Source organism: Streptomyces wuyuanensis, assembly GCF_900103455.1.
Taxonomy (GTDB): domain Bacteria; phylum Actinomycetota; class Actinomycetes; order Streptomycetales; family Streptomycetaceae; genus Streptomyces; species Streptomyces wuyuanensis.
The window spans coordinates 1-55,881 of sequence record NZ_FNHI01000006.1; the positions used below are offsets into that span (position 1 = coordinate 1).

The 55,881-nt window shown below is 71.6% G+C and carries 52 protein-coding genes (1 of these 52 only partly in view); 27 read left to right on the top strand and 25 right to left on the bottom strand.

From position 1 onward, the window contains the following. The first annotated feature begins 125 nt into the window (after positions 1 to 125). Entirely contained in the window at positions 126 to 785 is a 660-nt protein-coding gene (locus BLT82_RS10630) for a response regulator (RefSeq protein ID WP_093653663.1), read from the top strand. A gap of 109 nt (positions 786 to 894) precedes the next feature. Here the strand turns inward: BLT82_RS10630 and BLT82_RS10635 are convergent, their stop codons facing one another. Beyond that, positions 895 to 1,509, bottom strand: coding sequence for an FMN-dependent NADH-azoreductase (locus tag BLT82_RS10635; protein WP_093653664.1), 615 nt, complete (start codon positions 1,507 to 1,509; stop codon positions 895 to 897). Positions 1,510 to 1,644: 135 nt separating this feature from the next. Between BLT82_RS10635 and BLT82_RS10640 the strand changes: the two genes are divergently transcribed. From BLT82_RS10640 to BLT82_RS10655, 4 genes are all read left to right on the top strand, one after another. Next, complete coding sequence (locus tag BLT82_RS10640) at positions 1,645 to 1,998, top strand: winged helix-turn-helix transcriptional regulator (RefSeq protein WP_093653665.1); 354 nt, start codon at positions 1,645 to 1,647, stop codon at positions 1,996 to 1,998. A 208-nt stretch (positions 1,999 to 2,206) separates the two neighbouring features. Then, complete coding sequence (locus BLT82_RS10645; RefSeq protein ID WP_093653666.1) at positions 2,207 to 3,646, top strand: DUF2252 domain-containing protein; 1,440 nt, start codon at positions 2,207 to 2,209, stop codon at positions 3,644 to 3,646. Positions 3,647 to 3,704: 58 nt separating this feature from the next. Further along, the gene (locus BLT82_RS10650) at positions 3,705 to 4,628 is read left to right on the top strand and encodes a J domain-containing protein (protein ID WP_093653667.1); all 924 of its coding nucleotides are present in this window, start codon (positions 3,705 to 3,707) and stop codon (positions 4,626 to 4,628) included. A gap of 87 nt (positions 4,629 to 4,715) precedes the next feature. Beyond that, on the top strand, positions 4,716 to 5,060 hold the full coding sequence (locus tag BLT82_RS10655) for a rhodanese-like domain-containing protein (RefSeq protein WP_093653668.1): 345 nt from the start codon (positions 4,716 to 4,718) through the stop codon (positions 5,058 to 5,060). Positions 5,061 to 5,156: 96 nt separating this feature from the next. Here the strand turns inward: BLT82_RS10655 and BLT82_RS10660 are convergent, their stop codons facing one another. The 6 genes from BLT82_RS10660 to paaA form a co-directional block, all read right to left on the bottom strand. Further along, positions 5,157 to 6,314, bottom strand: a complete 1,158-nt coding sequence (locus tag BLT82_RS10660; protein WP_093653669.1) for an acyl-CoA dehydrogenase family protein — start codon at positions 6,312 to 6,314, stop codon at positions 5,157 to 5,159. Positions 6,315 to 6,438: 124 nt separating this feature from the next. Then, on the bottom strand, positions 6,439 to 7,491 hold the full coding sequence (locus tag BLT82_RS10665; protein ID WP_093653670.1) for a 2Fe-2S iron-sulfur cluster-binding protein: 1,053 nt from the start codon (positions 7,489 to 7,491) through the stop codon (positions 6,439 to 6,441). Then, complete coding sequence (gene paaD, locus BLT82_RS10670; RefSeq protein WP_093653671.1) at positions 7,492 to 7,992, bottom strand: 1,2-phenylacetyl-CoA epoxidase subunit PaaD; 501 nt, start codon at positions 7,990 to 7,992, stop codon at positions 7,492 to 7,494. Continuing rightward, positions 7,986 to 8,687 carry a 1,2-phenylacetyl-CoA epoxidase subunit PaaC gene (paaC, locus tag BLT82_RS10675; protein ID WP_093653672.1) on the bottom strand — a complete coding sequence of 234 codons (702 nt, stop codon included), beginning with the start codon at positions 8,685 to 8,687 and terminating at the stop codon, positions 7,986 to 7,988. Before paaC ends, paaD begins: the two co-directional genes overlap by 7 nt. Further along, positions 8,684 to 8,974 carry a 1,2-phenylacetyl-CoA epoxidase subunit PaaB gene (gene paaB, locus BLT82_RS10680; protein ID WP_093653673.1) on the bottom strand — a complete coding sequence of 97 codons (291 nt, stop codon included), beginning with the start codon at positions 8,972 to 8,974 and terminating at the stop codon, positions 8,684 to 8,686. Before paaB ends, paaC begins: the two co-directional genes overlap by 4 nt. After that, entirely contained in the window at positions 8,971 to 10,005 is a 1,035-nt protein-coding gene (gene paaA, locus BLT82_RS10685; RefSeq protein WP_244291912.1) for a 1,2-phenylacetyl-CoA epoxidase subunit PaaA, read from the bottom strand. The genes paaB and paaA overlap by 4 nt, the downstream gene beginning before the upstream one ends. Positions 10,006 to 10,117: 112 nt before the next feature. Here paaA and BLT82_RS10690 point away from each other — a divergent pair, with 112 nt between their 5' ends. Genes BLT82_RS10690 through BLT82_RS10700 form a run of 3 tightly spaced genes read left to right on the top strand, consistent with a single transcriptional unit; the run spans position 10,118 to position 12,866 of the window. Next, positions 10,118 to 11,020: a DUF5819 family protein gene (locus BLT82_RS10690; protein WP_093653674.1), complete on the top strand. Its 903-nt coding sequence runs from the start codon at positions 10,118 to 10,120 to the stop codon at positions 11,018 to 11,020. Then, entirely contained in the window at positions 11,017 to 12,210 is a 1,194-nt protein-coding gene (locus BLT82_RS10695; RefSeq protein WP_093653675.1) for an HTTM domain-containing protein, read from the top strand. The genes BLT82_RS10690 and BLT82_RS10695 overlap by 4 nt, the downstream gene beginning before the upstream one ends. Continuing rightward, on the top strand, positions 12,207 to 12,866 hold the full coding sequence (locus BLT82_RS10700) for a TrmH family RNA methyltransferase (RefSeq protein WP_093653676.1): 660 nt from the start codon (positions 12,207 to 12,209) through the stop codon (positions 12,864 to 12,866). Before BLT82_RS10695 ends, BLT82_RS10700 begins: the two co-directional genes overlap by 4 nt. Positions 12,867 to 12,941: 75 nt before the next feature. Here the strand turns inward: BLT82_RS10700 and paaN are convergent, their stop codons facing one another. After that, the gene (gene paaN / locus BLT82_RS10705) at positions 12,942 to 14,603 is read right to left on the bottom strand and encodes a phenylacetic acid degradation protein PaaN (RefSeq protein WP_093653677.1); all 1,662 of its coding nucleotides are present in this window, start codon (positions 14,601 to 14,603) and stop codon (positions 12,942 to 12,944) included. A 124-nt stretch (positions 14,604 to 14,727) separates the two neighbouring features. Here paaN and BLT82_RS10710 point away from each other — a divergent pair, with 124 nt between their 5' ends. Together BLT82_RS10710 and BLT82_RS10715 are read left to right on the top strand one after the other, a co-directional pair. Beyond that, positions 14,728 to 16,278, top strand: coding sequence for a 3-hydroxyacyl-CoA dehydrogenase (locus BLT82_RS10710; RefSeq protein WP_093653678.1), 1,551 nt, complete (start codon positions 14,728 to 14,730; stop codon positions 16,276 to 16,278). Next, positions 16,275 to 16,868, top strand: a complete 594-nt coding sequence (locus tag BLT82_RS10715) for a TetR/AcrR family transcriptional regulator (protein WP_093653679.1) — start codon at positions 16,275 to 16,277, stop codon at positions 16,866 to 16,868. Before BLT82_RS10710 ends, BLT82_RS10715 begins: the two co-directional genes overlap by 4 nt. 25 nt (positions 16,869 to 16,893) lie before the next feature. Here BLT82_RS10715 and BLT82_RS10720 read toward each other — a convergent pair whose 3' ends face one another. Next, positions 16,894 to 17,409, bottom strand: a complete 516-nt coding sequence (locus BLT82_RS10720) for an Lrp/AsnC family transcriptional regulator (RefSeq protein ID WP_093653680.1) — start codon at positions 17,407 to 17,409, stop codon at positions 16,894 to 16,896. Positions 17,410 to 17,623: 214 nt separating this feature from the next. Between BLT82_RS10720 and pdhA (BLT82_RS10725) the strand changes: the two genes are divergently transcribed. The 7 genes from pdhA (BLT82_RS10725) (at position 17,624) to BLT82_RS10755 (ending at position 25,851) form a co-directional block, all read left to right on the top strand. Then, positions 17,624 to 18,784, top strand: coding sequence for a pyruvate dehydrogenase (acetyl-transferring) E1 component subunit alpha (gene pdhA / locus BLT82_RS10725; RefSeq protein WP_093653907.1), 1,161 nt, complete (start codon positions 17,624 to 17,626; stop codon positions 18,782 to 18,784). Continuing rightward, entirely contained in the window at positions 18,781 to 19,794 is a 1,014-nt protein-coding gene (locus BLT82_RS10730) for an alpha-ketoacid dehydrogenase subunit beta (protein ID WP_093653681.1), read from the top strand. Before pdhA (BLT82_RS10725) ends, BLT82_RS10730 begins: the two co-directional genes overlap by 4 nt. Then, the gene (locus BLT82_RS10735) at positions 19,794 to 21,314 is read left to right on the top strand and encodes a dihydrolipoamide acetyltransferase family protein (RefSeq protein ID WP_093653682.1); all 1,521 of its coding nucleotides are present in this window, start codon (positions 19,794 to 19,796) and stop codon (positions 21,312 to 21,314) included. The genes BLT82_RS10730 and BLT82_RS10735 overlap by 1 nt, the downstream gene beginning before the upstream one ends. A gap of 77 nt (positions 21,315 to 21,391) precedes the next feature. Beyond that, positions 21,392 to 22,324, top strand: a complete 933-nt coding sequence (locus tag BLT82_RS10740) for an NTP transferase domain-containing protein (RefSeq protein ID WP_093653683.1) — start codon at positions 21,392 to 21,394, stop codon at positions 22,322 to 22,324. Then, complete coding sequence (locus tag BLT82_RS10745; RefSeq protein ID WP_093653684.1) at positions 22,321 to 23,757, top strand: molybdopterin molybdotransferase MoeA; 1,437 nt, start codon at positions 22,321 to 22,323, stop codon at positions 23,755 to 23,757. The genes BLT82_RS10740 and BLT82_RS10745 overlap by 4 nt, the downstream gene beginning before the upstream one ends. A gap of 20 nt (positions 23,758 to 23,777) precedes the next feature. Then, a complete protein-coding gene (locus BLT82_RS10750; protein WP_093653685.1) occupies positions 23,778 to 24,854 on the top strand; it encodes a potassium channel family protein in 1,077 nt (358 codons plus the stop codon). Between the two features lie 10 nt (positions 24,855 to 24,864). Next, the gene (locus BLT82_RS10755) at positions 24,865 to 25,851 is read left to right on the top strand and encodes an NAD(P)H-quinone oxidoreductase (protein ID WP_093653686.1); all 987 of its coding nucleotides are present in this window, start codon (positions 24,865 to 24,867) and stop codon (positions 25,849 to 25,851) included. Between the two features lie 115 nt (positions 25,852 to 25,966). Here BLT82_RS10755 and BLT82_RS10760 read toward each other — a convergent pair whose 3' ends face one another. The 6 genes from BLT82_RS10760 to BLT82_RS10785 all read right to left on the bottom strand — a co-directional run bounded on the left by BLT82_RS10760 (position 25,967) and on the right by BLT82_RS10785 (position 34,038). Further along, positions 25,967 to 26,506 carry a bacterial proteasome activator family protein gene (locus BLT82_RS10760; protein ID WP_093653908.1) on the bottom strand — a complete coding sequence of 180 codons (540 nt, stop codon included), beginning with the start codon at positions 26,504 to 26,506 and terminating at the stop codon, positions 25,967 to 25,969. A 109-nt stretch (positions 26,507 to 26,615) separates the two neighbouring features. Next, the gene (locus tag BLT82_RS10765) at positions 26,616 to 29,474 is read right to left on the bottom strand and encodes an ABC transporter permease (protein ID WP_093653687.1); all 2,859 of its coding nucleotides are present in this window, start codon (positions 29,472 to 29,474) and stop codon (positions 26,616 to 26,618) included. Then, on the bottom strand, positions 29,471 to 30,229 hold the full coding sequence (locus tag BLT82_RS10770; RefSeq protein ID WP_093653688.1) for an ABC transporter ATP-binding protein: 759 nt from the start codon (positions 30,227 to 30,229) through the stop codon (positions 29,471 to 29,473). Before BLT82_RS10770 ends, BLT82_RS10765 begins: the two co-directional genes overlap by 4 nt. 219 nt (positions 30,230 to 30,448) lie before the next feature. Continuing rightward, complete coding sequence (locus BLT82_RS10775) at positions 30,449 to 31,063, bottom strand: PadR family transcriptional regulator (RefSeq protein WP_093653689.1); 615 nt, start codon at positions 31,061 to 31,063, stop codon at positions 30,449 to 30,451. A 179-nt stretch (positions 31,064 to 31,242) separates the two neighbouring features. After that, entirely contained in the window at positions 31,243 to 32,154 is a 912-nt protein-coding gene (locus BLT82_RS37115) for a hypothetical protein (RefSeq protein ID WP_093653690.1), read from the bottom strand. A 237-nt stretch (positions 32,155 to 32,391) separates the two neighbouring features. Next, complete coding sequence (locus BLT82_RS10785) at positions 32,392 to 34,038, bottom strand: protein kinase domain-containing protein (protein WP_093653691.1); 1,647 nt, start codon at positions 34,036 to 34,038, stop codon at positions 32,392 to 32,394. Positions 34,039 to 34,348: 310 nt separating this feature from the next. On the opposite strand from BLT82_RS10785, the gene BLT82_RS10790 reads away from it, so the two are divergent. After that, positions 34,349 to 35,980, top strand: a complete 1,632-nt coding sequence (locus BLT82_RS10790; RefSeq protein ID WP_093653692.1) for a protein kinase domain-containing protein — start codon at positions 34,349 to 34,351, stop codon at positions 35,978 to 35,980. Between the two features lie 20 nt (positions 35,981 to 36,000). Here the strand turns inward: BLT82_RS10790 and BLT82_RS10795 are convergent, their stop codons facing one another. The 3 genes from BLT82_RS10795 to BLT82_RS10805 all read right to left on the bottom strand — a co-directional run bounded on the left by BLT82_RS10795 (position 36,001) and on the right by BLT82_RS10805 (position 38,412). Beyond that, positions 36,001 to 37,059, bottom strand: coding sequence for a phosphotransferase (locus BLT82_RS10795; RefSeq protein ID WP_093653693.1), 1,059 nt, complete (start codon positions 37,057 to 37,059; stop codon positions 36,001 to 36,003). Between the two features lie 48 nt (positions 37,060 to 37,107). Further along, positions 37,108 to 37,509 (bottom strand): pyridoxamine 5'-phosphate oxidase family protein, encoded by a 402-nt coding sequence (locus BLT82_RS10800; protein WP_093653694.1) that lies wholly within the window; start codon positions 37,507 to 37,509, stop codon positions 37,108 to 37,110. A gap of 243 nt (positions 37,510 to 37,752) precedes the next feature. Next, a complete protein-coding gene (locus BLT82_RS10805) occupies positions 37,753 to 38,412 on the bottom strand; it encodes a response regulator (protein WP_093653695.1) in 660 nt (219 codons plus the stop codon). Positions 38,413 to 38,735: 323 nt separating this feature from the next. Between BLT82_RS10805 and pdhA (BLT82_RS10810) the strand changes: the two genes are divergently transcribed. The 3 genes from pdhA (BLT82_RS10810) to BLT82_RS10820 are packed head-to-tail and all read left to right on the top strand — an operon-like array spanning position 38,736 to position 42,338. Then, complete coding sequence (gene pdhA, locus BLT82_RS10810; protein WP_093653696.1) at positions 38,736 to 39,902, top strand: pyruvate dehydrogenase (acetyl-transferring) E1 component subunit alpha; 1,167 nt, start codon at positions 38,736 to 38,738, stop codon at positions 39,900 to 39,902. Positions 39,903 to 39,904: 2 nt separating this feature from the next. After that, entirely contained in the window at positions 39,905 to 40,885 is a 981-nt protein-coding gene (locus BLT82_RS10815; protein WP_093653697.1) for an alpha-ketoacid dehydrogenase subunit beta, read from the top strand. Positions 40,886 to 40,895: 10 nt separating this feature from the next. Then, the gene (locus BLT82_RS10820) at positions 40,896 to 42,338 is read left to right on the top strand and encodes a dihydrolipoamide acetyltransferase family protein (protein WP_093653698.1); all 1,443 of its coding nucleotides are present in this window, start codon (positions 40,896 to 40,898) and stop codon (positions 42,336 to 42,338) included. Positions 42,339 to 42,427: 89 nt separating this feature from the next. On the opposite strand, the gene BLT82_RS10825 is transcribed toward BLT82_RS10820, so the two are convergent. Next, positions 42,428 to 43,351 carry a D-alanyl-D-alanine carboxypeptidase family protein gene (locus tag BLT82_RS10825; protein WP_093653909.1) on the bottom strand — a complete coding sequence of 308 codons (924 nt, stop codon included), beginning with the start codon at positions 43,349 to 43,351 and terminating at the stop codon, positions 42,428 to 42,430. 285 nt (positions 43,352 to 43,636) lie between these two features. On the opposite strand from BLT82_RS10825, the gene BLT82_RS10830 reads away from it, so the two are divergent. Further along, positions 43,637 to 44,290, top strand: coding sequence for a GntR family transcriptional regulator (locus BLT82_RS10830; RefSeq protein WP_208867828.1), 654 nt, complete (start codon positions 43,637 to 43,639; stop codon positions 44,288 to 44,290). Continuing rightward, complete coding sequence (locus BLT82_RS10835) at positions 44,287 to 45,588, top strand: MFS transporter (protein WP_093653700.1); 1,302 nt, start codon at positions 44,287 to 44,289, stop codon at positions 45,586 to 45,588. The genes BLT82_RS10830 and BLT82_RS10835 overlap by 4 nt, the downstream gene beginning before the upstream one ends. Before the next feature lie 180 nt (positions 45,589 to 45,768). Here the strand turns inward: BLT82_RS10835 and BLT82_RS10840 are convergent, their stop codons facing one another. Then, positions 45,769 to 46,593 carry a maleylpyruvate isomerase family mycothiol-dependent enzyme gene (locus BLT82_RS10840; protein WP_093653701.1) on the bottom strand — a complete coding sequence of 275 codons (825 nt, stop codon included), beginning with the start codon at positions 46,591 to 46,593 and terminating at the stop codon, positions 45,769 to 45,771. A 165-nt stretch (positions 46,594 to 46,758) separates the two neighbouring features. Here BLT82_RS10840 and BLT82_RS10845 point away from each other — a divergent pair, with 165 nt between their 5' ends. Further along, entirely contained in the window at positions 46,759 to 47,562 is an 804-nt protein-coding gene (locus BLT82_RS10845) for a carbon-nitrogen family hydrolase (RefSeq protein ID WP_093653702.1), read from the top strand. A 110-nt stretch (positions 47,563 to 47,672) separates the two neighbouring features. On the opposite strand, the gene BLT82_RS10850 is transcribed toward BLT82_RS10845, so the two are convergent. Continuing rightward, positions 47,673 to 48,329, bottom strand: a complete 657-nt coding sequence (locus BLT82_RS10850) for a hypothetical protein (protein WP_093653910.1) — start codon at positions 48,327 to 48,329, stop codon at positions 47,673 to 47,675. A gap of 123 nt (positions 48,330 to 48,452) precedes the next feature. Between BLT82_RS10850 and BLT82_RS10855 the strand changes: the two genes are divergently transcribed. After that, on the top strand, positions 48,453 to 50,258 hold the full coding sequence (locus tag BLT82_RS10855; RefSeq protein WP_093653703.1) for an NHL domain-containing thioredoxin family protein: 1,806 nt from the start codon (positions 48,453 to 48,455) through the stop codon (positions 50,256 to 50,258). Between the two features lie 32 nt (positions 50,259 to 50,290). Here BLT82_RS10855 and BLT82_RS10860 read toward each other — a convergent pair whose 3' ends face one another. The 4 genes from BLT82_RS10860 to BLT82_RS10875 all read right to left on the bottom strand — a co-directional run bounded on the left by BLT82_RS10860 (position 50,291) and on the right by BLT82_RS10875 (position 54,422). Further along, on the bottom strand, positions 50,291 to 50,662 hold the full coding sequence (locus tag BLT82_RS10860; protein ID WP_093653704.1) for a hypothetical protein: 372 nt from the start codon (positions 50,660 to 50,662) through the stop codon (positions 50,291 to 50,293). Positions 50,663 to 50,786: 124 nt separating this feature from the next. Then, positions 50,787 to 51,014 carry a DUF6458 family protein gene (locus BLT82_RS10865; RefSeq protein ID WP_093653705.1) on the bottom strand — a complete coding sequence of 76 codons (228 nt, stop codon included), beginning with the start codon at positions 51,012 to 51,014 and terminating at the stop codon, positions 50,787 to 50,789. A gap of 111 nt (positions 51,015 to 51,125) precedes the next feature. Next, positions 51,126 to 52,439, bottom strand: coding sequence for a M18 family aminopeptidase (locus BLT82_RS10870; RefSeq protein WP_093653911.1), 1,314 nt, complete (start codon positions 52,437 to 52,439; stop codon positions 51,126 to 51,128). 156 nt (positions 52,440 to 52,595) lie between these two features. Next, a complete protein-coding gene (locus tag BLT82_RS10875; RefSeq protein ID WP_093653706.1) occupies positions 52,596 to 54,422 on the bottom strand; it encodes an acyl-CoA dehydrogenase in 1,827 nt (608 codons plus the stop codon). Between the two features lie 358 nt (positions 54,423 to 54,780). Between BLT82_RS10875 and BLT82_RS10880 the strand changes: the two genes are divergently transcribed. Next, positions 54,781 to 55,278, top strand: coding sequence for an SseB family protein (locus BLT82_RS10880; protein ID WP_093653707.1), 498 nt, complete (start codon positions 54,781 to 54,783; stop codon positions 55,276 to 55,278). A gap of 213 nt (positions 55,279 to 55,491) precedes the next feature. Next, positions 55,492 to 55,881 carry the 5' portion of a pirin family protein gene (locus tag BLT82_RS10885; protein WP_093653708.1) on the top strand. Its footprint extends 570 nt past the window's final position, so the window shows 390 of its 960 coding nt (coding positions 1–390); the start codon lies at positions 55,492 to 55,494; its stop codon lies beyond the right edge, outside the window.

Sequence of the window (55,881 nt, forward strand, 5' to 3'; positions counted from 1 at the left end):
ATCCACACCAGGCCAGAAGGCCCTCACCCATTTCAAGATCCCTCAGCCGAGACCTGCATCACCCGTCCACAACCTCCCGGGACAGAACAGCTAGGCCAGGCGCTGGGGGAAGCAGAGGGGGGACTGTGACCGGTTCGCCGATCAGGGTCGTGATCGCCGACGACGAGCCGTTGATCCGGGCCGGGATCCGGATGATCCTCACCTCCGATCAGGAGATCGAGGTCGTCGCCGAAGGGACCAACGGCCGTGAGGCCGTCGAGCTCGCGCGCTCGCACCGCGCGGATGTGGTGCTGCTGGACATCCAGATGCCGGTGATGGACGGACTCACCGCGCTGCCCGAACTGCGCCGCGCGGTCCCCGCGGCGAGGGTCATCGTCCTCACGACCTTCGGCGAGCGGGACAACGTGCTGCGGGCCCTGGAACACGGGGGCGCGGGGTTCCTGCTCAAGGACACCGCTCCGGCGGAGCTGATACGGGCGGTGCGGGCGGCGGCCGCCGGGGATGCCTATCTCTCGCCCTCCGCCACCCGCCACGTCGTGGAGCAGCTCGCCACGGCGCGGGCGGCGACGCGCGACGGGGAGGCCAGGGCCAGGGTCGCGGCGCTCAGCGCACGTGAGCGTGAGGTGCTGGTGCTGCTCGGGGAAGGGCTGTCCAACGCGGACGCCGGGCGCCGGCTGCACATGAGCGAGGCGACGGTGAAGACCTACGTGAGCCGGATCCTGGCCAAGCTCGACTGCGAGAACCGGGTGCAGGCGGCGCTGCTGGCGAGGGACGCGGGGCTGTAGGACCGCGTATCGGCCTTCAGCCTTCGCGGTCCTCCGCCACGGCATCGCGGAGCCGCGGCGGAGGTTTCACGTGGAACATCGACCGGGGCGGCTCGGGCCCAGGGCTCCGTTATGCGGCGTGCCGCGCAGCCAGGTCCTTGGCCTTCTGGGCGGCCTCGGTGAACGCCTTGGAACGGGACGCCTCGGCGAGCGGAACGAGCTCGGCCATCTCGGGCTTGCTGGGCGCCAGGGTGAGTTCGGGAACGATGAAGTCCACCTTGGCCCCGAACATTCCGGCGAACACCTTCTCCAGGTAGTTCTGGACGAACTCGAAGTCCTCCCGGGGAGTCCCGGGGGCGTAGGAGCCGCCGCGGCTGGCGACCACGGTGAAGGGAGTGGCGGCCAGCGGGCCGTTCGGGGTGCCCGCGTTGTGACCCACGATGATCACCTGGTCGAGCCATGCCTTGAGCGTGGACGGGATCGTGAAGTTGTACATCGGGGCGCCGATCAAGACGGCGTCGGCGTCGGCCAGTTCGGCGGCGAGTTCCGCGCGGAGCGCGTCTCCCGCCCCGGCGGAGACCGCGGCGAAGTCCAGGTGCGGCAGGGGGTTCGCGGCCAGGTCGCGGTAGACGACCCGGCCCTCCGGGTGCTCCTCCAGCCAGGTCTTCACGAACGTGGCGGTGACCTCGCGCGAGGCGGAGCCCTGCGGGAAGACGGCGGAATCGATGTGCAGCAGCGTGGCCATGGGGTTCTCCGTGAGGGGATGGAGGTAGCCGACAGCGAGACTCTGCTCGGCTCGCTGCCGTTCCGTGTGTAACTACAAATAACACAGGTGCTTACTTTTTTTCATCACCGCATGGAGGGGCAGTACTCTGAAGGCATGGCGGAACACGGAGAGCACGCGTGCCAGAAGGTCGACGGGGGCATCACGCGCGTCTTCGGGCTGTTCGGCAAGCGCTGGACCGGGCTGATCGTGTCGGTGCTGATGCAGCGGCCGGTCTACTTCGCCGAGCTTCGGCGGGCGATCCCGGGGATCAGCGAGCGCATGCTGTCCGACCGGCTGACCGAACTCGCCGCGGCCGGGCTGGTCGTGCGGGAGGTCGACGAGGGACCGCCGCTGCGCGTGGCCTACCGGCTGACCGACGCCGGTGCGGCGCTGGAGCCCGCGCTCAAGGAACTCGGCCGCTGGGCGGAGGACCATCTGCCCGGCGGGGTGGAGGACGGAGCCTGCTGAGGCCGTCCCGCTGAAGTCCCGCAGGTGCGGCAGCCCTTCCTGAACCATCGGTACACGACAGTGAGGGCCCCCTGGTGTGCCGGCCCGGGGCGGGGTGGCTCCAAGCCGGTGGCGACGGCGGTTGTCCACAGGGGGAGACGCGGGCCCGGCCCGGCGGTACGGTCGTGGCCACTTGATGTTGCACGACAGCGGGGGAGGCGGTCACGCCATGAGTGAGGCCGAAGCGGTGGCGTACCGGCGGACGGCGTCGGAGGGGGCACGCATACCGGAGGTGGCGGGCTTCGCCCGGCGGGTGCCGGGCGGCGTTCCGGACTCTCCCAAGCGGGACGGCAAGGCGCTGCGCCGGCAGGTGCCGCGTTCCTCCCACGACGCGATGGTGATTCCCGAGGGGCGGCCCGACGCGGTGCGGGCCGTGGAGGAGTCCAGCCGGGGCCGGGTCCCCGAGCTCACACCGATCCGGGTGGGGAGGATGGCGGCCGCCCCGTTCGCGTTTCTGCGCGGTTCCGCCGGGCTGATGGCCCACGACCTGGCGGGTACCCCGGTCACGGGCATCGCGGCGCAGATATGCGGCGACGCTCATGCCGGCAACTTCGGTCTGTACGGCGATGCCCGCGGCAGCCTCGTGATCGACCTCAACGACTTCGACGAGACGGCCGTCGGCCCCTGGGAGTGGGACCTCAAGCGGCTTGCCACCTCGCTCGTGCTCGCAGGCCGCGAGGCGGGCGCCGACGAGGACGTCTGCCGCAAGGCCGCGTTCGACGTGGCCGGGTCCTACCGGCGCACCATGCGGCTGCTGGCCAGGCTCTCGGTGCTCGACGCCTGGAACGCCATCGCCGACGAGGAGCTCGTCTCCCACGCCGACGCACGCGACCTGGTGGGCACGCTGGAGCGGGTCTCGGAGAAGGCGAGGAACAACACGAGCGCGCGTTTCGCCGCCAAGTCCTCCGAGGCATCGGAGGACGGGGGCCGGCGCTTCGTGGACGCTCCGCCGGTGCTGCGCCGGGTCTCCGACGCGGAGGCGGCGGCCGTCGCCTCCGCGCTCGCGGGCTATCTGGACACCATCTCGGAGGAGCGGCTCCCGCTGCTCGCGCGCTACGCGATCCACGACGTGGCGTTCCGGGTCGTCGGCACCGGCAGCGTGGGCACGCGGTCGTACGTGGTGCTCCTGCTCGACCACCGGGGAGAGCCGCTCGTGCTGCAGGTGAAGGAGGCGCGTGCGTCCGTGCTGGCGCCCCACCTGGCCGCCGCCGGCTTCGACGTTCCCGAGGTCGAGCACGAGGGCCGCCGTGTGGTCATGGGCCAGAAGCGGATGCAGGTGGTCAGCGACAACCTGCTCGGCTGGACGACGGTGGAGGGCAGGCCCTTCCAGGTGCGGCAGTTCCGCAACCGCAAGGGCAGCGTCGATCCGGCCGCCCTCGCGGCCGACCAGGTGGACGACTACGCCCGGATGACGGGTTCGCTGCTGGCCAGAGCCCACGCGCACAGCGTCGATCCACGGCTGGTCGCCGGCTACTGCGGCAAGAACGAGGAGCTGGACGAGGCGGTGGCCGGTTTCGCGGTGCTCTACGCGGACCGGACCGAGGCCGATCACGCCGATCTCGTCGCCGCGGTCCGCAGCGGGCGGATAGCCGCCGAGCTCGGGGTGTGAGGGGCGGATCTTCCGTCCGCCCGCCGGGGCGGCCGGTGCTCTGCCATACGCTGGGCGGGTGACTCAGGACGCTCCCGGGGGCCCGCCCACCCGGCACGAGGACGAGCAGGACGACCACCGCGTGGACGATCAGAACGTGCAGAGCGATCAGGCAGCGCAGGACGAGCCTGGCGCGAACGGCGTGCGCGAGGGCGCCACGGAGGAGTCCGAGCGTGCCGAGGCTCGGCTGGAGAAGGCCGTACGCGCCGCGGAGCAGGCCCTGATCGAGTTCGAGATCGCGGTCGAGACCTTCCGGGTCGAGGTGGAGAACTTCTCCCGGCTGCACCACCAGAGGCTCGGCCCGATGTACTCGCGTCTGGACGAGCTGGACGCGCTGATCGCCGAGGCCCGGGCGGAGCGGAGCGGCGACCCGGATGATCTGCGCAAGGCCCGGGAGGCGCGGGCCATGGTCATGCCGATGCCCGGCGTCGAAGAGCTCTTCCACGGCTGGATCGACTCCGAGGGCCTCTCGGCCGAGGCAGCGGCCATGCTCACCGACCGGCCGGTGCAGCCTCCCAAGCGGGTACGGCCCACGGACGAGGCCCGCAGGCTCTACCGTGAGCTCGCCCGCAAGGCCCATCCGGACCTCGCCCAGGAGGACAAGGAGCGGGCGCGTCGCGAGGAGTTCATCACACGGGTCAACGCCGCCTACGGTCGCGGTGACGAGGCGCTGCTGCGGGAGCTGACCCGGGAGTGGGAAGCGGGACCCGCGCCCGAGGAGGAGCGGCTCGGCGAGGCCGAGGAGCTCTACGCCCGCCTGGAGTGGCTCGCGCGGCGCAAGGAACTGCTGACGGTGGTCGCCCAGGATCTGGAGGAGAGCGCGATCGGCGCGATGCTGCGAATGGCGCCGGACGACCCCGACCGGCTGCTCGACGAGATCGCGGAGCAGCTGCTTGCCCAGGTCTCGGAGCGAGAGGCCGAGCTGGCCGCGCTGGTGCAGTAGGTTTTCAGGGAGATCGCCCACCCGCCCGCGCCCGGACGCGAGGCGGGAGGAGACAGTACGAGTCCAGGTACGAGAGAAGGCCAGACCATGAACTTCGCCCCGCTGCCCTCGGTGGACGCCGCTTCCGTGCCCGCCGGCGGTCTGGTGCTCGACGTCCGGGAGGACGACGAGTGGGCGGCCGGCCATGTGGAGGGTGCCCTGCACATCCCGATCGGCGACTTCGTGGCCCGCTTCGGTGAGGTCACCGAGGCGGTGGGCGACGGCCGCCGTGCCTATGTGATGTGCCGGGTGGGCGGGCGGTCCGCCCAGGTGACCCAGTACCTGGTGCAGCAGGGCATCGACGCGGTGAACATCGACGGCGGCATGCAGGCCTGGGACGCCGCCGGCCGTCCGATGGTCACGGACAGCGGCAACCCGGCCTTCGTCCTCTAGCGGGGAGCGAAGAGGCCCCACCCGGCCGGGCCGTCGGGCCCGGGAGTCCTCCGGTCTTTCCGGCGTCCCGCGCGCATCCGGCGGGCAGTGCCGCCGTCAGCCGAGCGGGTGCGCCGCGAGCAGGTCCCCCAGGGCCTCCTCGTGAGCGGCGGCCGGTCCGAGGGACAGCTCAAGCTGTTTGGCCCAGGCGTGGTACCGGTGCAGTGCGTAATCGGTGTCCGCGCCGAACCCACCGTGCAGATGCTGTGCGGTCTGGACGACCCTGCGGACCCCCTCGGACGCCCAGATCTTCGCGACCGCCACATCACCGGACACGGGCAGGGGCCCGCCCATCGTGCCGCTCAGACCCGCGGGGGCACCGAGCCGCCATGCGGCCTGCCAGAGAGTCGCCTCCATCGCACGCAGATCGATGTACCGGTCGGCGGCCTGTACGGCCACGGCCTGGAACGTGGCGATGGGGAAACCGAACTGCTCGCGCTTCCCGGTGTACTCGCTGGTCATGGACAGCACACTTTCGCCGAGGCCGAGCGCCTGCGCGCAGGTGCCGGTGGTGAGCAGGTCGCGAAGCCACTCCCAGGCGCCCTCGGCATCGATCACATCGCCGCCGTCGATCCGTACGCCGTCGAGCCGGACCTCGGCGAAGAGCTCACCGCTGGTGGAGACCTGCCCGGCGAGCGACACCCCTTCCCGGATCCGGGGGACCAGAGCGGTCACGGCGCGGCCGTCCTCGGCATGCGCGGGCACGGCGATCAGGTCCGCGCACTGGGCCCAGGGAACCGACGTCTGGACCCCGTCCAGCAGCCAGGCGTCGCCGCCGGGGGAACGGCGGGCGGTGACGGCGAGCTCGGCCGGATCGTGGCCGGTGCGTCCGCAGGCGCCGGCCGTCAGCACGACCTCACCCCGGCCGACCCGCGGCAGCAGCCGCGACGCGGACTCGGGGCGGCCGAATCGCCGAACGGCCGCCGCGACCGCGCCCGTCTCCAGCAGCGGCACCCGCGCCAGCACTCTCGCCGATTCACGCAGAACCAGGCAGAGCGCGACGGGGTCCAGGCCGGCTCCGCCGTGCTCGGGGCCGAGGACGAGGCTCAGCAGATCGGCGGCGGCCAGCCTGTCCCACAGCGCCCGGTCGATGTCGTCCGCCACGGCGCCGGGGGTGAGGGCGGGACTCGGTACCGCGTCGGGCGCGACGCCCGAGAAGACCGCCCTGGCCGCCTCGACGGCTGCTTGCTGTTCCTCGGTGAAGGTGAAGTCCACAGCCCAGTCCCTCCCACGCACCGGATCCGTCCGACGGTCTCGCCGTGCGTCATCCGGTGTTCCCCACCGGCTATCTGACGGACCGTCAAGATAGGGCAGGTTCCCGAGGAAGGGAATGGTGCCGTCAGCGGTCGAAGTCCAGCTCCACGTCCGAGGTCACCGGATGCGACTGGCAGGCCAGCACATAGCCGGCATCCGTCTCCTCCTGCTCCAGCGCGAAGTTCCGGTCCATCCGGACCTCACCCGACACCACGAACGCCCGGCAGGTCCCGCACACGCCGCCCTTGCAGGCGTAGGGGGCGTCGGAGCGGGCACGCAGCACCGTCTCCAGCAGCGACTCGCCCTCCTCCACAGGCCAGGAGCCCGAGCGTCCGTCCAGCGTCGCCGTCAGCCTGCTGTGCACGGGTGCCGAGACGGGTGCCGGGGCGGGCACGTCGTCCACATGGAAGATCTCCTCGTGGATACGGCTCCGCTGGACGCCCAGTCGGCGCAGCGCCCGCTCGGCGCCCTGCACCAGTCCATACGGCCCGCACAGGAACCAGCCGTCCACCTCCGGCACATCGAGGAGTGCCGGCAGCAGGGCCGCCAGCCGCTCCTGGTCGAGCCGGCCCGAAGGCAGCCCCGTCTGCTGCTCCTCCCGGGAAAGCACGGTCACCAGCTGAAAGCGGTCGGGATAGCGGTCCTTGAGGTCGGCCACCTCGTCCAGGAACATCGTCGACGCCGCCGTACGGTCGCTGCGGACCAGACAGAACCGGGCTTCCGGCTCCCTCGCCAGCAGCGTCGCGGCGATCGACAGCACCGGGGTGATGCCGCTGCCGCCGACGACCGCCGCGAAATGCCCCGCACGCGGCTCGAGGACGAACCGGCCCATCGGCTGCATGACCTCGACGGTGTCCCCCGCCGAGAGCTCCTTGAGGGCGTACGTCGAGAACTCGCCGCCGTCGACCAGCCTGATGCCCACGCGCAGCACGGACTCCTCGCCGGCCGCGGCGGCCGGGGAGCAGATCGAGTAGGTACGGCGGATCTCCTCGCCGCCCGACCCGGTGCGGCGCACGGCGATGTGCTGGCCCGGTGTGTGGCGGAAGGCCTCACGGAGCTCGGCGGGCACCGTGAGGGTGACGGCCACGGAGTCGTCCGTGAGCCGCTCGACCTCGCTGACCCGGAGCGGATGGAACATCTACAACTCCTTGAAGTGGTCGAACGGTTCGCGGCAGGCGGCACAGCGGCGCAGCGCCTTGCACGCGGTGGAGGAGAAGCGGCTCAGCAGCTCCGTGTCCGTGGAACCGCAGTGCGGGCAGCGCACGGTGAGCGTGAGCGGAACCGGACCGTCCACGGCACCCGGCCGCGGCGGGGCTATGCCGAACTCCGCCAGTTTGCGCCTGCCGTCCGCGGTGATGTCGTCGGTCGACCAGGCGGGGGAGAGCACCTTGACGACCGACACCTCGGCCACGCCGTGCTCGTGCAGCACCCGCTCGATGTCGGCGGCCATCGCCTCGATGGCGGGGCAGCCGGTGTAGGTGGGGGTCAGCTCGACCTCGACCCTGCCGGGGCCGAGTATCTGGACCCCGCGGAGGACACCGAGCTCCTCCAGGGACAGCACCGGGAGTTCGGGGTCGGGAACGGAGCCCGCCAGACGGCGCAGCTCCGCCTCGAGAGCGGTCTCGGTCCCGGTCACCATGACGCCCCCGGATGGCTCCGGTGCAGATGCTGCATCTCGGCGAGCATCCGCCCGAACGACTCCGTGTGCAGGCCCTGGCGCCCGGCGCCGGCGGACCAGGCACCGGTGTCGGCGGTGTCCGGCACGGTCAGGGTGGCCCGCTTGAGCACGGTCGTGACCGACTCCAGCCAGGCCGACCGCAGTGCCTCCCGGTCCACGTCCAGCCCCTCGACGGGCTGGAACATCTCGCCGGTGAACCGCCAGAGGGCGTCGCAGGCACGCTGCATCCGCTCATGGCTCTCGGCGGTGCCGTCGCCCAGGCGCAGCGTCCACTGCTCCGCGTGGTCCTGGTGGTACGCGACCTCCTTGACGGCCTTCGCGGCGAGTCCGGTGAGCTCGCCGTCCCCCGCCGCCAGCTGCCCGTACAGCAGCCGCTGGTAGGTGGAGAAGTAGAGCTGGCGGGCGATGGTGTGCGCGAAGTCGCCGTTCGGCTGCTCCACCAGCTGGAGGTTCCGGAAGGCGCGCTCCTCGCGCAGATAGGCCAGTTCGTCCTCGTCGCCGACGAGGGAGAGCAGCGTCCGGGCCTGGCCCAGCAGGTCCAGCGCGATGTTGGCGAGGGCGACCTCTTCCTCCAGGACCGGGGCATGACCGGCCCACTCCCCCAGCCGGTGCGAGAGCACCAGCGCGTCGTCGCCCAGCGCGAGTGCGGCGGTCACAGGTGCTTCACCCCTTCCGGGATCTCGTAGAAGGTCGGATGGCGATAGGGCTTGTCGGCGGAGGGCTCGAAGAAGGGGTCCTTCTCGTCGGGCGACGAGGCGGTGATCGCCGTGGACGGGACGACCCAGATCGACACGCCCTCGTTGCGCCGGGTGTACAGGTCACGGGCGTTGCGGAGGGCCATCTCGGCGTCGGGCGCGTGCAGGCTGCCCGCGTGGGTGTGGGACAGTCCGCGGCGCGACCGCACGAAGACCTCCCACAGCGGCCAGTCCTTCGAGGTGTTCATGCCGTCGCCTCCACCTGTGCCTCGCCGGACTTCGTGCCCGACCCTTCCGACGCTGCTGACTCGTGCGGTGCCCCCGAGCCGCCGGAGGCGCTCTTCGCGGCGTATGCCGCGGCCGCCTCGCGCACCCAGGCGCCTTCTTCGTGCGCCCTGCGGCGCTGGGTGATCCGCTGTTCGTTGCACGGTCCGTTGCCCTTGAGGACCTGCCGGAACTCTTCCCAGTCGATGGCGCCGAAGTCGTGGTGACCGCGCTCCTCGTTCCAGCGCAGGTCCGGGTCCGGCAGGGTCAGGCCCAGGGCCTCCGCCTGCGGGACGCAGATGTCGACGAACCGCTGGCGCAGCTCGTCGTTGGAATGCCGCTTGATCTTCCAGGCCATGGACTGCGCGGAGTGGGCGGATGCGTCGTCCGGAGGGCCGAACATCATCAAGGAGGGCCACCACCAGCGGTTCACCGCGTCCTGGGCCATCTCGTGCTGGGCCTGCGTGCCCTGGGAGAGGGCCAGCAGCAGTTCGTACCCCTGGCGCTGGTGGAAGGACTCCTCCTTGCACACCCGGACCATCGCACGGGCGTACGGGCCGTAGGAGCAGCGGCACAGCGGAACCTGGTTGGTGATCGCGGCGCCGTCGACCAGCCAGCCGATCGCGCCGACGTCGGCCCAGGTCAGCGTCGGGTAGTTGAAGATCGACGAGTACTTCTGGCGCCCCGAGTGGAGCTTGTCGAGCAGCTCGTCCCGGCTCGCACCGAGCGTCTCCGTCGCGCTGTACAGATACAGGCCGTGGCCGGCCTCGTCCTGGACCTTGGCCATGAGGATGGCCTTGCGGCGCAGGGAAGGCGCGCGGGTGATCCAGTTCGCCTCGGGCTGCATGCCGATGATCTCGGAGTGCGCGTGCTGCGCCATCTGGCGGATCAACGTTGCGCGGTAGTCGTCGGGCATCCAGTCGCGCGGCTCGATGCGCTCGTCGGCGGCCACGGCAGCGTCGAACCGCGCCTGGTACGTCGAAGCCGCAGCCGTCTCTGCTGTCACTGCCGTCATCGGACTCCCTACCGACCGATCGTTCGGTTGAATGACTTCAATGGTGAGTCGGCGGCCCGTAAGGTGTCAACCCTGTGGATAACCGCAGTGGACCAATGGGGAACGGGGCGGGATGGACTCGTACGACGGCGACGGCGCCGCGCGCGCCGAGGCGGCTCCGCCCGCCGTGCCGGACGGGATACGCGAAGCGGGCAGCTCAGACGGCTCGACCGGCCCGGACGGGCACGTTGCGACGACCGGTTCGGACGCCACCGGTGAGCCGGACGGAACCGGCCCCGCGGGCCGCCCCGACGGCGCCGGTGAACCGGGCGAGGCGCCGCAGCGGCAGCGCCCGGCCGGCGGGATCGCGTCCCTCTCCCTGCCCTACCAGGTCGTGGCCGCCGTCGCCCTCGGGATCGTCGCCGTCTTCACCTGCGTCCACCTGGCCATGGTGTTCCTGCACGTCGCGCCGTCGAACACACTGACCAAGCAGCACGGCAAGGGCGTCGACGAGTGGATCTACCCCGAGTTCGAGCAGAACTGGAAGCTCTTCGCGCCCAACCCGCTCCAGCAGAACATCGCGGTCCAGGTGCGCGCCGAGATCACCGGCCGTGACGGAAGCCGCCGGACGAGCGACTGGATCGACCTCTCGGCCGAGGACGGCGAGGCGATCCGGGGCAACCTCCTCCCCAGCCATGTGCACCAGAACGAACTCCGCCGGGGCTGGGACTTCTACGCCAACTCGCACACCGACGGCAACAAGCCCAACGGCCTGCGCGGCCAGCTCTCCGAGCGCTACGTCCGCCGCATCGTGATGACGCGCCTGGACAACCACGACCTGGGCGGACGCGTCGAGCGCATACAGCTCCGCTCCTCCACCCGCTCCGTCAAGGCACCGCTGTGGAGCCGCGAGAAGATCGACACCCGTCCCTACTACCGGGTGCTCCCCTGGTGGACGGTGACCTCCGCCGATCTGCCCCTCGACGTGCGCAACGGAGCGACGGACGCCCCGAGCGACGAGGAGGCGAGCCGGTGACCCGGCCACTCGACCGCGGGCTCGCGGCTGCCGTCCAGCGGGTGACCTCGACGACCCTCGGGCCGTACCAGAGCGCGATCGTCCGTATCGGCTTCTCCCTGACCTGGCTGCTCTTCCTGCTCCGCGAGTTCCCGCACCGCCGGGAGCTGTACGGCCCGGACGGCCCCTGGGGCTGGGACATGGCCCAGCAGCTCATCGCCGAGAACCACGCCTTCACCGCGCTCATGTGGTCCGACACCGCCCTCTGGTTCGAGGCCGTGTACGCCGTCGCGGTGCTGTCCAGCCTGCTGCTGCTGCTCGGCTGGCGCACCCGCACCATGTCGGTGGTCTTCATGGTCGGTGTGCTGTCGCTGCAGAACCGGTCGATCTTCATGGGCGACGGCGGCGACAACGTGATCCACCTGATGGCCATCTATCTGGTGTTCACCCGCTGCGGCCGGGTCTGGTCCGCGGACGCCCGGCGGGCGCGGCGCAGGACGGAGCCGGACCGGTCGCAGGACCGCTGGGGACCGGTGCTCTGGACGGTGCTCGGTCTGCTGCTCCTCGTCGGGACGCTCACGCACCGGGTCGGTGGCGAGTGGTGGATGGCCCTCCTGCTCTGGGGGCTGTGGGTCTCCCAGGGCGTCTGGTGGGCGGTGAACCGCCACGCACCGGACAGCGAGCACCGCACCCTTCTCGACGTGCTCGCCAACCTGGCACACAACGCCGCCCTCGTCGTGATCATGGCGGAGGTCTGCCTGATCTACGCCACGGCGGGCTGGTACAAGATCCAGGGCTCCCGGTGGCAGGACGGCAGCGCGCTCTACTACCCGCTCAAGCTCGACTACTTCACGCCCTGGCCGGCGCTGTCCGACCTCCTCGCCAACAGCGGGCTGGTCGTGATGGTGCTGACCTACGGCACGGTGCTCGTGCAGGTCGCGTTTCCCTTCACGCTCTTCAACCGGAAGGTCAAGAACGTCCTGCTGGTGGCGATGATGCTGGAGCACGCCGGCATCGCCCTCCTGCTCGGTCTGCCCTTCTTCTCGCTCGCGATGATCGCCGCCGACGCGGTCTTCCTGCCCACGTCCTTCCTGCGCCGGCTCGGCGGCTGGGTGACGGGTGCCCGGGACAGGGTGCTGCGGCGGGCGGTACGGATTCCCGAGCAGCGCGCTACGCCCGAGGAGCAGGCCACCCGTACCCTCGTCGGGTGAGCACCGAGACCCAGGAACCCGTTCAGTACGACGACGGCTACGGCGCGGAGGTGGGCGTCGGGCCCCATCCGGCCCCGTGGCCGGAGGGGGCGCCCTACGATCCCGAGCTGCTCGCGCACGGGGACCGGCGCAATGTGGTCGACCGTTACCGGTACTGGACGCGGGAGGCGATCGTCGCCGACCTGGACACCCGGCGGCACGACTTCCATGTGGCCGTGGAGAACTGGGGCCACGACTTCAACATCGGCTCTGTGGTCAGGACCGCCAACGCCTTCCTGGCCAAGGAGATCCACATCGTGGGGCGGCGGCGCTGGAACCGGCGCGGTGCGATGGTCACCGACCGCTACCAGCATGTGCGCCACCACCCGGACACCGAGTCCCTGACCGCCTGGGCGGCCGCCGAGGATCTCCCGATCATCGGGATCGACAATCTGCCCGGCGCGGTCCCGCTGGAGCGGACCGTGCTCCCGCGTCGCTGTGTGCTCCTCTTCGGCCAGGAAGGCCCCGGACTCACCGAGGAGGCGCGGAAGCACGCCGCCATGGTGTGCTCCATCGCCCAGTTCGGCTCGACCCGCTCGATCAACGCCGGTGCCGCGGCCGCGATCGCCATGCACTCCTGGATACAGCGGTACGCGGACGTCCCGCCGGTGTGCTGACCCGCCCATGAGCGGGACCGACCGCCGGCCCGGCCCGCTCAAGCGGGCCGCGGGCCGGACGGCAGGGCCCGGAGGTCAGGCCTGGCGGCGGATCTCCACCATGCGGAAGCGGTTCGAGACGAAGGCGCCGTCGCACAGAGCCGCATTGGCCGCAGGGTTGCCGCCGGAGCCGTGGAAGTCCGAGAACGCCGCCGTCTGGTTCACATAGACCCCGCCGGTGAGGTTCAGGGAGAGCTGCGCCGACTCCTCCAGGCAGACCTCCTCGATCGCGCGCTCGGTGTCCGCCGAGGTCGTGTAAGCGCCGACCGTCATCGCGCCCTGGTCGCGCACCGTGCGGCGTAGCAGGTCGAGGGCGTCGCTCGTCGAGTCGACGGCGACGGCGAAGGACACCGGCCCGAAGCACTCGGACATGAACGCCGCCTCGTCGTCGGGCTTGGCGCCGTCCAGCTTCACGATCACGGGCGTGCGGACGACGGCGTCGGGGAACTCCGGATTGGCGACCTCGCGCGAGGGCAGCGCGACCTCGCCGAGACCCGCCGCGGCCTCGAGCCGGGACTTCACGTCCGGATTCACCAGGGCGCCCAGCAGGGCGTTCGCCCTGCCGTCGTCGCCGAGCAGGCCGCTGACGGAGGCCGCGAGGTCCGCGACCACCTCGTCGTACGACTTGGGGCCCGCGTCCGTGGTGATGCCGTCGCGCGGGATGAGCAGGTTCTGCGGGGTGGTGCACATCTGGCCGCTGTACAGGGACAGCGAGAACGCCAGGTTCGAGAGCATGCCCTTGTAGTCGTCGGTGGAGTCGATCACCACCGTGTTGACGCCGGCCTTCTCCGTGTAGACCTGGGCCTGCCGGGCGTGCTCCTCCAGCCAGTCGCCGAACTCGGTCGACCCGGTGTAGTCGATGATCTTGATCTCCGGCCGGAGCGCGAGGGTCTTCGCGATGCCCTCGCCCGGGCGCTCGGCGGCCAGGGCCACCAGGTTCGGGTCGAAGCCCGCCTCGCCCAGCACCTCGCGGGCGATCCGGACCGTCATGGCGAGGGGGAGGATCGCGCGCGGGTGGGGCTTCACCAGCACGGGGTTGCCGGTGGCCAGCGAGGCGAACAGGCCAGGGTAGCCGTTCCACGTCGGGAAGGTGTTGCAGCCGATGAGCAGCGCGATGCCGCGCGGGGCCGCCGTGAAGACCTTCCGCAGCTCCAGCGGGTCACGCTTGCCCTGGGGCTTGGACCAGTCGACGCCCTGCGGCGTGCGCGTCTGCTCCTCGTAGGCGTACGCCACCGCCTCCAGGCCGCGGTCCTGGGCGTGCGGGCCGCCGGCCTGGAGCGCCATCATGAACGCCTGCCCGCTCGTGTGCATGACGGCGTGGGCGAACTCATGGGTGCGGGCGCTGATCCGCGAAAGGATCTCCAGACAGACCAGGGCGCGCGTCTCGGGACCCGCGTCGCGCCAGGCCGCCATGCCCGCGCGCATCGCGGGCAGCAGGACGTCGAGGTCGGGGTGCGGGTACTCGACGCCCAGCTCGGGGCCGTACGGCGACACCTCCGCGCCGGTCCAGCCGTCGGTGCCGGGCTGGTCGAGCTCGAAACGGGAGCCGAGCAGGGCCTGGTACGCCGCGAGGCCGTCGGCCGCGCCGGTCTCGCCGTAGGCCTTCGGGTGCTCGGGATGGGGCGACCAGTACGCCCGGGAGCGGATCGCCTCGAGAGCCCGGTCGAGCGTCGGCCGGTGGGTCTCGGTCAGCTGCATGAAAGACCAACTCCTCGGTGAGCTGGGCAGGGGAACGCGGACAGAGTTAGAGTAACCGAACGATCGGTCGGGACAAGGGGGGTCCGCAGATCCTGTGGATGACTCGTAGGGGAGGATCACTGCCATGACCGTCACCGACGCCGCCGGCGGCCCGAGCGGCACCGACGCCATCGCGCCCAGTCGCACCGTCGCCGTCGTGGGCGCGGGCACCATGGGGCAGGGCATCGCGCAGGTCGCGCTGCTCGCCGGCCATCGCGTACGCCTCCACGACGTCGCCCCCGGCCAGGCGGAGACCGGTGCGGACGCGATCCTGAGCCGCCTGGAGCGGCTGGTCGAGAAGGGGCGGCTGGAGGAGGACGCCCGCGGTGCGGCGGCCCTCCGGCTGGAGCGCACGACGGAGATCGCCGAGCTCGCGGACAGCGCCCTGGTCATCGAGGCCGTCGTCGAGGACCTCGCCGTCAAGCAGCAGCTCTTCCGCGCCCTGGAGGAGGTCGTCGCGGACGACTGCCTCCTCGCCACCAACACCTCCTCGCTGTCCGTCACCGCCATCGCGGGCGCGCTGCGACGGCCCGGCCGATTCGTCGGGCTGCACTTCTTCAACCCGGCGCCGCTGCTCCCGCTGGTCGAGGTCGTCAGCGGCTTCGCCACCGCCGAGGACGCGGCCGCCCGGGCCTACGAGACGGCGAGGGCCTGGGGCAAGACCCCGGTCCGCTGCGCCGACACCCCCGGCTTCATCGTCAACCGCATCGCCCGGCCGTTCTACGCCGAGGCCTTCGCGGTCCACGAGGAGCGCGGCGCGGACCCCGCCACCATCGACGCCGTCCTGCGGGAGTGCGGCGGATTCAGGATGGGTCCGTTCGAGCTCACCGACCTGATCGGCCAGGACGTCAACGAGGCGGTCACCCGCTCCGTGTGGGAGGCGTTCTTCCGGAGCCCCAAGTTCTCGCCCTCGCTCGCCCAGCGCCGCCTTGTCGAGTCCGGCCGTCTGGGCCGCAAGTCGGCCCACGGGTGGTACCCGTACGAGGACGGCGCGGAGCGACCCGAGCCGCACACCGCACCGGCGACCGAGCCGCCGCCGCACATCACCGTGGAGGGCGACCTCGGCCCTGCGCAGGCGCTGGTCGGTCTGTGCCGGGAGGCCGGCATCACCGTGCACGAGGAGGACGAGGACCACGGGACCCGCATCCTGCTCCCGAGCGGCGGGCAGCTCGCGCTCGCGGACGGACAGACGTCGGCCGAGTTCCGTGACGTCGTCTACTTCGACCTGGCCCTCGACTACCGGACGGCGACGAGGATCGCCCTGTCCGCGTCCGAGGTCACCGGCTGGGAGACTCTGCGGCAGTCGATCGGCCTGTTCCAGGCCCTGGGCAAGAAGGTCAGCGTCATCGGCGACGTGCCGGGCATGATCGTCGCGCGGACGGTCGCGATGCTCGTGGACGCCGCGGCCGACGCCGTCGCCAAGGGAGCCGCGTCCCCGGAGGACATCGACACCGCCATGCGGCTCGGGGTCAACTACCCGGTCGGCCCGGTGGAGTGGGGTCACCGGCTGGGCCGCGCCTGGGCGCACGAACTCCTCGACGAGCTCCACGCGCGCGTGCCGACCGGCCGCTATGCGCCGTCCCTGGGCCTCTACCGCCAGTCGTACGTCCGGATGAAGGGCGACCAGTCCTCATGACGACCCCCAAGCGCGACACCTACACCCCGGAGACACTGCTGGCCGTCGCCGTCGGGGTCTTCAACGAACGCGGCTACGACGGCACGTCCATGGAGCACCTCTCGAAGGCCGCGGGCATCTCGAAGTCGTCGATATACCACCATGTGTCCGGCAAGGAGGAGCTGCTGAGGCGGGCCGTCAGCCGTGCCCTCGACGGGCTCTTCGGGATCCTCGAGGAGCCGGGCGCGACGCGCGGACGGGCGCTGGAACGGGTCGAGTACGTGACGCGCCGCACCGTAGAGGTGCTGATGGCGGAGCTGCCGTACGTGACGCTGCTGCTGCGGGTCCGGGGCAACACCAGGACCGAGCGATGGGCCATGGAACGGCGCCGCGAGTTCGACCACCGGGTCGCCGACCTGCTCAAGGCGGCTGCGGCGGACGGCGATCTGCGCGCGGACATGGACACGAGACTGGCGACGCGGCTGCTGTTCGGCATGGTCAACTCCCTGGTGGAGTGGTACCGGCCGCAGGCGGGCACCGGCTACGACCGGCAGCAGGTCGCCGACGCGGTGGTCCGGCTGGCCTTCGACGGGCTGCGCACGGCGTCCTGAGCCGGCGGCGAGGGCCTTCCGGACCTCAGCGGGCCGGGTCCGGATCCAGGTCCGTCTCCTCGAAGACCAGCAGGGTGCGCGTGGACAGCACCTCGGGGATCGCCTGGAGCCTGGTCAGCACGAGTTCCCGCAGGGTGCGGTTGTCCGGTGTGTGAACCAGCAGCAGGACGTCGAAGTCGCCGCTGACCAGCGCTATGTGGGCCGCCCCCGGGAGCGCCTGGAGCTGCTCGCGCACCGTCCGCCACGAGTTCTGGACGATCTTGAGGGTGATGTAGGCCGACGCGCCGTGGCCGGCGCGCTCGTGGTTCACCCGTGCGCTGAAGCCCCGGATCACGCCGTCGTCGATCAGCCGGTTGATGCGGGCGTAGGCGTTGGCCCGCGACACGTGGACGCGTTCGGCCACGGACCGTATCGAGGCGCGGCCGTCCGTCTGGAGGATGCGGAGGATGTCGCGGTCGATCGCGTCCAGGGTGCGCGGCGCCGGGCCCTGGTTCGCGCCGGGCACCGCTTCGTAGACCGTGCGGTCCCCGTCGTCGGCCATTTGTTCAGCTGTCACGTCCCCCCACCTTTCTGCCGTGGACGACCTGCTCCTATCCCAGGCTGTGGAGAACCGTTTGTCCACAGGCTGAAGGTGCCTGTAGCCAAAATGCGCCAACGACCGAACAATCGGTAGGTGAGGCGCCTCACACTCCGCGCCCTTCATGGGTCCTTATGCCCGCTCCCACGAGGAGGTGCTCGCGTTGAAGAAGAGCAGCATGACGGTCCAGGAGCGGCCGGGTGCGGCCTACCGGCCCACCCCGCCGCCCGCCTGGAAGCCGCGCACCGACCCTGCGCCGCTGCTTCCCGACCCGGAGCCGTACCGGGTCCTCGGCACCGACGCCGCGGCCGGTGCCGACCCCGAGCTGCTTCTGCGGCTGTACGCGGAGCTGGTCCGCGGCCGCAGGTACAACGCGCAGGCGACCGCCCTCACCAAGCAGGGCAGGCTCGCCGTCTACCCGTCGAGCACCGGCCAGGAGGCCTGCGAGGTCGCCGCCGCCCTCGCCCTGGAGGAGCGCGACTGGCTGTTCCCCAGCTACCGGGACACCCTCGCCGCCGTCGCCCGCGGGCTCGACCCCGCGCAGGCACTCACGCTGCTGCGCGGTGACTGGCACACCGGCTACGACCCGTACGAGCACCGCATCGCGCCGCTGTCCACCCCGCTCGCCACCCAGCTCCCCCACGCCGTGGGGCTGGCCCACGCCGCGCGCCTCAAGGGCGACGACGTGGTGGCGCTCGCGATGGTCGGCGACGGCGGCACCAGCGAGGGCGACTTCCACGAGGCGCTCAACTTCGCCGCCGTCTGGCAGGCACCGGTCGTCTTCCTGGTGCAGAACAACGGCTTCGCGATCTCGGTGCCGCTCTCCAAGCAGACCGCGGCGCCCTCCCTCGCGCACAAGGCGGTGGGATACGGAATGCCCGGCAGGCTCGTCGACGGGAACGACGTGGCCGCGGTGCACGAAGTGCTCGGCGAAGCCGTCGCACGGGCCCGCCGGGGCGGCGGCCCGACCCTCGTCGAGGCGATCACCTACCGCATCGACGCGCATACCAATGCCGACGACGCCACCCGGTACCGGGGCGACAGCGAGGTCGAGGCCTGGCGCGAGCACGACCCGATCCGGCTGATGGAGACGGAGCTGACGGGCCGAGGACTGCTCGACGAGGACGGAGTGCGGTCGGCCGCCGAGGCCGCCGAGACGATGGCCGCGCAGCTGAGGGAGCGGATGAACGCGGATCCCGTGCTGAACCCGATGGACCTGTTCGAGCACGTCTACGCCGAGCAGACCAGTCAGCTGCGGGAGCAGGCCGCGCAGCTGCGGGCCGAGCTGGACGCCGAGAGCGGAGAGGGCGCCCAGGGCGCGGAGGGTGACGCACGATGAGCACGGCAACCGCACGGCAGGCCAAGCCCGCCACGATGGCGCAGGCCCTTCAGCGGGCGATGCGCGACGCCATGGCCGAGGACCCGACCGTCCACGTCATGGGTGAGGACGTCGGCACGCTCGGCGGGGTCTTCCGGGTCACGGACGGCCTCGCCAAGGAATTCGGCGAGGACCGGTGCACGGACACTCCGCTGGCCGAGGCGGGCATCCTCGGGACGGCGGTCGGCATGGCGATGTACGGGCTGCGTCCCGTCGTCGAGATGCAGTTCGACGCCTTCGCCTACCCGGCGTTCGAGCAGTTGATCAGCCATGTGTCCCGGATGCGCAACAGGACGCGCGGGTCGATGCCGATGCCGATCACCGTGCGGGTGCCCTACGGCGGAGGAATCGGAGGCGTCGAGCACCACAGCGACTCCTCCGAGGCGTACTACATGGCGACTCCGGGGCTCCATGTCGTCACGCCGGCGACGGTCGAGGACGCGTACGGACTCCTGCGGGAGGCCATTGCCTCCGACGACCCCGTGGTCTTCCTGGAGCCGAAGCGGCTTTACTGGTCGAAGGCCGACTGGTCGCCGGACGCCCCGGCGGCCGTCGAACCCATCGGCCGCGCGGTGGTGCGCCGCGAGGGGCGCAGCGCCACGCTCATCACCTACGGACCCTCCGTTCCGGTCTGCATGGAGGCGGCCGCGGCCGCCGAGGCCGAAGGATGGGACCTGGAGGTCGTGGATCTGCGTTCGCTCGTGCCCTTCGACGACGAGACCGTGTGCGCCTCCGTACGCCGCACGGGCCGGGCCGTCGTCGTCCACGAGTCGACGAGCTTCGGCGGTCCGGGCGGCGAGATCGCCGCACGGGTGACCGAGCGCTGTTTCCACCACCTCGAGGCCCCTGTGCTGAGGGTGGCCGGTTTCGACATTCCCTATCCGCCGCCGATGCTGGAGCGTCACCATCTGCCGGGTGTGGACCGGGTACTGGACGCCGTGGCACGGCTGCAGTGGGAGGCGGAGAGCTGATGGCCCAGGTGCTCGAATTCAGGCTGCCGGACCTCGGTGAGGGCCTGACGGAGGCGGAGATCGTCCGCTGGCTGGTGGACGTGGGCGATGTCGTCGCCATCGACCAGCCGGTCGTCGAGGTCGAGACGGCCAAGGCGATGGTCGAGGTGCCCTGCCCGTACGCGGGTGTGGTCACCGCGCGCTTCGGCGACGAAGGGGCGGAGCTTCCCGTCGGGGCTCCCCTGCTCACCGTCGCGGTGGGCGCGACGGAGCCCGTCCCCGGCGGCTCCGCCGGGACCTCCGGTCCCGCCGAGAGCCAGGTCGAGGAATCCTCCGGCAATGTCCTCGTGGGCTACGGGACGGGTGCTCCGGCGGCACGCCGCCGGAGGATCCGCCCGTCGTCGCTGTCGGGCGGCAGGCCCCCGGCCCCGGGCGGCACATCTGCCGCAAGCGGTCCGGAGCCCGTCGGGTCGGCCGGCGGACCGGTACCCGGGGCATCCGCCGCCGGGCGCGAACCGGTGTGGGACAGCGCGGTGGAGAGCCCGGCGCCCGACGCCCCGCGCGGCACCCCCGCCCAGGGCGACGTCGTCCTCGAAACCGTCCGAGCCCACGACGGTCCTGTCGCGGTCATCTCGCCGCTGGTCCGCCGTCTGGCCCGGGACAACGGGGTCGATCTGCGGGCGCTGCGGGGATCCGGTCCTGACGGCCTGATCCTGCGCGTGGATGTGGAGCACGCCGTACGGGCACGTGCCGGCGCGGCCGAGCAGCACGTCGCGGCGGAGCCGCCCGTGCAGGCCCCCCTTGCCGTGACCGAACCCGCAGCGGTGCCGGCCACCGCCCGCCGCGCGGCCGGCGGTGAGCGGATCCCGCTGCGCGGGGTGCGCGGCGCCGTGGCGGACAAGCTGTCCCGCAGCCGCCGCGAGATCCCGGACGCGACCTGCTGGGTCGACGCGGACGCCACCGAACTCATGGCCGCCCGCAAGGCCATGAACGCCGCGGGCGGACCGAAGGTCTCGCTGCTCGCCCTGCTGGCCCGTATCTGCACGGCGGCGCTCGCCCGTCATCCCGAGCTCAACTCCACGGTTGACCTGGAGGCGAGGGAGATCGTGCGGCTGCCCGAGGTCCATCTCGGCTTCGCGGCCCAGACCGACCGGGGTCTGGTGGTCCCGGTCGTCCGTGACGCCCAGGACCGCACTGCGGAGTCGCTCACCGAGGAGTTCGCGCGGCTCACCGACAAGGCCCGCCAGGGCACCCTCACCCCGGCGGACCTCACCGGCGGCACGTTCACGCTGAACAACTACGGGGTGTTCGGGGTCGACGGCTCCACGCCGATCATCAACCACCCGGAAGCGGCCATGCTGGGGGTCGGCCGCATCGTGCCCAAGCCGTGGGTGCACGAGGGACAGCTCGCCGTCCGGCAGGTCGTCCAGCTCTCCCTCACGTTCGACCACCGGGTGTGCGACGGCGGCACGGCCGGCGGTTTCCTCCGGTACGTGGCGGACTGCGTGGAGCAGCCCGCGGTACTGCTCCGCACCCTGTGATCCCCCGGTAGCGCCGGAAACCCGTATCGGCGGGGCCGGCGGGTTCCGCATCGGCGGTCACGGCCCATACTTCTGGGGTGACTGCCGATGCGGAAGCGGATTACGACGCCATCGTGCTCGCCGGAGGTGCCGCCAAGCGGCTCGGCGGGGCGGACAAGCCGGGAGTGAGCGTCGGCGGCCGGACGCTGCTCGACCGGGTGCTGACGGCGAGCCGGGGCGCCGGCCGGACGATCGTCGTCGGCGGGCGGAGGCCCACCGCGCGCCCGGTGACCTGGACGCGTGAGACCCCGCCCGGGGGCGGACCGCTCGCCGCGCTCCACGCGGGGCTCCGCGAGTCGGGAGCGCCCACCGTCGTGGTGCTCTCCGCGGATCTCCCCTTCCTCGACGAGGGGACCGTCCGGCGGCTGCTCGAAGCCCTGGATTCCGGCGGCCGGGAGGGTGCGCTCCTCGTCGACGCCGACGGACGCGACCAGCCGCTCGTCGCGGCGTACCGTGCGGAACCGCTCCATCGTGAACTGGCACTGATCGCCGCCGAGCACGGCGGCCTCGCAGGGCTGCCGCTGCGTCTGCTCACGCGCGAACTCGATCTCGACCGGGTGGCGGCCGCACGACTGGCCGCGTACGACTGCGACACCTGGGAGGACATCGTCACGGCCCGGGCCAGGATCAGGGAGCATGGGAACGTGCTGGATGAATGGATCACCGCAGTCAAGGACGAACTCGGCATCGACCTCGAGGTGGACACGGGCCTGCTCCTCGACCTCGCCCGGGACGCCGCCCATGGCGTCGCCCGGCCCGCGGCGCCGCTGACCACCTTCCTCGTCGGCTATGCCGCGGCCAGGGCGGGAGGGGACGGCACCCAGGCGGTCGCCGAGGCCGCCCGCAAGGCCGCGGCGCTCGCCGAGCGATGGGCCGCCGAGGCCGACGAGGCGGCGGCAGGCAAGCCCGGGACGGACGGACAGGACGGCCGGAGCGGCTCGGACCGGAGCGACGAGGCCGGTAGCCGATGACCGCACAGGACCATGATCTCGGAGCTGCGGGCGCCACCGGGCGGGGCGACGGCGATGAACCCGCGCCCGGTCCCGTACCCCATGGCAGAGACGGTGACCGCGTCGTCGCCCCGGCGGCGGACGGCGATGACGGTGTCGAGGACGCTCTCGCGCTGGTGGGCAGGCGGTCGGCCCTCTCTCCCCGGGGTCGGCAGGCACCCGCTCCGGGGCAGGACGGTCAGCACAGCGGGCATCGCGGCACGCCCTGGGACGAGGCCCGGGCCGTGGCGTCGCGCGCCGGACGGGCGGGTGTACTGCGTACCCATCGCGACCCCCTCGCCGCCTCGCTGGGCCGGGTGCTCGCCACCCCGCTCACCGCGTTCATCGATCTGCCGCCGTTCGACACCTCCGCCATGGACGGCTGGGCGGTCGCCGGCCCCGGTCCGTGGACGGTGGTGTCCGGCGACAACGGCATCCTCGCCGGACAGGGTGAGGCCGAGATCCTCGTGGACGGCACGGCCGTACGGATCGCCACCGGTGCCCGTGTCCCGCCCGGCGCCACCGCGGTGATCCGCAGCGAGCACGCCCGGACCGACGGCGGTGGCCATCTGCACGCACGGCGCCAGGTGATCCACGGTCAGGACATCAGGCCCCGTGGACAGGAGTGCCGGTCCGGCGACCAACTCCTGCCCGCCGGAACACTGGTGACCCCCGCCGTACTCGGTCTTGCGGCGGCCGCCGGCTACGACGAACTGCACACGGTGGTCCGTCCGAAGGTGGAGGTGCTCGTCCTGGGCGACGAGCTGCTCACCGAGGGGCTGCCCCACGACGGGCTGATCCGTGACGCGCTCGGGCCGATGATCAGCCCCTGGCTGCGGGCTCTCGGAGCCGAGGTGACCGGCACCCGCAGGGTCGGTGACGACGCCGAGGCACTGCGGCGGGCGGTGGCCGAATCCGATGCCGACCTCGTCGTCACCACGGGCGGTACGGCCGCGGGACCGGTCGACCATGTCCACCCCATGCTCCGCAAGGTGGGCGCCGAGTTGCTGGTCGACGGCGTCGCCGTACGGCCCGGGCATCCGATGCTCCTGGCCAGGCTCGCTCCGGGCCGGCATCTGGTGGGACTGCCCGGCAATCCGCTCGCCGCGGTCTCCGGGCTGCTGACCCTCGCAGAGCCCTTGCTGCGCCTGCGGTCCGGACAGGCAACCCCGGCCCCGTACCGCGCGTCCCTGAGGGACGAGGTCCATGGTCATCCGCAGGACACCCGGCTGGTTCCGGTGGTGCACCGCGGCGACGCGGTCGTACCGCTGCACTATCGCGGTCCGGCCATGCTGCGCGGTATCGCCGCCGCGCACGGACTCGCCGTCGTGCCTCCGGGGGGAGGGCGGCCCGGCGACGAGCTGGAGGTCCTCGATCTGCCCTGGCCACCGAGTTCCGAAGGGTGTTTCACGTGAAACTTCCCGGCCAGGACGCCATGGCCCGGCAAGCGGACGAACAGCTGGCCGTCTCCAGGGTTCATCTGCCCAAGCAGACCGTCGAGAGACCGCTGGTGCAGGTCACCAAGCGGCTGTTGATGGCCCTGTTCGTCCTCGTGCTGACGGTCTTCATCGTCTGGCTGGACCGCGACGGCTACTACGACAACGCGGACGAGAAGGTCGATTTCCTCGACGTCGTCTACTACTCCACCGTGACCCTCTCCACCACGGGCTACGGCGACATCGTTCCGCAAAGCGACGGTGCGCGCCTGGCCAATGTGCTGCTGGTGACGCCGCTGCGTGTGCTGTTCCTGATCATCCTGGTCGGTACCACCCTCGAGGTCCTCACGGAGCGGACCCGGGACGAGTGGCGGTTGAAGCGTTGGAGGTCCACCTTGCGTGACCACACTGTCGTCATCGGCTTCGGCACGAAGGGGCGTTCCGCGCTGCTGACCCTCTGCGCCACGGGCCTGCAGAAGGCGCAGGTCGTCGTTGTCGACCCGAGCTCCAAGGTGATCGAGGCCGCGAACGCGGACGGCTTCACCGGCGTCCTCGGGGACGCGACCCGGAGCGATGTGCTCCTCCGCGCCGAGGTGCAGCGGGCACGGCAGATCATCATCGCCACCCAGCGCGACGACACCGCGGTCCTGGTCGCGCTCACCGCGCGGCAGCTCAACCGCGGCGCGAAGATCGTGGCCGCGGTCCGCGAGGAGGAGAACGCGCCGTTGCTGCGCCAGTCCGGCGCCGACGCGGTGATCACCAGCGCCAGTGCGGCGGGCCGGCTCCTCGGACTGTCCGTGCTCAGCCCGTACGCGGGCACGGTGATGGAGGACCTGATCCAGCAGGGCAGCGGGCTCGACATCCTCGAGCGCCCGGTGATAAAGAGCGAGGTCGGAAAGAACGTCCGGGAGACGGAAGACCTGGTGGTCAGTGTGCTCCGCGGGCACCGGCTGCTCGGTTACGACGACCCCGAGGCCAGCCCGCTGCAGCTGACCGACCGGGTGATCACCATCGTGCGGGCGACGAACCCCCGGCCCGGAGCGGTGCGGGGTAGCGGCAACGCCAAGCCGGAGTAGCCTCGCGGCCATGCATGCGATCACGATTCCCGAACCAGGTGGTCCCGAGGCGCTGGTCTGGGCGGAGGCACCGGACCCGGAACCCGGCAGGGGGGAGGTCCTCGTCGAGGTTGCCGCGAGCGCGGTCAATCGGGCGGACGTCCTCCAGCGGCAGGGCTTCTACGACCCGCCGCCCGGTGCCTCCCCGTACCCGGGGCTGGAGTGCTCCGGCCGGATCGTGGCCATCGGCGACGGCGTCTCCGGATGGAGCGTGGGCGACGAGGTGTGCGCGCTGCTGTCGGGCGGCGGATACGCGCAGAAGGTCGCCGTGCCGGCGGGCCAGCTGCTGCCGGTCCCCAAGGGCGTCGACCTGGTCACGGCGGCGGCACTGCCCGAGGTCACGTGCACCGTCTGGTCGAACGTGTTCATGGTCGCCCATCTGCGGCCCGGCGAGACGCTGCTGGTGCACGGTGGCGCCAGCGGGATCGGCACGATGGCCATCCAGCTGGCGAAGGCGGTGGGTGCACGCGTCGCCGTCACCGCCGGCGGGCCCGACAAGCTGGCGCGCTGCGCCGAGCTGGGCGCCGACATCCTGATCGACTACCGCGAGCAGGACTTCGTCGAGGAGCTGCGGAAGGCGACCGACGGGGCCGGAGCCGATGTCATTCTCGACATCATCGGTGCGAAGTACCTGGACAGGAACGTGCGTGCGCTGGCCGCCAACGGACGTCTGGCCGTGATCGGGCTGCAGGGCGGGGTGAAGGGCGAGCTGAACCTCGGGGTGTTGCTCGGCAAGCGGGGAGCCGTGACCGCGACATCGCTGCGCGGGCGCCCGCTGCACGAGAAGGCGGCGATCGTCGCGGCGGTGCGGGAGCATGTCTGGCCGCTCGTCGAGGCGGGAGCGGTGAAGCCCGTGGTGGACCGTGTGCTGCCGATGCCGGAGGCGGCCGAGGCACACCGGATCCTGGAGTCCGGTGCCCATGTGGGCAAGGTGCTGCTGGTGGCACAGGCCGGGTAGCGCCCAGTCGCCCGGCCCGGTCGGCCCCGGGGGCAAGCACGCCGGCCCGCGTCGTGCCGATGTCGACGGCCCCGCCCTCCACCAGGGGAGCGGGGCCGTTCTGCGTGAGGGGAACTCAGAGGTAGGGGCCCGAGCGGGCGGCACCGCCGTGGATGGCCTCGTCGTCGGTGGGGGCGCCCGGGGGAAGGGCACGGCGCATCTGCTCCAGCTGCGCTCGGGCCGCCATCTGCTGGGCGAACAGCGCCGTCTGGATGCCGTGGAAAAGCCCCTCGAGCCAGCCCACCAGCTGGGCCTGGGCGATGCGCAGCTCGGCCTCCGAGGGAACGGCCTCGTCGGTGAACGGAAGCGACAGCCGCTCCAGTTCCTCGACCAGTTCCGGTGCCAGCCCCTCTTCGAGCTCCTTCACCGAGCTCGCGTGGATCTCCTTGAGCCGGACGCGGCTCGCCTCGTCCAGAGGTGCCACCCGCACTTCCTCCAGCAGCTGCTTGATCATGCTGCCGATCCGCATGACCTTCGCAGGCTGTTCGACCATCTCCGTCACCGGGACCTCGCGTGCCTCGCCGTCACCTTCACCGCCGCCGAGTGCCATCCCGTTCTGTCCCACGATGAGGACCGGGGGGCTCTCCTGCGACCGTTCATTCCTCGGCATCTCCATGCCGTCCATTCTCTCGCACATGTGGTTCACCCCACGGTGTGCCCCCGCACCGAGGTGATCCACCCTGGTGCGGGGGCACGATTTCGTACCGCGTGTCCCGGAGGGAGGCTCAGCTCGCCTCGCGGCGGGCCAGCGCTCCCCGGGACCGGGTGACCAGTGCCGCCAGTACGGCCGCGCCGAGCGGCACCGCGACCAGCAGGGCGGCCAGCGTCTCCCACGGGATGACGATCGTGGACGCCGGCGGGGTCAGGCTCCCGCCCCAGCCGGAGTCCAGGGCCTGCTCGTACCACTTGAGCTCCTGGCGGTGCTCGGTGAGCCGCAGGCCGATCGCCGGCAGGACTCCGGCGGCCGAGCCGAGGAGTACGCCCATCGCGGCGATGACTCCGCACTGGAATCCGCTCAGTGTCCGGCGGACCCGGGGAGGGGCTCCCACGGCCGCCAGCGTCTTGAGGTCGGCTTCCGCGTCGGCCTGCGCGAGCCCGGTGGCGATACCGGCCGCTCCGATCGTGATCAGTCCGGCGAAGACCGTCAGGGCGAGCAGGACGATGCTGTTGTCGCTGGAGTAGCCCTCCTCGATGTGCAGATCGATGCTCGCACCCGTTTTGTCGAGCTCGCCCTCCAGCTTCTGCCGCTGCTCGCTGCTGGGTACCCGGTCCGTGGAGTAGTACGCACCGAGCGGGACGGTGGTGAGGCCGGACGCCTTGGCCGCCGCCGGAGGCAGGATCATGGCCACGCCGTAGGCGTTGACCTCGTCGGCCGCCTGATGGGCGGGGAAGGACTTGACCACACCGGGGACCTCCTTGTCCTCCTCGATCGCCCGGTTCGCGGCCTCCATGTCGGTGATCAGCCTGATGCCGACCGCACCGCTCGTGTCGAGGTTGCGCTTGTCGAAGGAGACGGCCTTGCCGTCCGCCAGGGCCTTCGCGGCGGCGGGATCGTCGACGGCGAGCACCTTCAGCAGCTTCTCGTCGGCGATGAGCACCCCGCTCTCCGTGTAGGCCATTCCGGAGCTCTCCTTGCACCGCCAGTCCTTGGCGAGTGCCCGGCGCTGAGCCTTGGAGAACTTCTCCGCGGGATCCTCGCCGTCGGAGGTGCTCCACAGCGGGCACTGGTTCGCCTTGGGCACGACGATCTCGTAGGAGCCGCACTCCTTGCCGCCGCCGTACGGCGGGCAGCCCTTGTTCCCGACGACGATCCGGTCCACATCGGCGCGCACGTCCACGGGCAGGTACTTCTGCACCATGGTGCGGGCCGCCGGAACGTCCCGTCCGCCGCCTTCGGTGATGACCATGGAGACCGCGCCGTGCGGCAGCCGCGCTTCGTACGAGGCCTCCGCCTGGGCGTCGGTGCTGGAGGCGTACGTGGCCACGGCGACGGTCCCGGCGACCGCGGCGAGCACGGCGGCCACCGCCGGTGCCGTACGGCCGCGGTTGCGCACGGCGTCCCGCAGCGCGAGCCGCGGCGACAGCGGCAGCCAGCGACCGGACCGGCCGAAGAGGCCGACCAGCGCGGGCGTCATGGCGACCACGCCGAGCTCCGCGAGGGCGCTGCCGCCCGCGACGATGATGAACTTCTCGGTTAGCAGCGACCCGTAGAGGGCGATCGCCGCGCCGAGCACCACGGCGACCAGCCCGAGCACGGGCAGTACCCGGTTGCTGCGGCGAATACCGCGGCGGCCGGTGAGTGAGGCCAGAACGGTCTGCCGAGAGGCGGTCACGGCCGGGACGATCGCGGCCAGCAGACCGGTGACCACGGCGAGCAGCCCGATGCCGAGCAGTTCCAGGGGCCGGATGTCGAAGCTGCCGAAGCGCGCACCGATGTAGTCCTCCAGCAGGGGGCGCAGCGCGAAGGTCAGCACCAGGCCGAGGACCGTGCCCACGACAGCGGAGGCGAGGCCGATCACCAGTCCGCCGGCCAGCACGATGGCCCGGATATGGCGGCGGTCGCCGCCGTTGGCGCCGACCAGCCCCAGCTGGCGGCGTGAGCGCCGGGCGCCCACCGCGAAGGCGGGCCCGGCCAGCAGACAGATCTCCAGCATGGCCAGACCGACGACCGTGCCGACCGCGGCGAGCGCGGCGGCCTGGGCGGCGGTGCTCTGCCCGTAGTCCCTGCTGTCCCAGCCCTTGTGCTTGTACAGCGGCACGTCAGCATCGGCCGGCGGGGAGAGCTGCACGGCGCGCGACAGCACCGAGACGCCCTTGGTGTTGATCTCCTGGACCATGTTCCACGTGAAACCGCCCGGAACACTGACCAGGTAGCTCGTGGACTTCCCGGTGCCCGACAGCCCGTCTGCGGCGAGCGCCTTGTCGAGGGGGTCCAGCAGCGCGCCGGGGAGCGCGTTGACCTGGTCGCTCTTCAGCGAGTCCGGCAGTTCGTAGGAGCCGGTGATCGTGTACTCGTGGTCCAGCCCGCGCGCCACCAGCTTCGAGCCCACGCTCAGCCCGCTGGACTCCAGGAAGTGGGTCGTCGCCGCCACCTCGTCGGGGGTCTTCGGGAAGCGCCCCCTGACCGGCGTCATGATGCCCTCGGCCATCGGATCGGCCGCCCTGAGCTCCCGGATCTCCGCGTTCAGCAGCCCGTGCGCGGTGCGCAGCTTTCCGGAACCGGCCGAGTCCTCCAGGTACTTCGTGCCGGCCGGGAGGGCCTTGCGGACATCCGTGCTGCCCTCGGGCCAGGGCTTGTCCTCGAAGTCCCCGACGGGGTCGACACCGTTGCCGTCCGGGGTCTGGTGGATGGGCACACCACCGGTGTGGGCATCCTTCACCTGGGCGTCGGCGCGGCCGAGTGTCCGCTCCAGGGACTGCTCGGTGGAGAGTTCGGCGCTGCGCAGGGTCAGATCGGCGGCGCTCACCCCGAGGATCGGCAGGGCGATCATCGCCAGGACGAGGAAACTGCGCCCCTTGGAGCGGACGGCGTCGCGGCGGGCGATACGGATCGCTGCGCGCCAGGAGTGGTACCAGTTCCTCACCGCTCGGCCGCCTGCCCGCTCAGCAGGGAGTCCGCGTCGCTGCGCACGGTCTGGTCGACGACCGAGCCGTCGCGCAGGAAGACGACCCGGTCCGCCCAGGCGGCGAAGCGCGGCTCATGGGTGACGAGGATGCCCGCAGCCCCCGCGTCGCAGCGGGTGCGCAGCAGCGCGAGGACGGACTCGCCAGTCTCCGAGTCAAGAGCGCCGGTCGGTTCGTCGGCGAGTACCAGGCGGCGGTCGCCGACGAGTGCGCGGGCGATCGCCACGCGCTGCTGCTGGCCGCCGGACATCTCGTCGGGGAACCGGTCGGCGAGATGACCGAGACCCATCTCGTCGAGGGCCGCAACGGCCTCGGACCGGGCCTTGCGGGCCGAGTGGCCGTCGAGTTCGCGCGGCAGCGCGATGTTCTCCGCGGCCGTGAGCGCCGGTATGAGGTTGTAGTCCTGGAAGACGTACCCGATGCTGCGCCGGCGCAGGGCGGCGAGCGTCTTCCGGTCGGCGGTGGTGATGTCGGTGTTCTCGACGATCACCTGGCCCGACGTCGGTGTGTCCAGCCCGCCCGCGATCGTCAGGAGCGTGGACTTTCCGGAGCCGGACGGGCCCATGACGGCGACGAGTTCACCGGGGAACACATCGAGGTCGACACCGCGCAGCGCGTGAACTTCGGTGGCGCCGCTGCCGTGCACCCGGGTCAGATTCCGTAGTTGCAGAACGGGCTGCTGGGGCTGGTGGGGCTGGTGGGATTGGTCGGACATGAGGGGTCCCCCTTGGGCGTACGCCTGAGGCGTACCTGAGCGGATGTGGAAGGCGGGGTGCCTGGGAGGCGCCGGGGCGAGATGCCGGGACGGGCCTTTGGAGACGGCCGGACGGAGGGCTCGCGCCCCGCCTGGCGAACGACGGGGTCCTCACCCCGGTTGACGCCGCTGGATCGACGCCGGCGCTGGACACCTCCCCTGCAGAGCAGGGGCGACGACTCAGCCGGGCCTCCCCCGGTGACCGCGAACGGGCGCCGGAGCCGGGGCGGGTGGGGGTGCGGGCTCCGGGCGCTGTTCCGCCGCTGCGGAGAGCCGGATGAGCCGGGCCTCGCAGTGGTCGAGCCAGCGGGCTTCCGCCTCGGTCTGGAAGATGAGCTGTTCGAGCACGAGCAGCCAGGCGATCTCGTCCCGGTCGGCGGGCGCCGGTTCCAGTGCCTGGGCCTTGAGCCGGGTGTAGTCCTGCATCGCCTTCACGGTGTGGCGGCGCTGGGACTGGATGACGTCGCGGATGTCGACGGCCGGCGCACCGACCGCCATGGCGAGCTTGATGGCCAGCTCGTCCCGCGCGGGGCTGGTCCGGTCGACGGGCCGCTCGAACCAGGCCCTCAGCTCGTCCCGCCCGGCGTCGGTGATGCCGTAGAGCGTGTGGCCGGCCTCGTCCTCGCCGTCCTGGACGACCATGCCGTCGCGCTCCAGCCGGTTCAGGGTCGTGTAGACCTGGCCCACGTTGAGCGGCCAGGTCGAGCCCGTACGCGATTCGAACTCCGTGCGGAGCTGGGAACCGTAGCGGGGACCGTGTTCGAGGAGGGCGAGGAGCCCGTGCCGGATCGACATACCGAGTATGTATACCGGGTATGCCGACGACGGCCAACCGCCCTGAGACGGACGTCGGGCGTAGGCCGTACGGGGGACCCCCGGGCCAGCGGAGGATGACACCGGTGTACGCACCCGGACGAATCGGGGCGATGAAGGGCCGGACCGGGGGCGAACAGGTGGACGGCGCGGTGCGGGGCTCAGCCGCGGCGCAGCCGCAGCCCCATGTATCCGAGCCCCAGTCCCATGAGGGCACAGCCGGCGCCCAGTGTCAGCACCGGGATCTGGCGTTCGAGCGGCTGGGACACGGGCTGCGGGTGGGACTCGCCCGCGGCGGCGGGGGAGGCGTCGTCCGCGGAGGTGGGTTCCGAGGGTGACGGCTCGTCGGGCACGGCCTGCGACTCGTCCTCGTCCTCGGTGCGCGGCGTCATGTCCTCATCGGGCTCGCGGCCGCGGTCGACCCCGTGCTCATGGCCGTCGTGGCCGTGGGGCCGATCGGGTGACGGCGACGCGTCGAGCGAGGGAACGGCGGTCCGGCCGGGGCGCAGCCGGCCCTCACCCGCCTGACGTCCGGCCAGCGACGCGGTGGGCGACGGATCGGGCCGTTCGGCGGCCGTCCCGGCAGGCGGTGTGCCCGGTTTCCCGGGGTGCCGGGGCGCCGCCGGACGATCGCCGTCGCCGTTGTCCGGCGACGGCGTGCTGCCCTCGACCCTCGGGGCCGACGGTGAGCCGTGCGCCGGAATGCCGTGGCGATGCGTCGGACGGTCCGGGCCGTCGTCGTCCGCGCGACCGCCCTGCCCCCCGGAGTACCCGCGTTCCTCGCCGTGCCCGTCTCGGCCGTAACGGCCGCCCCCGCCGTGCGCCTCGCCGCCGTGGGGGCCGCGTTCATCGCGTGCCTCGCCGCCGAACCGCCCGTTCCGCGCGTCCCCCTTGCGTCCGGGGCCGTAGTGACGGCCGTCCCGGCCGCTGTCGCCGCGCTGTCCCTCTCCTTCTCCGCGCGCGTCCTCGGCGTGGGTCAGGGGGCTCTCGGCGTAGGCGTACGACGCCACGGGCAGGGTGAGCGCCAGTGCCGCGAGGGTCGTCGCGCAGTGCGTGCGGAGCTTCGGAGTCACGGAGTGACCCCCTCCCGAGCCAGGTCGCCGAGGTTTCGGACTCAGCGTCACATGGCCGGGTGTTTCCGGCATCCCGGGCAAAACCGGACTGCTTGACGGTGAGCGGTCCGGCACGAAAGCGTGCCGGACCGCTCACGGTCAGGGCCGCTCACGCTCGGGGCCGTTCGCTCTCGGGGCAGAGGCCCCCTCGGCGTGCGCGGGCGCGCCGCTCGCTCCCCGGACCGCCTCGGCCACGGCCTAGTACCCCGGGTCCCCCGTGCCGACCGTCAGCTCGAAGGTCTGGTTTCCCGGCACCACGGCGGTGCCCTCCGTCGGGAACTGGTCGATGACCTGGTCCTCGGCGAACTGCGGGTCGTCCTTCTCCGTGACCTTGAACTTCCAGCCCGCCGCCTGCAGGCACGACTTGACGGAGATGACGTCCTTGTACGTGAAGCTGGGCGCCCGGACCTTCGCCGGGTCGTCGCTGTCCTCCTGGGCGTCCGTGCACTCGTCCGTGTCCATCGTGCGGTTGCGCTCCGGGGGCTTGTGGCCCGCCACCGCCGACCCCGTGGGCGACGGGTCGGCGCCGCCACCGCCCTTGTCGTCGCCGTTCAGGGCGAGCGCCGTGATCACTCCGCCGACCGCGAGGAGCGCCACGACGATCGAGCCGACGATCACCGGCATGTTGCGCCCGCCGCCGGACGACGCCGGGGCGCCGGGCTGCTGGGGGGAGAGGTGGTACGTGTGCGGCGCCGGGGCCTGGTTCTGGTACGCCGGAGCCGGAACCTGGTGCGGGTAGCCGTAGCTGGGGGCGGGGCCGGGCACCGGACCGGGGGCGGGGGTCGACGGGCCGTACGGGCCGGGCTGGTACGGCTGCTGGACGCTGTGCGGGCCCGGGGCCGGGGTGGACTGGTCCACCGGCGGGAAGACCGCGGACGCGACACCCGAGCCGCTGTTCGTCGTCGGTGCGCCCTGCACGATGACCGGCGCGTGCGTCTGGCCGGCACCCGCGACCCGCAGGCACTCGTCGCGCATGGCGGCGGCGCTGGGGAAGCGCTCGTTCGGGTTCTTCTTCAGCGCACGTGCGACCAGCGCGTCCATCGCCGGGGTCACCGAGCGGTTGATGGACGACGGTGCGACCGGCTCCTCCTGGACGTGCGCGTACGCGATCGCCAGCGGCGAGTCCGCGTCGAACGGCAGCCGGCCCGTCAGCAACTGGAAGAGCATGATGCCGACCGAGTACAGGTCCGAGCGGGCGTCGACGCCGCGTCCGAGGGCCTGCTCGGGCGAGAGGTACTGCGGGGTGCCGACCACCATGCCGGTCTGCGTCATCGACGTGACGCCCGACTGCATGGCGCGGGCGATGCCGAAGTCCATGACCTTGACGACGCCGCGCTTCGTCATCATCACGTTGCCCGGCTTGATGTCCCGGTGGACCAGGCCCATCTCATGGCTGGTCTCCAGCGCGGCCAGCACGTCGGCGGTCACCTTGAGCGCCTTGTCGGCAGGCATCGCACCGAACTGCCGCGTGTCCTCCTGGAGGACGGAGCCGAGCGGCTTGCCCTCCACGTACTCCATGACGATGTACGGCATGACGCCGCCGTCGCCCGCGGCGGAGCCGCTGAAGGCCACGGCGTCCTCACCGGTGTCGAAGACGGAGACGATGTTCGTGTGGGACAGCTTGGCGACGGCCTGCGCCTCGCGCCGGAAACGCTCGCGGAAGGACTGTTCCCGGCCGAGTTCGGTGTGGAGGGTCTTGATGGCGACCTGCCGGTCCAGCGCACTGTCGTACGCCAGGTACACCGACGCCATCCCGCCTTCGCCGAGCAGGTCGCGAAGCTGGTACCGGCCACCCGCCACCGAACCGCCCGCGTAGCGGCCGCTCTGTGCCCCGTCCTGGCTCATGACTGTGCTTCCCCCTAGGCACGCACACCGACGAGCGGTGGCCGCGGTGATCCGGATTACGTGGCAAGTCTGCCCGAGGGCAGTGACACGTCAAGCCGGGTGCCCGTTCCGTGACCGTACGCACAAGAAGCGTCTCGCAAGCGTTACAGGAACCGGACGCGATTTGCTCACGCGCAACGGCAACGGGTTTGATGACCGGTCCATCTCGGACCGGCGCGTCACCGGAAGCCTGTAGCGTGACGTGTCGAACCACCGAGAGACGCCGCTCGCGCGCAGCGCGCGGCGCGGCAAGACACGACGGCGAGGACTGATGGCACCCGAATCCGAACCACATGGCGGCGGAGTGTCGGATGCTGCGGACTCCTGGGGCGTCGGCGGGCTCGTCGGCGACGGCCGTTACCGGCTGACCCACCGTCTTGGCCGGGGCGGTATGGCGGAGGTGTTCGCGGCGGAGGACGTCCGTCTCGGCCGTACCGTCGCCGTGAAGCTGCTCCGGGCGGATCTGGCCGAGGACCCGGTGTCCAAGGCGCGCTTCACGCGCGAGGCGCAGTCGGTCGCCGGCCTCAACCACCATGCCATCGTGGCCGTGTACGACTCCGGCGAGGACGTCGTGGACGGCCAGTCCGTGCCGTACATCGTGATGGAGCTGGTCGAGGGCCACACCATCCGCGACCTGCTGATCAACGCCGAGGCGCCGCCGCCCGAGCAGGCGCTCATCATCGTCTCCGGCGTCCTCGAGGCCCTCGCGTACTCGCACCAGCACGGCATCGTCCACCGCGACATCAAGCCCGCGAACGTCATCATCACCAACGGCGGCGCCGTCAAGGTGATGGACTTCGGCATCGCCCGTGCGCTGCACGGCGCTTCGACGACGATGACCCAGACCGGCATGGTCATGGGCACGCCCCAGTACCTCTCTCCCGAGCAGGCGCTCGGCAAGGCCGTCGACCACCGGTCCGACCTCTACGCCACGGGCTGTCTGCTGTACGAACTGCTCGCGCTGCGCCCGCCGTTCACCGGTGAGACACCGTTGTCCGTCGTCTACCAGCACGTCCAGGACATGCCGGTGCCCCCCTCCGAGGTCTCGGACGTGGCCCCGCCGGAGCTGGACGGGCTCGCGATGCGAGCGCTCGCCAAGGACCCCGACGACCGGTTCCAGAGCGCCGAGGAGATGCGGGCGCTCGTGCAGTACGGGCTGCAGATGCTCCAGCAGCAGGGCAGCCACACGGGCGCCTGGAACACCGGCCCGGTCGAGATGCACGAGGGCGGCCACACGCCGGCGCACGGCATGATGGGCGCGACGGCGGTGATGGGTCACCCGCACCACGGGGAGACCTCGCAGGGCCCGCTCCTCCCGCCGCGCAATCCCGAGGACGGCGCCTACGCCACCGGGCCCGGCGGCGGCAGGGGCGGCAAGGGCAAGGTGTGGCTGTTCGTCGCGCTCGCGGTGATCGCGGTCGTGGCGGGCGTGGCCTTCGCGCTGGACCGGGCCGGCAGCCCGGGCACGAAGCCGAAGGACGACCAGAAGGTCTCCAACACCCCCACCTCGTCCGATCCTTCGCCGACCCCCTCCGAGGAGCAGCCCGAGGAGGAAGAGGAGCCGGACCAGGGGACGAGCGGCAACCAGGGCGAATGGCCGCCGAGCGAGCGTCCCTCCCAGCAGGACCCGTCGCCTTCGGAGCCGCAGAGCCCGAGTCACGACCCCTCGGACACGCCCTCGGACACCGAGGGCACCACGGAGGGCACGACGGAGGGCTCGACGGAGGGCAACACCAGCGAGGGCACGACGGAGGGGACGACCGAGGGCACCTCGACCGGTACTTCGGCGGGCACGGACGCGGGCACCTCGACCGGTACTTCGGCGGGCACGGACGCGGGCACGACCACGGGGACGACCGAAGGCGCCGACGCCGGCACCACCACCGGAACCACGGCGGGCTGACCCGGGGCGGGCGGGCGCCGTCAGCCGGCGAAGGCCTCGCACACCGCCTCGTACTCCCGCGTCCACCACACCGCCAGGGCCGACACCGCAGGGAACTGCGGGTCGGCCCTTCGGTCGTGCAGCTGGTAGCGCCAGCGCAGTATCCAGAAGTCGTTGAGCCGCTCCCACCACACCCGGTGCACGGCGGCGGCGAGTTCCACCGGATCGGCCCCGGCCGCCCGCCGGTAGGCGCGCGCATAGGCCCGTACCTTCCCCAGCTCGAGCTTCCCCGAGGGCCGGACGAAGAAGATCGCCGCTGCCCGCACGGCCTCCTCGGCCCGCGGATGGACACCCAGCCGGTCCCAGTCGACGATCGCGGCCGGTTCCGCGCCCCGGTGGTCGCCCCGGTAGAGCAGGTTGAGCGGGTGGAAGTCCCCGTGCACCCAGCCCCCGGCGGCGGCCGGCGGCGGCCGGCGGTGCGCGTGGCCCTCCAGCAGGGCGCGGCGCTCCAGCAGCCGGTGCTCGGCGAGGGCGTCGAAGCTGTCCCTGGGGCGGTGGGAGCGGGCCAGCCCCAGCAGTGCGTCGATGAGGGCGAAGGTCTCCTCCGGGTCCGCACTCTCGTGCGGGCGGACCGGGCCCCGGCGCTCCCCCGGCTCCGCGTCCATGACCCGCTCCAGACCGGTGTGGACCAGGCCGAGGAGCGCGCCCAGCCGGCGGGACTCGACGGTGGTGAGCTGCGCGCCGCGGCGGTGCCGGCCGTCCACCCAGGGGTGCAGGGCGTAGCAGCGCCCGCCGATCTCGGCCACGGTGTCCCCGGAGCCGTCGGCCACGGGCGGGGCGACGGGAACGCCGAGCGACTGGAGGCGGCGGACGGCGCGGTGCTGGCGGGCGATGGTCGCCCGGTCGGCGGTCGGCTCGTCGACGTGCTGTTTGAGGAAGTAGGCACCGCGCGTGGTGGCGAGCCGGTAGCCGCGGTTCAGCAGTCCCTGGGTGACGGGTTCGCAGGAGAGGGGTTCGCCGGCGTCCTCGTACCTGCGCAGCAGCGCGGCGACAGGGGGTGGGGCAATGGGGGGTGGGGCAGTAGCAGATGAGCGCGGCACCCGTCAGATGTTAGATCACCCAGCGTGTCGCTGATGTCGCTGCCGGGATCAGTCCAGCGTGTGCACCGTGACAAAGCGGGGCGTGAGGCGCATGTAGACCGGTTCGAAGGGCTCACCGTCGACCTGGCGCGGGCTCGGGCCGAACCGCGTGATCTCGTCCTCGGTCGGCAGGGTCAGCTCCGCGGTGCCGGTGATCTGGACCGACCAGCGGACCGCCGCGGCGGAGTCGAGGTCGTCCGCGCCGTACGCCACCACCGTCCCGGCGCAGGCGTGGTGGTAGCCCGGGCGGCGGTGCAGGCGCAGCAGGACGCAGCCGCCGGAGACGACGTGGCGGGCGGGTACGACGGTCAGCATGGCGCTCATGGTGGTGGCCAGCCGGCCGTAGCGGACCCGGGAGAGCAGTTCGACGGCGCGGAGTTCCTCGGCGGAGCAGAGATCCTGGATCGGCATGGACCCACTCTCCGGGCCCCGCCCGGGCCGGGACCAGAGCCGCCCGCCCCTCTCCCAGGGGGCCTTTCGTCCCGGCCGGCCGTGGCCTCCGGCGGGCCCGGCCCCTCGCCGCCCGTGCCTCCGCGCCCACCGGCCTTCCGTCCGTCCGCCCAGCCGGCGATCCCCGGCCCCGGGCGGACGTACCTCACCCGGACGGCTTCGGCCCGTCCGGGTGGATTCCGGCGCTCCGGGTGTACGGGTGCCTCAGTGCCGTTCGGCCTGGAGCCGTGCCACGTAGGCGGCGGCCTGGGAGCGGCGTTCCATGCCCAGCTTGGACAGCAGGCTGGAGACATAGTTCTTGATCGTCTTCTCGGCCAGGTGCAGCCGCTCGCCGATGGCCCGGTTGGTCAGCCCCTCGCCGATCAGGTCCAGGATCCTGCGCTCCTGCTCGGTCAGGCTCGCCAGCTTGTCGTCGGTCTTGGGGGCGTTCCCGTCCCGCAGCCGCTCGAGGACGCGCGCGGTCGCGACCGGATCGAGCAGGGACTTGCCCGCCGCCACGTCCCGCACCGCCGTCAGCAGCTCGGACCCGCGGATCGCCTTCAGGACATAGCCCGAGGCCCCGGCCATGATCGCGTCGAAGAGCGCTTCGTCGTCCGCGTACGACGTGAGCATCAGACATTTGATGTCCTCGTTCTGCGAACGCACCTCCCGGCAGACCTCGACGCCGCTGCCGTCGGGGAGGCGCACATCGAGGATCGCCACGTCCGGGCGCACTGCAGGGATCCTGACCAGGGCATCTGCCGCCGTACCGGCCTCGCCGACGACCTCGATGTCGTCCTCGACGGAGAGCAGTTCGTACACGCCGCGGCGCACGACCTCGTGGTCGTCCACCAGGAATACGGTGATTTTTCCTTCTTCGTGCACGGCCCAAGTCTCACATACTCACTCTTCCCATGCCGGGGTGACCGGGATAACGTGCCCGTGTTCCGGCAGCCGGCAAGGCTGTGACCAGTGGTTGTTCCCGTATTTCTCGATTTACTTGGAAATCCAAGCAAAATCGCAGGTCAAATGGGGTTTCGCAGGAATGCGCCCCACTGGGTAACGTGCCTTTGGCAGGCGCTCGCCGGGGCACCTGTCACGCCTGTTCCCGGCCGAGCCGCACCCACCCCGTGCACCGTAGGGAAACAGGCGAGCCGCACTGGACCCCGGCGGACCCCGGGGAGCCGGACAGACGGAGGAGCACGCACGTGACCGTGGAGAACACTGCCGCGCGCAAACCGCGCCGCAGCAGTAAGCGCGTCAGCGCCGCGAAGAAGCCAACGAGCGCCGAGCCCCAGCTCGTACAGCTGCTGACGCCCGAGGGTGAGCGGGTCGAGCACCCGGACTACGACCACTTTGTCGCCGATCTCGGCCCCGATGAGCTCCGCGGGCTCTACCGGGACATGGTCCTCACCCGCCGCTTCGACGCCGAGGCCACGGCCCTGCAGCGTCAGGGCGAGCTGGGCCTGTGGGCCTCGCTGCTCGGCCAGGAGGCCGCCCAGATCGGCTCCGGCCGTGCCCTGCGCGACGACGACTACGTCTTCCCGACCTACCGCGAGCACGGCGTCGCCTGGTGCCGCGGGGTCGACCCGACGAACCTGCTCGGGATGTTCCGTGGTGTGAACCACGGCGGGTGGGATCCGAACAGCAACAATTTCCACCTGTACACGATCGTCATCGGCTCGCAGACGCTGCACGCCACCGGCTACGCGATGGGAGTCGCCAAGGACGGCGCCGACTCCGCGGTGATCGCGTACTTCGGCGACGGTGCCTCCAGCCAGGGCGACGTGGCGGAGTCGTTCACCTTCTCCGCGGTCTACAACGCCCCGGTCGTGTTCTTCTGCCAGAACAACCAGTGGGCGATCTCCGAGCCCACCGAGCGCCAGACCAGGGTGCCGCTGTACCAGCGTGCCCAGGGCTTCGGCTTCCCCGGAGTCCGAGTGGACGGCAACGACGTGCTCGCGTGCCTGGCCGTGACCCGGTCCGCGCTGGAGCGCGCCCGCCGGGGCGAGGGCCCGACGCTGGTCGAGGCGTTCACCTACCGCATGGGTGCCCACACCACCTCCGACGACCCCACCCGCTACCGCCACGACGACGAGCGGGTGGCCTGGGAGGCCAAGGACCCGATCCTTCGGCTGCGGAAGTACCTCGCCGCCCAGGGCCTCGCTGACGAGGCCTTCTTCACCGAGCTCGACGCGGAGAGCGACGCGCTCGCGAAGCGCGTCCGTGAGGCGGTGCGCGCCATGCCCGACCCGGACGACATGGCCATGTTCGACAACGTCTACGCCGACGGGCACGCCCTCGTCGACGAGGAGCGCGCGCAGTTCGCCGCGTACCAGGCGTCGTTCGCCGACGCGCCGCAGGAGGGCAAGTAGCCATGGCCGTAGAGAAGATGTCGCTCGCCAAGGCGCTCAACGAGTCGCTGCGCAAGGCCCTCGACACCGACCCCAAGGTTCTCGTCATGGGCGAGGACGTGGGCAAACTCGGCGGAGTCTTCCGCATCACCGACGGGCTCCAGAAGGACTTCGGCGAGGAGCGGGTCATCGACACCCCGCTCGCCGAGTCGGGGATCGTCGGCACCGCGATCGGTCTCGCGCTGCGCGGCTACCGCCCCGTCGTCGAGATCCAGTTCGACGGATTCGTCTTCCCCGCGTACGACCAGATCGTCACGCAGCTCGCGAAGATGCACGCCCGCGCGCTGGGCAAGATCAAGCTTCCGGTCGTCGTCCGTATCCCGTACGGCGGCGGCATCGGCGCGGTCGAGCACCACTCCGAGTCGCCCGAGGCGCTCTTCGCCCACGTGGCCGGCCTCAAGGTCGTCTCGCCGTCGAACGCGGCCGACGGCTACTGGATGCTGCAGCAGGCCATCCAGAGCGACGACCCGGTGATCTTCTTCGAGCCGAAGCGGCGCTACTGGGACAAGGGCGAGGTCGACACCGAGTCCATTCCCGACCCGCTGCACGCCGCCCGGGTCGCCCGCGCCGGCACGGACATCACCCTCGCCGCCTACGGCCCGATGGTGAAGGTGTGCCTGGAGGCCGCTGCGGCCGCCGAGGAGGAGGGCAAGTCGGTCGAGGTCCTGGACCTGCGCTCGATGTCCCCGATCGACTTCGACGCCGTCCAGAAGTCGGTGGAGCGGACCGGCCGGCTGGTCGTCGTCCACGAGGCCCCGGTGTTCTACGGCTCCGGCGCGGAGATCGCCGCCCGCATCACGGAGCGGTGCTTCTACCACCTGGAGGCGCCGGTCCTGCGGGTCGGCGGATTCCACGCTCCGTACCCGCCGGCCCGGCTGGAGGAGGAGTACCTTCCGGGACTGGACCGGGTGCTCGACGCCGTCGACCGCTCGCTGGCGTACTGAGGAGAGGGTCGTGACGACGATGACTGACGCTTCCGCCCGATTCCGCGAGTTCAAGATGCCCGACGTGGGCGAGGGGCTCACCGAGGCCGAGATCCTCAAGTGGTACGTCCAGCCCGGTGACACCGTCACCGACGGCCAGGTCGTGTGCGAGGTCGAGACCGCCAAGGCCGCGGTGGAGCTGCCGATCCCGTACGACGGAGTGGTGCACGAGCTGCGCTTCGACGAGGGCACCACCGTGGACGTCGGCACCGCCATCATCACCGTGGATGTGGCGCCGGGCTCCGGCCCGGTCGAGGAGCCGCCGCCGGCGGCCACCGAGCCCGCGGTCGCTGCCGCCGAGCCGGAGGCGCAGGCCAAGGACAAGCCCGCCGGCCGCCAGCCCGTGCTGGTCGGCTACGGCGTGGCCGAGTCCTCCACCAAGCGCCGTCCGCGCAAGGGCACTTCGGTTCCCGGGCAGGCGCAGCCGGCCGCGCAGGCCGAGGCGAAGGCGGCCGTGCAGGCCGAGCTGAACGGTCACGGGACCGCGGCACCCGCCGCGCCGCGCCCGCTGGCCAAGCCTCCGGTCCGCAAGCTCGCCAAGGACCTCGGGGTGGACCTCGCCACGGTCGTGCCCAGTGGTCCCGACGGGATCATCACCCGCGACGACGTCCGCGCGGCCGTGGCCCCGGCCGAGGCTCCGGCGCCCGTCGCGGCACCCGAGCCCGTGGTCGCGGAGACCGCGGCGGCGCCCGCTGGGGCGGCGGTGGCCGGTGCCCGCGAGACCCGGATCCCGGTCAAGGGCGTCCGGAAGGCCACCGCTGCGGCGATGGTCGGCTCCGCCTTCACCGCGCCGCACGTCACCGAGTTCGTCACGGTCGACGTCACCCGCACGATGAAGCTCGTCGAGGAGCTGAAGTCCGACAAGGACATGGCCGGGCTGCGGGTGAACCCCCTGCTGCTCATCGCCAAGGCGCTGCTGGTCGCGATCAGGCGCAACCCCGAGGTCAACGCCGCCTGGGACGAGGCCAACCAGGAGATCGTGCTCAAGCACTACGTCAACCTGGGCATCGCCGCGGCCACCCCGCGCGGACTGATCGTGCCGAACATCAAGGACGCGCACGACAAGACCCTGCCACAGCTCGCCGAGGCCCTCGGTGAGCTGGTGTCCACGGCCCGTGAGGGCAGGACGACCCCGGCCGCCATGCAGGGCGGCACGATGACCATCACCAACGTGGGCGTCTTCGGGGTCGACACCGGCACGCCGATCCTCAACCCCGGCGAGTCGGCGATCCTCGCGGTCGGCGCGATCAAGCTCCAGCCGTGGGTCCACAAGGGCAAGGTCAAGCCCCGCCAGGTCACCACCCTGGCGCTCTCCTTCGACCACCGCCTGGTCGACGGCGAACTGGGCTCCAAGGTGCTGGCGGACGTCGCGGCCGTGCTGGAGCAGCCGAAGAGGCTCATCACCTGGGCCTGATCGGCCGGTTCACACGCGACACCGCACGAAGAAGGTCCCGGGACGCCGCCGCGTCCCGGGACCTTTCCGTCGATCGGTGAGCGCGGTGATCAGTCGCGCTGTGCGCCGGCCGGGAGCGAACGCAGCTCCATCGTGCGGGCGGTGGTGGAGGCGAAGCCGAAGTCGAGCAGCTTCGCGGCGTCCGTGAAGCGGTTGTCGCCGGTGGACGAGGCCAGGACGACGCCCGTGTAGGTCTTTCCGTTGCGGGTCGCGGCGAAGACGAGGCAGGGGCCCGCCGCCGTGCCGGTGCCGGTCTTCACACCGATGGCGCCGCTGTAGGAGCCCAGCAGCTTGTTGGTGTTGTACCAGGTGTACGTGCGGGTGCCGCCCGTGCTGGTCGTGGCCGCGGCCTTGTACGACGTCGGCTTGACGACGTCACGGAAGACGGAGCTGCTCATCGCGTGCCGTGCCAGCTTCGCGAGGTCCCACGGGGTCGTGTAGTTGTTCCCGGTCGTGGAGATGCCGTCGAACGAGTCGAACTTGGTGTTGACCAGGCCGAGCTGCTTGGCCTTCGCGTTCATCTTGCCGATGAAGGACTTCGTGCGGGCGGCGGTCGTCGTGCCCGTGCCGTAGGTGTCGGCGAGGGCGTACGCGGCGTCGCAGCCGGACGGCAGCATCAGCCCGGAGAGCAGCTGGCGGACGGTGAGCTTGTCACCGGTGCGCAGGTCCGCGGTGCTGGCGCCCTCCCGGGCGACGTAGTTGCGGTACTCGGCCTTGACGGTGACCTTCTTGTTCAGGTCCACGCCCGGGATGGTGAGGACCGTTATGGCCGTGACCAGCTTCGTCGTGCTCGCCATCTGCCGGCGCGTGTTGTTGGCCTTGCCGTAGACGGGCTTGCCGTCCGCCTGGTCCAGGAGGAAGCCGCCCTTGGCGGTGATGGACGGGATCGGCGTGGCCGCCTGTGCGGGGGCGGCCAGGGGCGAGGCCGTCAGCAGCAGACCACCCGCGAGAGCGACGGTGGCGGCGCGGCGCAGGCCCTTGTGGCTGGTTTTCAAAGGAAACGCTCCGAATAGTCGCGTATGCGTCGAAAGCCTGGGCTTTCAAAGTCGATTGGGACCTGAAGAAAGAACGATCCCGATAGAAGACACGTGAGAGGGGTGAAGGGATGTACGGATGTGGCGTGCGTCTCGGACGACTTCCCCGTCCGTCCCGCCGCCGGGCCCCGGGTCGGCTCCCCGCCCCGCGATCCCGCCCTCCGCGGCGTCCTGAATGGTGGACATGTACTGCTGTTGCGCACCTGTTGTATCTATGCTGTGCGCATGCCCGCCGCCCCCGTGAGACAGCCGCCCGCCGCCGAACGCGTCTACGCCCACATCAAGCAGGCCGTCCTCGACCGCCGCTACGAGGGCGGCACCCTCCTCACCGAGGGCGAACTCGCCGAGGCCGTCGGGGTGTCCCGCACCCCGGTCCGCGAGGCGCTCCTCAAGCTGGAGATGGAAGGGCTCCTCAAGCTCTATCCGAAGAAGGGCGCGCTCGTCCTCGCCGTCTCCGCGCAGGAGATCGCCGACGTCGTCGAAACCCGGCTGCTGGTCGAGGAGTTCGCCGTCCGCCGGGCCGTACCCGCCCCGCCCCGCCTGATCGAGCGGCTGGAGGAGCTGCTCGAGGAGCAGAAGCGGCGCGCCGAGTCCGGCGACCTCGCCGAGGTAGCCGTCACCGACCGCTGCTTCCACGCGGAGATCGTCCGCCACGCCGGCAACCAGATCCTCTCCCGCCTCTACGACCAGCTGCGCGACCGCCAGTTGCGGATGGGCGTCGCCGTCATGCACTCGCACCCCGACCGCATCGCCAAGAACATCGCCGAGCACGCCGAGATGCTGGACGCCATCAGGGCCGGTGACACCGACCGGGCCGCGGCCTGTGTGCACCAGCACCTGGGCTGGGTCAAGGTGCTGGTCCGGGGTGAGGAGCGATGAGCCGGGAGTCCGCCGCACTGCCCGGCGATCCCCCGGGCGGACGCCGGGCCGCCCTCGTCTGGGGCATCGGCGTCGCCGTCTACTTCGTCGCCGTCATCTTCCGTACGTCGCTCGGCGTCGCCGGGCTCGACGCCGCCGACCGCTTCGACGTCAACGCCTCCGCGCTCTCGACCTTCTCCATACTCCAACTGCTCGTCTACGCGGGCATGCAGATACCCGTCGGCCTCATGGTCGACCGGCTCGGCACCAAGAAGGTGCTGACCATCGGCGTCGTCCTCTTCACCGCGGGCCAGCTCGGCTTCGCGCTCTCCCCCTCGTACGGCACGGCCCTCGCCGCGCGGGCACTCCTCGGCTGCGGCGACGCGATGACCTTTATCAGCGTGCTGCGGCTCGGCTCCCGCTGGTTCCCCGCCCGCCGCGGCCCGTTCGTCGCCCAGGTCGCCGCCCTGTTCGGCATGGCCGGCAACCTGGTCTCCACGATCGTGGTCTCCCGGATGCTGGACGGCCTCGGCTGGACCGCGACGTTCGGGGGCAGTGCCGCGGCCGGAGTGGTCGTCCTCGTCCTGCTCGTCCTCTTCCTCAAGGACCATCCCGAGGGCTGGGAGCCGCCGCCCGCCGAGCACGCCGGGGCGGCCTACGTCCGCCGGCAGATCGCCCTGTCCTGGCGCGAGCCCGGCACCCGCCTCGGGATGTGGGTGCACTTCACCACCCAGTTCCCGGCGATGGTGTTCCTGCTGTTGTGGGGCCTGCCGTTCCTCGTCGAGGCCCAGCGGCTCTCCCGGGAGGCGGCGGGCGGGCTGCTCACCCTCGTGGTCGTCTCCAACATGGTGGTGGGGCTGGTCTACGGCCAGATCATCGCCCGGCACCACGCCGCGCGGGCGCCGCTCGCCCTCGGCACGGTCGCGGCGACGGCCACGGTGTGGGCCGCCACCCTCGCCCATCCCGGCGACCGGGCCCCGATGTGGCTGCTGATCACGCTGTGCGCGGTCCTCGGCGCATGCGGTCCCGCCTCGATGATCGGCTTCGACTTCGCCCGGCCCGCCAATCCTCCGGACCGCCAGGGGACGGCGTCCGGCATCGTCAACATGGGCGGCTTCGTGGCGTCCATGACCACGCTGCTGGCGGTGGGCGTACTGCTGGACGCGACCGGGGGCGACTACCGGATCGCCTTCTCGGCCGTCTTCGTCCTGGAGGCGCTGGGCGTGACGCAGATCCTGCGGCTGCGGGCGCGCACGGTCCGACGGGAGCGGGAGCGGCTGGTGGCGAGCCGGGTCGAGGCGGTGCACGTCCCGGCGTGAGACGCGCGCCGCGCCCCGGGGCGGACGCGAACCCGCGCCCGCCTCGACGGCCGCACGCCCACCCGCCGCCGACGTCCCGGCCGGACCGCCGTCCGACGTCCCGGCCGGACCGCCGGCGCCCCGGGCCGCTGCAGCGCCGGACGCGTCGCCGCGGGTCACCGCGGCGACGGGCGCCGACCGCTAAGGCGTCACCGCGAACGATTCCAGGATCGCGCCCGCGAGTTCGGCGTCCCCCTCGACCTTGATCCGGTCGGCGACGACCGCGGGCCGGACCCGTCCGGCCGCCAGACGTACGTACGTCTCCCAGTCCAGCGTCAGCGTCGCGGCCGGGCCCAGCGAGGGCGCGCCGTCGATGGTGCCGCGGCCGTCCGCGTCGACCCGCACCGTCCGCAGGAACTCCACCGGACCGTGCACGTCGAAGACCACCGCCGAATGGGGCGGTGCCCCGGCGTCCTTGGCCACGACCCTCGGCAGCACCGCGAGGAAGTTGTCGCGGGCGACGAGCGCGCCGGGGGAGTCGAGGTTGCCCGGTTTGTTCAGTGCGACGCGCAGGTCCTGTTCGTGCACCCAGATGTCGAACGCCCGCATCCGGTAGGCGAGTTCCAGCGTCTGCTCCGCACCCAGCGGGGCGCGCACCATCGTCTCGGGCGCACGGTTCTCGTTCCGCAGCTGCCGGTTCCGCCGGATGATCGTGTACTCGAGCTCGGCGGTCATCTCCGGCGCCGTGTGGTGGCGGCGCACATCGACCTGCATCTCCATGTAGCGCGCGAACTCGCTGCGCACATGGTAGAGATCGCGCGGCAGGGTGTGGATCGGACGGGGATCGCCGAGCATCTCGCACTCCATGCCGATGACGTGCGAGACGATGTCGCGCACCGACCAGCCGGGGCACGGCGTCGCGCGGTTCCACTCGCCCTCGGCGAGCGGCTGCACCAGCTCGGATATGGCTTCGACGGAGTGGGCCCAGGCGTCGGCATAGGTCTGGAGACTGGGATGGACGGTCACGGAACCCCTCGGCGGTCGTGCGCGGGCTGGGTGCAGGCGGCTGCCGGGGGTCCTGGGGGTGACCCCCGGGAGAGAACAGTACGCTGCCCTTGGGCACCCCGGCAGTGCTTTCGTGTGACGATCGTAGGCCCGTGTTGACGGCTCGAATGCCAGGACGGTGGTAGTGTGCGCGCCTCACTCATCCAGATCGCAGTAGACCGGGACGAATCGGTGGATTCACGCCGGCGCCGAGCGGCCGAACTGGTCCGGGGACAGCGTGGATCCGACCTCGTCGTCCTCCCCGAACTGTGGCCCGTCGGCGCCTTCGCGTACGAGTCCTTCGAGGCGGAGGCCGAGACGCTGGACGGGCCCACGCACCGGGCCATGGCGGAGGCCGCGGCCGCCGCGGGCGTCTGGCTGCACGCGGGCTCCGTCGTCGAGCGGGCTCCCGACGGCCGCCTCTTCAACACCTCGCTCGTCCTCTCCCCCGAGGGCCGCCTCGCGGGTGTCTACCGGAAGATCCACCGCTTCGGCTTCGACAAGGGCGAGGCCGTGATGATGGCCGCGGGCGAGGACCTGGTGACCGTGCGACTGCCCCAGGCCACCCTCGGCCTCGGCACCTGTTACGACCTGCGCTTCCCGGAACTCTTCCGCGGCCTGGTCGACGCGGGCGCAGACGTCCTCGTGGTCCCCGCCGGCTGGCCGGAGCGGCGCCGTGCCCACTGGACCCTCCTCGCGCGGGCCAGGGCGGTCGAGAACCAGTCGTACGTCCTCGCCTGCGGCACCGCAGGCACCCACGCGGGCGTGGAGCAGGCGGGCCACAGCATCGTCGTCGACCCCTGGGGCGAGGTCCTCGCGGAGGCGGGCGCCGGCGAGGAGGTCCTCACCGTCGACCTCGACCCGAAGAAGCCCGCCGCGACCCGCGACCAGTTCCCGGCCCTCAAGGACCGCCGCCTGGGCCTGGCACCGCCGGCGTCCGCCAGGCCCTGACGCTCCGCGGTCCCCGCCTCTCCCGTGCCGCCGCGGCCCGGTCGGCCGAAGACGAGGGCGGTCACCGACCCTGCTGTCCGAGCCCCACGGCAAGCGCGCCCGGCGGGGTGTCAGTCGCCGACCTGGTGTTCCACACGGTGACGGATGTAGTCGTCCGGATGCGATCGGGCTATCGCCACCGCCCTGTCCACCAGGTCGTGCATCTCCGGAGAGTAGGCCGACTTGCGGAGTGGGAGACCCTGCAGGATGCAGCGCCGGACGTCCACGTTCTCGTTGGTCACGAACGCGCGCAGAGTCGCCTCATCCCACTCCGCCACCACGGCCGAGCCGTCATCGGTCTCAGCCACGCCTGTCGCGCCGGGGCCTTCCGCCTCCACCTGGGGCATCCGCAGCGGCAGGGCCGTCCAGTACCAGGCCCGCGCGGCGCCCACCCGTTCAGGATCCGTGCCCGTCCGCAGGTACGCGAGCAGCGCGACTCGGACGCGCGCGTACCCGAATGCGTTCAGGGCCGGCTCGACGAACTGGCGGTTGAAGCTCGGGTCGGGATCGTGGACGGCCGCCTTGAGCAGCACGTCGAAGGACTCCTCGGAGAGGGTCATGCCCCGGAGGCATGCGCCTCGCAGCGCAGTGCGGGCGCGATGCTGCCAGGCCCGGGGAGCGCCGGGCTCCGATTCGGAGGCGACGTCGAGCCCGAGGCTCCGCACGACTTCGGCCAGGCAGGCCTCGAACGCGTCCCTCCGGTCCTGCGCCCGCCCTGGCAGTGCCATGAACACCTGCGCCTTCGGTGCCGTCCCACCGGCAGCCGACTCGTTCCCGTCCGCAGTCATCCGTCGCGCCCCCCGCCGCGTGTGTGTGATCCGACGTTCGTACCAGGGTGGCAAGCTTGATGTATGAACGATCCCGCCCCGGCGCCCACCCCCGCGCCCCGTCGCCGTGCCCGTGTCCGTGCCCCCGAGCTGATCGGCAAGGGCGGCTGGCTGAACACCGGAGGCAAGGACCTCACCCTCGCCGACCTGCGAGGACGCATCACCATTCTCGATTTTTGGACGTTCTGCTGCATCAACTGCCTGCATGTCCTGGACGAGCTGCGCGAGCTCGAGGAGAAGCACCGCGACACCACGGTGATCATCGGCGTCCACTCGCCGAAGTTCGTGCACGAGGCCGAGCACCAGGCCGTCGCCGACGCCGTCGAGCGGTACGAGGTGCACCACCCCGTCCTCGACGACCCCGAGCTCGCGACCTGGAAGCAGTACGCGGTCCGGGCCTGGCCGACGCTCGTGGTGATCGACCCCGAGGGGTACGTCGTCGCCCAGCACGCCGGTGAGGGCCACGCGCACGCCATCGAGCGGCTCGTGGAGCAGCTGGAGATCGAGCACGAGGCGAAGGGGACGCTGCGGCGCGGGGACGGGCCGTACGTGCCGCCGGAGCCGGTCGCGACGGATCTGCGCTTCCCGGGGAAGGCCGTGCGGCTGCCCTCCGGGCGGATTCTGGTCTCGGATTCGACGCGGCACCAGCTGGTCGAGCTGGAGTCGGACGGCGAGACCGTCGTGCGGCGGATCGGCGACGGCGACTTCCGGGAGCCGCAGGGGCTGGCGCTGCTGCCGTCGGGGAAGGTGATCGTCGCCGACACCGTGAACCACGCACTGCGGACGTTCGACCCCGGGACCGGCGCGATCGAGCGTGTCGCGGGGACGGGGCGGCAGTGGTGGCAGGGGTCGCCGACGTCGGGGCCGGCGCTCGAGGTGGATCTGTCGTCGCCGTGGGACGTCGCCTGGTGGCAGGGCAAGGTGTGGATCGCGATGGCGGGTGTCCACCAGCTGTGGACGTACGACCCGGAGACCGGCACCGTCGAGGTGGCCGCCGGTACCACCAACGAGGGTCTCGTGGACGGCCCGGCGGCCGAGGCGTGGTTCGCGCAGCCCTCCGGTCTGGCCGCGACCGAGGACCGGCTGTGGATCGCCGACTCGGAGACGTCCGCGCTGCGCTGGATCGGCACCGACGGCGTCGTGCACACCGCGGTCGGCAGCGGTCTCTTCGACTTCGGGCACCGGGACGGGGAGGCCGGACAGGCCCTGCTCCAGCACCCGTTGGGCGTCACCGCCCTGCCCGACGGCTCGGTGGCGGTGTCCGACACGTACAACCACGCGCTCCGGCGCTACGATCCGGCGACCGAGACGGTGACGACCCTCGCGACCGATCTGCGCGAGCCGTCCGGCGCGGTGCTGGACGGCGACGAGATCGTCGTCGTGGAGTCGGCGCGGCACCGGCTGACGAGGCTGCGGCTGCCCGAGGAGGCCGTCCGGGTGGAGGCGGTGGCGCACCGTACGCAGCGTGCGGCCACCGAGGTGGCGCCGGGGACGCTGCGGCTCGACGTGGTCTTCCAGGCCCCCGAGGGGCAGAAGCTCGACACCCGTTACGGCCCGTCGACCAGGCTGCTGGTGTCGTCGACCCCGCCGGAGCTGCTGGCCGCGGGCGAGGGTGCGGGCACGGACCTGTTCCGGGAGCTGGAGCTGAATCCGGCGGTGACGGAAGGCGTGCTGCACGTGTCGGCGATGGCGGCCTCGTGCGACGACGATCCCGCGAACGAGTACCCGGCGTGCCATGTGCACCAGCAGGACTGGGGTGTTCCGGTCCGGGTGACGCCGGACGGGGTGGCCCGGCTGCCGCTGATGCTCGCGGGCATGGACGAGGGGTAGCCGGCCCGGCGGTGCGGCCCGGCGGGCGGGCGTCAGTGGAACAGGCCCTGCTTGGTGGGTTCGCGCCCCGCGGCGGCGTCGAGGCAACCGGCCACCCACAGACCCGGTTTGTGGGTGGCCCGGCGCGCTCCGGCACCTTCCCGGAGCAGCCGGGCGCAGCCGCCGTCGAGGAGTTCCTTCGTCCGCTCGCCGGTGGCGTCGGCCTTCCGGATGCGGTTGGCGAGCAGGTAGCCGCCTTCGTAGGCGACGTCGTCCGCCCATGGCGGACGGTCGTTGTACTGGTGGATCAGCAGTCCGGCGAGGGCGACGACGACCGCGGTGGCCGCGGCGAGCAGGGCGGCGCGCTTCTTCCGGGACGGACCGCGATGACGCACGAGGGCCGTCCCCTGTCCCAGGAGAACCATGCGAAACACCCTGCGCGGCGGGGTGTTTCGCAGATGTCAGCGGATGTCAGGGGATGCCGGCGGACGCCGGCTGCGGTGTGCGGCCGACGTCCGGTCCTCGGAGTGCCGCCGGCCGGCTGCCGGGTCAGCGCTCGTAGCCGCTCCGGGGCTCCTCCACCACGGTCGGGGCGACCGGGGGCACGACCGCGCGGCGACGGCGCGCGATGCTGGTGAAGGTGGCGACGCCGATGATGCCGACCGCCATCATGATCAGGCCGACCAGGTCGAGGTTGACGCTCTCGGTCTTCCAGTCGGTCGCGAAGGTGAGAATCGCCCCCGCGCCGATCAGCAGGATGCAGCCTCCCAGGCCCATGATCTCCGCCTCCTGTGTCGATGTAGGACCTCCGGGTACCCCGGCCCGCGACACCTACGCAGGAATGCCTGGACGACGTCCGCACGGCGCTCGGCACCGCGCCCGCGCGCGTCAGCCCTGAAGGAACGCCACCAGCGCGTTGGCCAGCAGGTACGGGTCGTCCGCGCCGCAGAGTTCGCGGGCGCTGTGCATCGAGAGGATCGCCACGCCGATGTCGACGGTCCGGATCCCGTGGCGGGCGGCGGTGATCGGGCCGATCGTCGTGCCGCACGGCATCGCGTTGTTGGAGACGAACGTCTGCCACTCCACGCCGGCGCGCTCGCAGGCGGCGGCGAACACGGCCCGGCCGCTGCCGTCCGTCGCGTACCGCTGGTTGGCGTTGACCTTCAGGATGGGGCCGCGGTTGGGGCGGGGGTGGTGCGTGGGGTCGTGGCGCTCGGCGTAGTTGGGGTGCACGGCGTGGCCGGTGTCGGAGGAGAGGCAGACGGTGCCGGCGAACGCGCGGGCGCGGTCCTCGTAGGTGCCACCGCGGGCGAACACCGAGCGTTCGAGCACCGACCCGAGGAGCGGGCCGTCCGCGCCGGTGTCCGCCTGGGAGCCGTTCTCCTCGTGGTCGAAGGCGGCGAGGACGGGGATGTACGCCAGGTCGTCCCGGCCGGAGACGGCGGCGAGCGCCGCGGTCCCGGCGTGCACGGAGAGCAGGTTGTCCATCCGCGGACCGGCCACGAGTTCGCGGTTCCGGCCGAGGAACGCGGGGGCTTCCAGGGCGTGGGTCATCAGGTCCCAGCCGGTGACCTCGCCGGGGGCGAGTCCGCTCTCGTCCTCCAGGAAGGAGATCAGATCGCCTTCCCTGACGGTGCCGCCGAGACCCCAGATGGGCTGCATGTGCTTCTGCTTGTCGAGCTGGAGCCCCTTCTCGTAGATCGAGCGGTCCATGTGGATCGCGAGCTGGGGCACGCGCAGCAGCGGCCGGTCGATGTTCACCAGGCGGGTGGAGCCGTCCCGCAGGGTGAGCCGCCCGGCGAGGCCGAGGTCGCGGTCGAGCCAGGAGTTGAGCAGCGGTCCGCCGTAGATCTCGACGGCGATCTGCCGCCAGCCGTGCGCGCCCATGTCCGGCTCGGGCTTGACCCGGAGGTTGGGGGAGTCGGTGTGGGCGCCGACGATGCGGAAGGGGGTGTGCGCCGGTGCGCCCTCCGGCACGTACCAGGCGATGATCGCGCCGCCCCGGAGCACGTACTTCCCGCCGCTCGTCCCGTCCCAGGCGTCGGTCTCCTCGACCCGCCGGAATCCGGCCTTCTCCAGCCGCTCGGCGGCGTTCGCCACGGCGTGGTAGGGCGAGGGACTCGCCGCCAGGAAGGACATCATGTCCTCGGTGTGGCCGCGGTCGAAGGCGGCGGACGACGGGGAGGCTGCACGACTGCTCATGGTGTTCACCTTAACGAGCGTTCCTCGCGCGGCCGCTCCGCCCGGGGGACCGGCGGTGCGCGGCGCGGTACGGGGCGGTGGGCCCCGGTACGGCGGAAGGCCCGCTCCCCGGCGTACGGGAGCGGGCCTTCGCTGCGGTGTGGTGCGAGGCGCGGACTAGAAGGCCGCCTCGTCCAGCTCCATCAGGTCGTTGTCGACGCCCTCGGCGATCTCGCGGGCGAGCGAGACGCCCGGCAGGACGTTGGCGGCGAAGAACTTCGCGGCCGCGATCTTGCCCTGGTAGAACGCCTTGTCCTTGGCGGAGGCGGTCTCCAGCTTCTCGGCGGCGACGGCGGCACCGCGCAGCAGCAGGTAGCCGACGACGACGTCGCCGGAGGCGAGCAGCAGACGGGTGGTGTTGAGGCCGACCTTGTAGATGTTCTTGACGTCCTCGCCGGTGGCGGTGAGGTCGGTGAGCATCCGGCCGACGATCGCCTCCAGGTCCACGGCGGCCTTGGAGAGGGCGTCGCGGGCGGCGGCCAGCTCCTCGCCGCCGGTGCCGACCGCGAGGAACTTCTTGATCTCCTCGGCCAGCAGGTTCAGCGAGGCGCCCTGGTCACGGACGATCTTCCGGAAGAAGTAGTCCTGGCCCTGGATCGCCGTGGTGCCCTCGTAGAGGGTGTCGATCTTGGCGTCGCGGATGTACTGCTCGATCGGGTACTCCTGCAGGTACCCGGAGCCGCCGAAGATCTGGAGCGACTGGGCGAGCTGCTCGTACGCCTTCTCGGAGCCGTAGCCCTTCACGATCGGCAGCAGCAGGTCGTTGAGGCCGTGCAGGGACTTGGCGTCCTCGCCCGCGGCCTCCTTGAACGCGATCTCGTCCTGCACCGCGGCGGTGTAGAGGACGAGGGAGCGCATGCCCTCCGCGTACGCCTTCTGCGTCATCAGCGAGCGGCGCACGTCGGGGTGGTGGGTGATGGTGACCTTGGGCGCGGTCTTGTCCATGAAGTTCGCCAGGTCGGGGCCCTGGACGCGCTCCTTGGCGTACTCCAGCGCGTTGAGGTAGCCCGTCGAGAGCGTGGAGATCGCCTTCGTGCCGACCATCATGCGGGCGAACTCGATGATCATGAACATCTGGCGGATGCCGTCGTGCTTGTCGCCGATCAGCCAGCCCTTGGCGGGGTGCTTGTCGCCGAAGGTCATCTCGCACGTGTTGGACGCCTTGAGGCCCATCTTGTGCTCGACGTTGGTGGCGTAGACGCCGTTGCGCTCGCCCAGCTCGCCGGTCTCCCAGTCGAAGTGGAACTTCGGCACGAGGAAGAGGGACAGGCCCTTGGTGCCGGGGCCGTGGCCCTCGGGGCGGGCGAGGACGTAGTGGAGGATGTTCTCCTCCATGTCGTGCTCACCGGAGGTGATGAAGCGCTTCACGCCCTCGATGTGCCAGGAGCCGTCGTCCTGCTGGATCGCCTTGGTGCGGCCGGCGCCGACGTCCGAGCCCGCGTCGGGCTCGGTGAGGACCATGGTGGAGCCCCACTGCTTCTCGACCGCGATCCGGGCGACCTTCTTCTGCGCCTCGTTGCCCTCCTCGTGGAGGATGCCGGCGAACGCCGGACCCGAGGAGTACATCCATATCGCCGGGTTCGAGCCGAGGAGCAGCTCGGCGTAGGACCAGACGAGGGAGCGCGGCGCGGTGGTGCCGCCGATCTCCTCGGGGAGGCCCAGGCGCCAGTACTCGGAGTCCATGAAGGCCTTGTAGCTCTTCTTGAAGCTCGCCGGCACCGGGGCGGTGTTGGTCTCGGGGTCGAAGACCGGCGGGTTGCGGTCGGCGTCGGCGAAGGACTCGGCGAGGTCGTTCTCCGCGAGGCGGGCGATCTCGTCGAGGATGCTCTTGGCGGTCTCGACGTCCATCTCCGCGAACGGGCCGGTGCCGTACAGCTTGTCGCGCCCGAGGACCTCGAAGAGGTTGAACTCGATGTCGCGGAGATTCGACTTGTAGTGCCCCATGGCGACGGCTCCGTAACGGATCGGGGAGGAGGCAGGGTTCCTCGTACATCTACCAGCAAGTAGCTACGATGATGCTACCCGTCGGTAATAAGAAGCAACCCCTAACGGGCATCTGTGACGCGGCCCGCATCCGACGGCACTTCCGGGCCCGCCGGCTCACACCAGACTGTCTTGCTGTCCGGGCCGCGGTCCACACCCCGGCGCAGACTGACCGCGTCCGGCAGGGCGAGGCCCGCGCCGTGCCCTCGCGGGCACCCGAGACGCTCGTCGCCGGCGCGATCAGGTCCGGGGGCTCGGCCGCTGAGGCGGGGCCGGCGGTCGGGCCCGCTCCCGGCGGAGCCTCGGTAGGCTTGCGCCCATGTACGGCTACGACCAGACCCCCGGCGGTCAGCAGCACTACGGCCCCCCGCCGCAGCAGCCGATGTCGGGTGCGGGCATGCCCGGTGCCGGGATGCCCGGAGCGGGCTACGGCGAGCAACCGCTGTACCCCGAGCCGTCACCCCCCTCGCTCGCCGACGCGGTGCGGGCCTTCACGACGGGTTCGCTCTCCGCGGAGGACTTCCAGCAGGTCTTCGCGACGTCGAAGGTGTACTGCCCGCGCGGCGACAACCCCGGCTTCCTGGCCCTGCACAACACCCAGCAGCCGGTGATCCCGATGTTCAGCTCGCTCAAGGAACTGCGCCGGTACGCGGGCAAGGAGTCCAAGTACTTCGTGATCACGGGCGCGGAGGTGATCGACCTGCTGCCCACCGGGTACGGCTTCGTCCTCGACATGGAGGGCGAGCACCGGATGGTCTTCGACGCGAAGGCCGTCGAGCAGATGGTCGACTTCGCGATGCGGCGCATGTACGGCTAGTCCCGCACCCCCTTCTCTCTCCTCTCTCCGCCGACGACCGGCGAGCACCTCCCGCGATGCTCGCCGGTCGTCTGCGTGCCGGGGCTTCCGCGCGGACCGTCCCGTTCCGTACGCCGTCCGCTGCGGGACTCCGGGAATGCGTCCCGGGGGATCCGTGTTGGGGGTGGCGAGAAGTTCAGGATTCAACTAATCTGGACGCACAAGGAGGTTCCCATGCCTGCAGTGACTGTCGAGAACCCGCTCACCCTGCCGCGCGTCACCGCGGCCGACGACGCCGTGCAGCGGCCCGTACTCGCCGTGACCACGGCCCCCCAGGGGTACGAGGGGGAGGGCTTCCCGGTGCGCCGCGCGTTCGCCGGGATCAACTACAAGCACCTCGACCCGTTCATCATGATGGACCAGATGGGCGAGGTGGAGTACGCGCCGGGCGAGCCCAAGGGCACGCCCTGGCATCCGCACCGCGGCTTCGAGACCGTCACCTACCTGATCGACGGAACCTTCGTCCACCAGGACAGCAACGGCGGCGGCGGCACCATCCGCAACGGCGACACCCAGTGGATGACGGCCGGCTCAGGGCTGCTCCACATCGAGGCCCCGCCGGAG

Coding starts and splice junctions, on each gene's coding strand:
- BLT82_RS10635 (WP_093653664.1), bottom strand. CDS start 1,509: ATGGCCACGCTGCTGCACATCGATTCCGCCGTCTTCCCGCAGGGCTCC.
- BLT82_RS10640 (WP_093653665.1), top strand. CDS start 1,645: ATGGCGGAACACGGAGAGCACGCGTGCCAGAAGGTCGACGGGGGCATC.
- BLT82_RS10645 (WP_093653666.1), top strand. CDS start 2,207: ATGAGTGAGGCCGAAGCGGTGGCGTACCGGCGGACGGCGTCGGAGGGG.
- BLT82_RS10655 (WP_093653668.1), top strand. CDS start 4,716: ATGAACTTCGCCCCGCTGCCCTCGGTGGACGCCGCTTCCGTGCCCGCC.
- BLT82_RS10665 (WP_093653670.1), bottom strand. CDS start 7,491: ATGTTCCATCCGCTCCGGGTCAGCGAGGTCGAGCGGCTCACGGACGAC.
- paaD (WP_093653671.1), bottom strand. CDS start 7,992: ATGGTGACCGGGACCGAGACCGCTCTCGAGGCGGAGCTGCGCCGTCTG.
- paaB (WP_093653673.1), bottom strand. CDS start 8,974: ATGAACACCTCGAAGGACTGGCCGCTGTGGGAGGTCTTCGTGCGGTCG.
- paaA (WP_244291912.1), bottom strand. CDS start 10,005: ATGACGGCAGTGACAGCAGAGACGGCTGCGGCTTCGACGTACCAGGCG.
- BLT82_RS10690 (WP_093653674.1), top strand. CDS start 10,118: ATGGACTCGTACGACGGCGACGGCGCCGCGCGCGCCGAGGCGGCTCCG.
- paaN (WP_093653677.1), bottom strand. CDS start 14,603: ATGCAGCTGACCGAGACCCACCGGCCGACGCTCGACCGGGCTCTCGAG.
- BLT82_RS10710 (WP_093653678.1), top strand. CDS start 14,728: ATGACCGTCACCGACGCCGCCGGCGGCCCGAGCGGCACCGACGCCATC.
- BLT82_RS10715 (WP_093653679.1), top strand. CDS start 16,275: ATGACGACCCCCAAGCGCGACACCTACACCCCGGAGACACTGCTGGCC.
- BLT82_RS10720 (WP_093653680.1), bottom strand. CDS start 17,409: ATGGCCGACGACGGGGACCGCACGGTCTACGAAGCGGTGCCCGGCGCG.
- pdhA (WP_093653907.1), top strand. CDS start 17,624: ATGACGGTCCAGGAGCGGCCGGGTGCGGCCTACCGGCCCACCCCGCCG.
- BLT82_RS10730 (WP_093653681.1), top strand. CDS start 18,781: ATGAGCACGGCAACCGCACGGCAGGCCAAGCCCGCCACGATGGCGCAG.
- BLT82_RS10735 (WP_093653682.1), top strand. CDS start 19,794: ATGGCCCAGGTGCTCGAATTCAGGCTGCCGGACCTCGGTGAGGGCCTG.
- BLT82_RS10745 (WP_093653684.1), top strand. CDS start 22,321: ATGACCGCACAGGACCATGATCTCGGAGCTGCGGGCGCCACCGGGCGG.
- BLT82_RS10750 (WP_093653685.1), top strand. CDS start 23,778: ATGGCCCGGCAAGCGGACGAACAGCTGGCCGTCTCCAGGGTTCATCTG.
- BLT82_RS10755 (WP_093653686.1), top strand. CDS start 24,865: ATGCATGCGATCACGATTCCCGAACCAGGTGGTCCCGAGGCGCTGGTC.
- BLT82_RS10760 (WP_093653908.1), bottom strand. CDS start 26,506: ATGGAGATGCCGAGGAATGAACGGTCGCAGGAGAGCCCCCCGGTCCTC.
- BLT82_RS10770 (WP_093653688.1), bottom strand. CDS start 30,229: ATGTCCGACCAATCCCACCAGCCCCACCAGCCCCAGCAGCCCGTTCTG.
- BLT82_RS10775 (WP_093653689.1), bottom strand. CDS start 31,063: ATGTCGATCCGGCACGGGCTCCTCGCCCTCCTCGAACACGGTCCCCGC.
- BLT82_RS10785 (WP_093653691.1), bottom strand. CDS start 34,038: ATGAGCCAGGACGGGGCACAGAGCGGCCGCTACGCGGGCGGTTCGGTG.
- BLT82_RS10790 (WP_093653692.1), top strand. CDS start 34,349: ATGGCACCCGAATCCGAACCACATGGCGGCGGAGTGTCGGATGCTGCG.
- BLT82_RS10800 (WP_093653694.1), bottom strand. CDS start 37,509: ATGCCGATCCAGGATCTCTGCTCCGCCGAGGAACTCCGCGCCGTCGAA.
- BLT82_RS10815 (WP_093653697.1), top strand. CDS start 39,905: ATGGCCGTAGAGAAGATGTCGCTCGCCAAGGCGCTCAACGAGTCGCTG.
- BLT82_RS10830 (WP_208867828.1), top strand. CDS start 43,637: ATGCCCGCCGCCCCCGTGAGACAGCCGCCCGCCGCCGAACGCGTCTAC.
- BLT82_RS10835 (WP_093653700.1), top strand. CDS start 44,287: ATGAGCCGGGAGTCCGCCGCACTGCCCGGCGATCCCCCGGGCGGACGC.
- BLT82_RS10850 (WP_093653910.1), bottom strand. CDS start 48,329: ATGGCACTGCCAGGGCGGGCGCAGGACCGGAGGGACGCGTTCGAGGCC.
- BLT82_RS10855 (WP_093653703.1), top strand. CDS start 48,453: ATGAACGATCCCGCCCCGGCGCCCACCCCCGCGCCCCGTCGCCGTGCC.
- BLT82_RS10860 (WP_093653704.1), bottom strand. CDS start 50,662: ATGGTTCTCCTGGGACAGGGGACGGCCCTCGTGCGTCATCGCGGTCCG.
- BLT82_RS10865 (WP_093653705.1), bottom strand. CDS start 51,014: ATGGGCCTGGGAGGCTGCATCCTGCTGATCGGCGCGGGGGCGATTCTC.
- BLT82_RS10870 (WP_093653911.1), bottom strand. CDS start 52,439: ATGAGCAGTCGTGCAGCCTCCCCGTCGTCCGCCGCCTTCGACCGCGGC.
- BLT82_RS10875 (WP_093653706.1), bottom strand. CDS start 54,422: ATGGGGCACTACAAGTCGAATCTCCGCGACATCGAGTTCAACCTCTTC.
- BLT82_RS10880 (WP_093653707.1), top strand. CDS start 54,781: ATGTACGGCTACGACCAGACCCCCGGCGGTCAGCAGCACTACGGCCCC.